Here is a 55,774-nt window from a genome sequence, read left to right as displayed (position 1 = left end):
AGCGCCCCCGTCGTGCGTTGGCATAGGATCAACGATTGGATCCTAGTGACCGGTTCCCGGCCAAAACAGGCTTTTGGCCGGTCGCCGCCAGGAGATCCCCGGATCCGGCGGCTCGCAAACCCCGGATCCCGCACATCCCGGACCCGGATCCCACGTGGGGCCGGTCCCCGGGACCTCCGGGAATCAGATCGAGTCGAGCGCCTTGATGTAGTCGTTCAGGTCACGCGCATCCGGCAGGCCGTTGACGACCGTCCAGCGGACCACGCCCTCCTTGTCGATGATGAACGTGCCGCGCACCGCGCAGCCCTTGTCCTCGTCGAAGACTCCGTACGCCCGCGAGGTCTCCCCGTGCGGCCAGAAGTCCGAGAGCAGCGGGTACTCGAGGCCCTCCTGCTCGGCGAAGACACGCAGGGTGTGGATCGAGTCGTTGGAGACGGCGAGCAGCTGGGTGTCGTCGTTCTCGAATTTCGGCAGCTCGTCGCGGAGCGCGCACAGCTCCCCCGTGCAGACACCGGTGAAGGCGAAGGGGTAGAAGAGCAGCACCACGTTCTTCTCGCCACGGTAATCGGAGAGCTTCACGGTGCGCCCGTGGTTGTCCTTCAGCTCAAAATCCGGAGCCTTCGTGCCGGCCTCGATCGCCATGTAAAACGCATCCCTTCACAAACGTCACACTTCCCCGGTCTGGGCCGTCCGGGTGACACCCACCCTACGCAGCGTCCGCAGAAGGACCTGGGCAGGTCCGCACCGGCACGTACGAAGACCCCCGGCGGCGTGGTGCCGTCGGGGGTCTCGGTGATGAAAGAGCTCTCAGCGCTTGGCCGGGGCCCCCTTGGGCGTGACCAGACGGCTGCCCGTCCAGTCCTTACCCGCGCTGATGCTCTTGGTCTGGGCGAGACCAGCTGTCTGGGCAGCCTCGTTGATGTCGCTCGGCTCGACGTATCCGTCGCGGCCGGTCTTGGGCGTCAGCAGCCAGACCGCCCCACCGTCCTCGATCAGACCAATGGCATCCACCAGCGCGTCCGTAAGGTCGCCGTCCTCGTCGCGGAACCAGAGCAGGACGACGTCAGCGACGTCGTCGTACTCCTCGTCGACGAGTTCCTGGCCGATTGTGGCCTCAATGCCCTCACGGAGCTCCTGCTCGACGTCGTCGTCGTAGCCGATCTCCTGGACCACCTGTCCGGGTTCGAACCCAAGCCTTGCGGCCGTGTTGGTCCGTTCCTCCGCGTGGTCCGCGGTCGCGCTCACGGGTTGCCTCCTGATCATGTTTCGGAAAATGCTTCAGCCACGCGCGTGCGCGGGGCATTGGCCGTAGTCCACACGGGCTCGGCGAATCGCGCAAGTACCCGGTGTGCGAGACCGCCTAAACGGTGACGTTCCATGCCACGTCGCCGCAAGTGCCGGCATGTCTCCTGCGGGGCCGGAAATGGTGTCCGGACCCTTTACGTCCTTCCTCAGCTTATGCCGTTTCGCTCCACCATTCGGATTCGAACGGGCTTTGGGAACGCTTGGCCGAGTTGGGCGTATGGTTGCGGTTTGGGCAGGACCGCCCTCTCGCTGCTGGTACTGGTGCCCGGACACGGCGTCCGGGAACCTTGGGTTACCCCACGGTAGAGATGACGTCTGGGTCCTCGCGGTACACGATGGAGGCGGCGTACAGCAGCCAGCCCGGGGGTACGTTCCCCGCAACCAGGCCCCGAAGAGCACCACCGAACAGCGAAGGAACAGCGTGGCTTCCGGATCCGATCGCAACCCGATCATCATTGGCGGCCTTCCGAGCCAGGTCCCGGACTTCGATCCTGAAGAGACCCAGGAATGGCTCGACTCCCTCGACGCCGCCGTCGACGAGCGCGGCCGTGAGCGGGCCCGCTATCTGATGCTCCGGCTCATCGAGCGCGCGCGAGAGAAGCGCGTGGCCGTGCCCGAGATGCGCAGCACCGACTACATCAACACGATCGCCACGAAGGACGAGCCGTTCTTCCCCGGCGACGAGGAGATCGAGCGCAAGGTCCTCAACGCGACCCGGTGGAACGCCGCGGTGATGGTCTCCCGCGCCCAGCGTCCCGGGATCGGTGTCGGCGGTCACATCGCCACCTTCGCCTCATCCGCCTCGCTGTACGACGTGGGCTTCAACCACTTCTTCCGCGGCAAGGACGACGGCCTCGGCGGCGACCAGATCTTCTTCCAGGGACACGCGTCCCCGGGCATCTACGCCCGCGCCTTCCTGCTCGACCGGCTGAGCGAGGCGCAGCTCGACGGCTTCCGCCAGGAGAAGTCGAAGGCGGGACACGCGCTGTCCAGCTATCCGCACCCGCGGTCGATGCCGGACTTCTGGGAGTTCCCGACCGTCTCGATGGGCCTCGGCCCGCTCGGTGCGATCTACCAGGCGCGGATGAACCGCTACATGGAGGCACGCGGCATCGCCGACACCTCCAAGTCGCACGTCTGGGCCTACCTCGGCGACGGCGAGATGGACGAGCCCGAGTCCCTCGGCCAGCTCTCCATCGCCGCCCGTGAGGGCCTGGACAACCTCACCTTCGTGGTGAACTGCAACCTGCAGCGCCTCGACGGACCGGTGCGCGGCAACGGCAAGATCATCCAGGAGCTGGAGTCGCAGTTCCGCGGCGCCGGCTGGAACGTCATCAAGCTGGTCTGGGACCGCTCCTGGGACCCGCTGCTCGCGCAGGACCGCACGGGCATCCTGGTCAACAGGCTGAACACGACCCCGGACGGCCAGTTCCAGACGTACGCCACCGAGACCGGGGCGTACATCCGCGACCACTTCTTCGGCGACGACCCGCGGCTGCGCGAGATGGTCAAGGACATGTCCGACCACCAGATCCTGCACCTGGGGCGCGGCGGCCACGACCACCGGAAGGTCTACGCGGCGTACGCGGCGGCCAAGGCCCACAAGGGCCAGCCGACCGTGATCCTGGCGCAGACGGTCAAGGGCTGGACGCTCGGGCCGAACTTCGAGGGCCGCAACGCGACCCACCAGATGAAGAAGCTCACGGCCGACGACCTCAAGCGTTTCCGTGACCGCCTGCACATCCCGATCGCGGACAAGCAGCTGGAGGACGGCAACCCGCCGTACTACCACCCGGGCCGCGACTCGGAGGAGATCCAGTACATGCACGACCGCCGCCAGGGTCTGGGCGGTTACGTCCCGACGCGTGTGGTGCGTGCGAAGCCGCTGCCCCTCCCCGACGAGAAGGCGTACGCGACCGCGAAGAAGGGTTCGGGTCAGCAGTCGATCGCCACGACCATGGCGTTCGTCCGTGTCCTGAAGGACCTCATGCGGGACAAGGAGATCGGCAAGCGTTTCGTGCTGATCGCACCCGATGAGTACCGCACCTTCGGCATGGACGCGTTCTTCCCGAGCGCGAAGATCTACAACCCGCTCGGCCAGCAGTACGAGTCCGTGGACCGCGAGCTGCTCCTCGCGTACAAGGAGTCGCCGACCGGTCAGATGCTGCACGACGGCATCTCCGAGGCCGGCTGCACGGCCTCGCTGATCGCCGCCGGTTCGGCGTACGCCACGCACGGCGAGCCGCTGATCCCGGTGTACGTCTTCTACTCGATGTTCGGTTTCCAGCGCACCGGTGACCAGTTCTGGCAGATGGCCGACCAGCTCGCGCGCGGATTCGTCCTGGGCGCGACCGCCGGCCGTACGACGCTGACCGGTGAGGGCCTCCAGCACGCGGACGGCCACTCACAGCTGCTCGCGTCGACGAACCCGGCCTGTGTCTCGTACGACCCGGCGTTCGGGTACGAGATCGCGCACATCGTCAAGGACGGCCTGCGCCGGATGTACGGCGGGGCCCCCGAGGAGAACGAGGACGTCTTCTACTACCTCACCGTCTACAACGAGCCGATCCAGCATCCCGCCGAGCCCGCCGATGTGGATGTCGAGGGCATCCTCAAGGGAGTGCACCGCTACCGCGCCGGCGAGAAGGGCCAGATCCCCGCCCAGATCATGGCGTCGGGTGTCGCCGTCCCGTGGGCGGTCGAGGCCCAGCGGATCCTCGCCGAGGAGTGGAACGTGAAGGCGGACGTCTGGTCGGCGACCTCCTGGAACGAGCTGCGCCGTGAGGCGGTGGAGCTGGAGCGCCACAACCTGCTCCACCCGGAGGAAGAGCAGCGCGTCCCGTATGTGACGCAGAAGCTCTCCGGCTCCGAGGGCCCGTTCGTGGCGGTCTCCGACTGGATGCGTTCCGTGCCCGACCAGATCTCCCGCTGGGTCCCCGGCGCGTACCAGTCGCTGGGTGCGGACGGGTTCGGCTTCGCCGACACCCGGGGTGCGGCCCGCCGCTTCTTCCACATCGACGCGCAGTCGATCGTGCTGGCGGTGCTGACCGAGCTGGCGAAGGAAGGCAAGATCGACCGTTCGGCGCTGAAGACGGCGCTGGACCGCTACGAGCTGCTGGACGTGGCCGCCGCGAGCCCCGGCGCGGTGGGCGGCGACGCGTAAGGAACACGGTTCCTCGATAGGGGCGGCGGAGCTTCACGGCTCCGCCGCCCTTCGGCGTTCCGCCGGGTCGGATCAGGCGCCGTCACGCCGTTCGAGGCGGGTGCCCTGGCGGAGGGTGACCGACATGAGGTCGCTCGGGCAGTCGAGTTCCAGGCGGTGCCAGCGGCCTCGGGCGACGATCACGGCGGATCCCCCGGACAGCCGCACCACCTCCTCGGTCCCCCCTGGCTCGGCGGGACGGAAGTGGACGCGCAAGCCACCGGACAGGCAGCACACCGCCTCCTCCGCCTCCGGGTGCATCTCCCACTGGTCGGCGTGCACGTCGGCGTCGGTCTCCACGTGGAATGCGGCGATCTGCCACGCACCGGAGTCGCTCGTGGTCATCTGCCGTGCGGCGGCCCTGACTGCGCCGTCGGGGTGGAAGTGCAGGGCAGAGCCGAACAGATCGAGGGGCTGCGTCGTCATGACAGTGTTCCTTCCAGTTGGTCCTTCGCGGAGGGGGCGGTTCGCGGGGTGGGGGCGGCGGCCCGCCGGCGGGGCAGCACGACGGCCGCCACGACGGCGGCGAGCAGGAAGAGCGCGGCACCGACGGCCAGGCCGAGTGAGTACCCCTGGTTGAGTGCCGCGGGATCGCTGCCCGCGCCGGTGCGGTGGGCCGCTACGGTCGCGAGAGCTGCCAGGCCGACGCACCCGCCGAGCTGGCGGGCGCTGTTGAGCAGGCCGGAGGCCATGCCGGCCTCGTGGGAGGAGACGCCGGTGGTCCCGGCAGCGGCGACCGGGGCCAGGACGAGCCCCGCCCCGACACTGGTGAGGAGGGACGGGCCGAGTACGTCCGTGAGGAAGCCGCCGTCCGGCCGGATGAGGGCGAACCAGGCGAGGCCCGCGGTGGCCAGGAGCGCACCGGGCACCAGTGCGAACCGCAGGGAGCGGGCCGAGATGATCCGGGTGGCGGCGACAGTGCCGGCGATCAGGCCGACAGAGAAAGGCAGGAAGGCGACACCGGTCGCTGCGGCCCCCATGTCGAGCACCTGTTGCATGTACAGGGTCACGAAGTAGAAGGCCGAGAACTGCCCGGCCGCCGCGAGGAAGACGAGGACGTTGGCGCCGGCCACCCATCGTCCACGGAGCAGCCCGAGGCGCAGGAGGGGCGCGGGGGCCCTGGACTCCGTGAACAGGAAGGCGGCCAGCAGTACGGCCGCGGCGGCGAGGGTCGTCCAGGTACTGGTCGAGAGCCAGCCCTGTGCGTCGGTGCGCACGAAACCGAGGACCAGCAGCCCGATGCCACCGGTCGCCAGCACTGCTCCGAGCACGTCCAGCCGCTCGCGCGGGGCCGGTGGAACATCGGCCGGCATGCCCACGGGAATCAACAGGAGAGCCGCCGCGACGACGGGCAGGTTGACCAGCATGACCCAGCGCCAGCCGGCGTACTCGGTCAGCAGCCCGCCCGCGAGCACGCCCAGTGCGCCGCCTGCCGCGTTCGTCGCGCTCCACACCCCGAGCGCGCGGATGCGCCGTGGGCCCTCGGTGAAGGTCGTCATCAGCATGGCCAGGCCGGCGGGGGCGACGGCCGCCGCGCCCATGCCCTGCCCGGCTCGTGCCGCGATCAGCTGCCAGGGCGCCTGAGCCAGTCCGCCCGCCAGTGAGCACAACCCGAAGACGGCCAGCCCCAGGATGAGGAGCCGGCGCCGCCCGTACAGGTCGCAGGCGCGTCCGCCCAGGAGCAGCAGCCCTCCGAAGGCGAGCGCGTAGACGTGGACCACCCAGGACAGGTCGAGGGGCGCGAACCCCAGTGCGGAGCGGATGGTGGGCAGCGCGACATTGACCACCGCCATGTCCAGGGCGACGACGAACTGCGCGACGGCGACAGCAGCCAGCACGGCCCTGGGGCGGCTCGAAGAGTTTCTATACATGTATAAAAACTAGCCCCGCAGGGACGCGATGTCGATACCTGCGGGACGATGGGTGCATGCCGCAGCCCTCCGCACCACGCAAGACCGCCGGCCGACCGCCCCGGATCTCCCGGGAGGAGATCATCGACGCGGCTCTCCGGATCATGGAGGAGGGGGGCGTGGAGCGGCTCACGATGCGACGGGTCGCCACGGAGGTCGGGAGTACGCCGATGGCGCTCTACCACCACGTCCCCGACAAGGAGGGGCTGCTCCTCCTGCTCCTGGACGACTACGCGAAGCGGGCGCTGCGCAGGCCCGAGCTGCCGGCCGACCGGCGTGAGCGGGTCGTGGTCACCGCGGACGCGTTGCACGGGGCACTGGCCGCCTGCCCATGGATCGTCGAGGTGCTGACGGCCGACGACCTCCTGTCCAGGTCCGCGCTCTGGTTCGTCGAGCAGGTCGTGGACGGGCTCGTCGAGTGCGGGCTGTCCCTGGACGGGGCCGTGCACGGGTACCGCGCGATCTGGCACTACACCGCCGGGGAGATCATGATCCGGACGGCGGCGGCCCGGCGGCGCGAGGACGACGAGCGCCCCACCTTCCGGCAGGAGGTCTTCACGGATCTCGACCCCGACGAGTTCCCCCGACTGGCACAGGCCGCCGGCCGGTGGGAGACCCTGACCGCCCAGGACACCTATCTGAACGGTCTGCGGGCCCTGGTGGACGGCCTCGTCGCCGCCGCCCGCTGAGGACGCCGCCCGCCGGAGCCGGCAGACGGAGCCGGCGGACGGCGGACGGCGTCCGAAGTGCCGCTCAGCTCTCCCAGATCTTGAAGGCCCGGACCGCGTACGGCGACCGTGGCACCCAGGTGCCGCCGCCCGGGTACGTCTCGAACTCGCCGGTCTCCGCGCACTCGGCCGACTGGTAGGTGGTGACGGGCCGGCCCGTGCGGTTGACGAGCGCCTGGGCCTGGTGGCCGGCCGGCAGGGGGACGCAGCTCTCGATGTCGACGGTGGACAGCTCGTGGACCTGCGCGGCCCCGGCGAAGTCGGGCTTCGCCCAGAGGCAGAGCTGCCCGGCACCGCAGGGCGCGAGCCCTGCCGGAGCGGTCTGCGGGGCGGCGCGGAGGCGCTCCTGTCCGGTGGGGCCGTGGTGTGCGGCCGGCGCGGCGTCCGAGGACAGTGCCGTGGCCGGGACGAGTGCGGTGGCCGCCAGGGTGGCGGCTAGGACGGTCGTACGCATGGTGATCTACCCCCGTGGTCCAGTGCCGCGCCGGCCGAGGTCTGCCCGACGGGGCGAACCTTGGCCGACGTGGTGCCGGCGAGCCGGGCGGCCCGCCATGTCCGCACTCTGACCTGCGGAAGTACGGGCCGGGAAGGGGCTGAGGGGCGGACCACCCTGATAGGCGACAGCCCCGCCGGAACCGTCCGGCGGGGCTGTCGGTTGCGCTGGGTTGACGCCTGGGCCCCAGGGACTGCCCGGGGTGGGCCAGGTGTCTCCGAGGGATCAGATGTGGCCTGCGCCCATCCCCGCCTCGGCGTTCGTGCCGCGCTTGGTCAGCATGGCGACCAGGGCGGCGACCACCGCGACGATGCCCGCGACCATGAAGGCCGAGCTCATGCCCGACACGAACGTGTCATGGGCTACGCCCGTGATCTTCGCCGCGATCTCCGGCGGGGTGCCCGGGGCGACCGGCGGCATGCCGACCTTGATGGCGGCGGACGCCTGGTCCAGCTGCGCCGGATCGACCGGCGGGAGTCCCGCCGCCTTCCAGTTGCCGTCGAGCTTCGCGTCGACCTGGGCGGCCATGACGGCGCCGAGTACTGCCGTGCCGAGGCTTCCGCCGACCTGCATGGCGGCCTGCTGGAGCCCGCCCGCGACACCGGAGAGCTCCATCGGGGCGTTGCCGACGATGACCTCGGTCGCCCCGACCATCACCGGGGCGAGGCCGAGACCGAGCAGACCGAACCAGATGGACATGGTCGGCGTGCTGGTGCCGATGCTCAGCTGCGACATGCCGAACATGGCGACCGCGGTGAACACCATGCCGCCGACCAGCGGGACGCGCGGGCCGAGCTTGGTGATGGCGAAGCCCGCGAGCGGCGAGCCGATGATCATCATTCCGGTCAGCGGCAGCAGGTGCAGACCGCTGTCGACCGGGCTCATGCCGTGCACGTTCTGCAGGTAGAAGGTCACGAAGAACAGCCCGCCCATGAAGGCGAAGGCCATCATCACCATCAGCACCACACCCGCCGAGAGCGGCACGGAGCGGAACATGGCCAGCGGGATCAGCGGCTCCCTGACCTTCGTCTGGGTGAACGCGAACGCGGCGAACAGGACGACGGCGGCGACGATGAAGCCGATCGTCTTCGGGTCGCCCCAGCCCCACTCGGAGCCCTTGATCAGCGACCAGATCAGGCAGAACATCGCCAGCGACAGCAGCACGATGCCGCCGATGTCGAAGGACCTGGGCGCGTTCTCGGCGCGGTGGTCCTTCAGGATCACCAGGCCGAAGACGAGCGCGAGCACGCCGACCGGCACATTGATGAAGAAGACGGACTGCCAGCTGACGTGCTCCACGAGCACACCGCCGAGGATGGGGCCGCCCGCGGTCGAGGCACCGATCACCATGCCCCAGATGCCGATCGCCATGTTCAGCTTCTCGGCGGGGAAGGTGGCGCGCAGCAGGCCGAGCGCCGCCGGCATCAGCAGGGCGCCGAAGAGGCCCTGGAGCACCCGGAAGACGATCACCAGGGTCACGCCCTGGGAGAGGCCGATCGCCGCCGAGGCGGCGGCGAAGCCCGCGATGCCTATCAGGAAGGTCTGCCGGTGGCCGAAACGGTCACCGAGCTTGCCCGCGGTGATCAGGGAGACCGCGAGGGCGAGCATGTAGCCGTTGGTGATCCACTGGACGTCGGCGAGCGAGGCGCCGAGGTCCTGCTGGATGGCGGGGTTGGCGATCGCGACGATCGTGCCGTCGAGCGCCACCATCATCACGCCGATGGCGACGGCGAAGAGCGTCAGCCAGGGATGGCCGCGCAGTCCCTTCACCGGTGCGGGAACAGGGGTGTCTTCAGGCTCCCGCGGTGCCTTCTCGACAGTGGTCTGACTAGTCATACCCAGGACGTTATGTCAGCTACTGACAGTTGACAAAGCAATTCACAGGACAGTAACTGTCACGTAGCTCACAGCTGAGCTGAACAGGTAAAAGCACCGAAAAGAGGTCCGGTACGTGACATGCAGGCAGACACCCGGGGTTCACCTGCCGAGCACCCTGACCGGATTGCGCGAACGCAAGAAGCGGCACACCCGCGAGGCCCTGGTGCACGCCGCCCTCAGGCTCTTCACCACGCAGGGCTACGAGCGGACGACGGTCGACGAGATCACCGACGCCGTCGACGTCTCCCAGCGCACCTTCTTCCGCTACTTCGCCAACAAGGAGGCCGTCGCCTTCGGCGTCCAGGAGACGATCGACGCGCGCTTCCTCACGGAGCTGCGTCAACGTCCCGCCTCGGAGACCCCTTTCGAGGCACTGCGCCAGGCCGCCCAGAACGCCTGGAGCACCCTCACCGAAGCCGACGACGACGGCATCACGGCCGAACTCCAGATGCGCGCCTACCGGATGATCGAATCGACCCCCGCGCTGCACGCCGCCCACATGCGGCGCCACATCGGCCTCGAGCATCAGACCGCCGTGCTGATCGCGGAGCGTGAGGGGCTCGACCCGGAGGCGGATCCGCGCCCCAGGGTGGCCGTCGCCGCGTTCTCCGGGGTGATGCGGATGACCGGGCAGCTGTGGGGCCGGCGGAAGGACGCCGGGCCGGCCGCGCTCCGGGAACTGACCGAACTCCATCTGGACCAGCTCGGACCTGCGCTCTCCGGGAGCTGGCGGGCCGCGTAGCCGCGTCCTTACGCGAACCGCACAGCTGTGCCGCACCCCTCATCGCTCCGGAATGGCCGAACTCACAATGCCCCCGCCCCTCAGACCGATTCGCGCACCCGGCGCGCCTCCGTCGCGCCCGACCGTGGATCCGGCGCACACGGTGGGTAAGAGACGGACGGTCAATTCCCCGCGGTCGAGTGATCCGTGTCACCCCTGCCTCGACGCCGTGCGCGCGTCTCCTAGGGTGGGGCGCAGTGACTTCCTTCGACTCCTCCCCCACTCTGACCGCATGGCGCGCGCTGCTCGCCATCGCGGTCGTGTTCGTGATGCTGGCGACCACCGGATGGACCGCCGTGCGTCAGCAGCACTCCTCCGCGCCACGCGAGGTGGCGCTCGCTTCCTGGGCGAAGGACCGCATAGCCGGTCACGCCCTCCCGGACGTGAGCGCCCCGGCGTACCGGCTGGCCCACTTCTTCGCGACGCTCACGGCGGGCCAGCAGGTCGCCCTGGCGGACAAGTACCCGCTGGTGGTGGGGAATCTGGACGGCGCGCCGGTCACCCTGCGCTACCGGGCCAACCGGCACGCGCTGGTAAAGGCGGAATGGGCCGAAGAAGAGAGAGCGAAGGACACGCGGCTCTCCCCGGACGGGCGCCATCAGGCCTCGCTCCGGCTGGCGCGCTTCCGGTCCATGCTCTCCGGCGACCGGCAGATCCTTGCCTTCGATCCGTCTGGCCGCGGCCGGGCTGCCGAGGTCCTCGGCGACCTCGACCGGGCCGAGCGGATCTCGGTCGTCGTGCCCGGGGTCGACACGAATCTCCTGACGCTGGAGCGCACAGGCGTCAAGAAGAACGCGGCGCCCGTCGGCATGGCGCAGTCGCTGTACGACGCCGAGCGCTCGGCGCGCCCCGGTTCGCGTACGGCGGTCATCGCGTGGGCCGACTACACGGCGCCCGTCGGGATCGGCATGGACTCCGCGCTGGGCGGGCTCGCCACGGAGGGGGCGGAGCGGCTGAACTCGCTCCTGGACGCACTGCCCGGCACCTCGGACGTCTCGCTGTTCTGCCACAGCTACGGCTCCGTGCTGTGCGGCGTGGCAGCGCATGAGCTGCCGTCCAGGGTGTCCGACATCGCGGTCGCCGGCAGCCCCGGGATGCGGGCGGGCAGCGCGGGTGGCCTGCACACCGAGGCCAGGGTGTGGGCGATGCGGGACAGCGGCGACTGGATCGAGGATGTGCCGAACATGGCGGTCGGCGGGCTCGGACACGGCGCCGACCCGGTCGACCCGGCCTTCGGCGCGCGCATCGTGTCGGCGGGCGGCGCGATCGGGCACAGCGGCTATTTCGAGCCGGGCACCGAGAGTCTCAGCAACTTCGCCGCGATCGGCGTGGGCGCCTACGACTCGGTCAGCTGTGCGGGCTCCGATGGGGCGTGCCACAGGGAGATCTCCGGCGATACGGAGGCCTGACGCGCGTAGAAAGACGTCTGGCGCGCGTAAGAGAGCGGCGAACGGCCTGCCCGATTTCGCCTGTACCGAGGGGGGACGTGCGGGGCTGTGCCACATACGATGAGGCACATGGGTGATGTGCTGGCCGGAATTCATGCCACCTGGGAGTTCGACACCGACTCCGTGCTCATCCGCTTCGAACGGGGAATCCGTACGCCGAGGCTCTTCCAGAGCCTGCGTGAACGCCGTATTCCGTACACGGCGTTGTCTTCGGTGACGCTGACCCCGGGCAAGCGGGGCACGGTGGTGCTGCGCGCGGTGCCGAGACCGGGTGCCGATCCGCTGCTGGAGGCCGCGGCCGGGCAGCTCAAGGAGGGGAACGACCCCTACCGCCTGGTGCTGCCCGCCGAACGCGAGACGCTTGCCGAGTACTACGCGGACGAGTTGCGCGGGGTGCTCGGATCCGAGGCGTCCCTGCCCGCCGAACGCTTCCTGGTGACGGCCCCCGAGGCACCGATCCACTTCAAGGCCTATGACGGCCGGGCCGGTTTCGACGGGGCTCTCGTCTCCTTCCGGTGGTTCTGGACTGGGGCGTCGAGCGCCAAGTGGAAGTCGGGCGACCAGACGTTTCCCGTGGCGGAACTGGGCGGGATCGAGTGGCGCTCGCCCGAGGCCTTCGAGGGGTACCTCCGGCTGGTGCCACGCGGTTCGGCGGCCGACTCCGACGGCGGCCCCGGGCCGGACCCGGTACCCGGCGCCGGGCAGACGTCCGTGGGGCGTGTCCAGCCGGACCAGGATCCCTCCGCTGTCGTGTTCGGCCTGGGCTACGGGCCGGTGCACGAGTCGCTGCCCTTCGCCGCGGCGGTCCTGGAGTCCGTCCGCCGGACCCAGTCGGTGCCGGTCGCGACCGCTCCGGTCCCGGTGGGCGGCGCGCGGCGCGACCCGGCGGACATCGCGGAGCGGATGCGCCACCTCGGGGACCTGCACCAGGCCGGTCTGGTGACGGACTCGGAGTACAGCGCGAAGAAGGCGGAGCTCCTCGCCGAGCTTTAGGGCGAGGAGCAGAGGTGCTCGCCGAGCTTTAGGGCGAGCAGCAGAGGTGCTGGTACCCCGGTACGGGGCCGACAGCCTCCGGTCCACCCTGCGGTATGACGCCGCCCGGCACACTCCGCGCCTACTCTGACCCGATCATGCCTGCTTCTCCCGCCGGGCCCCCGCCCGCCGACGGTCTGCTGAGCGCCGCCCGCCGCAATCTGCGCGAGCTCGCCCACGGGCTGTCCCACGCGTCCCATCCGCCGACCCCGTCGTTCGCCGACTCCCCGAGGCGCTGGCTGCGGCTGATGCCGTACGCCGTCGTGCTCGCCCTCGCAGCCATCTTCATCCCCGTCACGATCCAGGTGCTGGCCAACGACTACGGGGTGCCCGGCGGATTGGCCGGAGCTCTGGCCGTCGGGCAGGCCGCGCCCCTGCTGATGCTGGCGCACCGGCCACTGCAGGCCTGGTGGATCGTCTTCGCCGCCGACATCGTGGGCGCGCTGGTGATCCTGGGGCAGCCGGACCACGCGGGGACCATCTGGCCATGGCCCCCGCCGGTCATGGTCGGCTACCTCTTCGTGCTGCTGGCCCTCGGACTGCGGGAGAGCCGCCGGACCGCGATCGGCGTCTGGCTGGTGACGGGCACGGTGGGGCTGGTGCTGCATCTGGCCGCGTCCTCGCGCAGCGACGGCAGCGCGCTCCTGCTGTTCATCCTCGGCGGCTTGGTGCTGGTGATCGGGGCGGTGGTACGCGAGCGGGGCGACGTGCAGCGCCGGCTCGTCGAGCAGGAGACGATCAGCGAGGCCGAGCGGGCGCAGCGGACGCTGCTGGAGGAGCGCACCCGGATCGCCCGCGAGCTGCACGACGTCGTCGCACACCACATGTCGGTGATCACGGTGCAGGCCGACTCGGCTCCGTACCGGGTCGGCGGGCTCTCCGAGGAGGCGCAGGCGGAGTTCGCGTCGATCGCGGCCGGGGCCCGGGAGTCGCTGGCCGAGATGCGCCGGCTGCTGTCGGTGCTGCGGAGTGACGGCAGCCGGGGCGAGCTGGCCCCGCAGCCCGGCCTCGACCGGGTCCAGCAGCTGGTGGAGGCGACGGTGCGGGCGGGACTCCCCGCCGAGCTGTCGCTGGCCTCGGACGTGCGGGAGGCGCTGGAGCGGGGCGGTGTCCCGCAGGCGGTGGATCTGTCGGCGTACCGCATCGTGCAGGAGGCGCTGGCCAATGTGGTGCGGCACGCACCCGGAGCGCGGACCCAGGTGTCGGTCACCGCGCGCGACGGAAACCTGACGGTGCTGGTCGTCAACGACAGTGCTCAGAGGCCCGGTTCGCCGCTGGAGACGTCGGGGACGGGACACGGGCTGGTCGGCATGCGCGAACGCGTACGGTTGACCGGCGGCACACTCGACACCGGCCCGCTGCCGGACGGGGGCTTCCGGGTGGCCGCGCGGCTCCCGCTGCCGCCGAACCGGCCGCCCTCGTCATCCGCGACTCCGGAGGAACAGTGACCATCCGTGTGATCATCGTCGACGACCAGGCCATGGTGCGGGCCGGGTTCGCCGCGCTGCTGGCGGCGCAGAGCGACATCGACGTGGTGGGCGAGGCCCCGGACGGGCGCAAGGGTGTCGAGGTCAGCAGGACGGTGCACCCGGATGTCGTCCTGATGGACGTCCGGATGCCGGAGATGGACGGACTGGCCGCCGCACGCGAGCTGTTGAGCCCGCCGATGGGCGTGGTCCACCGGCCGAAGGTCCTGATGCTCACCACGTTCGACGTCGACGACTACGTCTACGAGGCGCTGCGCGCCGGGGCGTCCGGGTTCCTCCTGAAGGACGCCCCTCCGGCGGATCTGATCTCCGCGGTGCGGGTCGTGGCGGCGGGCGACGCGCTGCTCGCGCCGTCCGTGACGCGGCGGCTCATCGCGGACTTCGCGCGTCAGCGCCCGGCTCCGCCGTCCGGCGGGCCCGCGCTGCGGCTGAACGGCCTGACACCGCGTGAGACCGAGGTCCTGGAGCTCATCGCCCGGGGCCTGTCGAACCAGGAGATCGCGGCACATCTGGTGCTGGCCGAGCAGACGGTGAAGACGCACATCGGCAAGGTGCTGTCCAAGCTCGGGCTCCGGGACCGGGCGCAGGCCGTGATCTTCGCGTACGAGTCGGGGCTGGTGGCTCCCGGGGAGGCGTAGCCTCCCGCAGTTTCCCGTTACCACCCGGGGCGTCGTAGGGCTTCCCCCCGGTACGCCCCCTACCCCGGTAGCACCCGGCAGTTGGCTCCGCGGTGTGACGCCCTGCCACCCATCGTCTTCCTACTTTCCTCTCCTGCGCACCGGACGGTGTGCGCACACCGTCCGGGGAGGAAACGATGCGCCGATTCGCGAGGACGCTGACCGCGGTCGCACTGGCGGCCACAGTGGTGGCGGGGACGGCCGGCTGGGCGTCCGGGAACACCCAGCAGGCGGTCACGGGACCACCGCCCGGCAGCGCCTCGTGGCGTGCCGACCAGGTACTGGGGCGGGAGCTGCCCGACCCGGGCCGTGCGAGGCCGGAACAAGTACGGGATTTCTTCCGGGGCTTGACCACGGCAGAGCAGCAGGAGCTGCTGGAGCGGCACCCGTCGGTGGTCGGCAATCTGGACGGGGCGCCGCTGGAGCTGCGTTACCGCGCCAACGCCCGTGCGCTGCGGGCCTCCGACGACCCGAGGTACGCCGGTCTCGCCGGTTCCGGCCGGCAGATCCTGGCGTTCGACCCGCGAGGGCGCGGCCAGGTCGCCGAGGTGTTCGGGGATCTGCGCTCCGCACGTCATGTGTCCGTCGTGGTGCCCGGCTCGGACATCGACGCCGGGACCTTCGACCGGCGCGGCGACGTGTACGGCACTCCGGCGGGCATGGCGAAGTCGCTGTACGCCGACACGGGTCCGGGCAGTGCGGTGATCGCCTGGGCCGGTTACACCACCCCCGTCGGCGTCGGCCTGGACGCGGCGACCGGAGGTCTCGCCGAGGCAGGGGCGGAGCGGCTGACCCGCTTCACCACCGGTCTCGCGGCCGACGGTCTGCCGGCGCCCGTCGTGTTCTGCCACAGCTACGGCTCCGTGGTGTGCGGTCTCGCGGCCTCCGGTCTCGGCGCCACCGACCTGGTCGTGCTCGGCTCCCCCGGGATGCGGGCCGACGACGTGGCCGGTCTGCACACCGGAGCACGGGTCTGGGCGGCCAAGGACGACACCGACTGGATCGACGACGTACCGCATGTCGAGGTGGCCGGTCTCGGCCACGGCGCCGACCCGGCCGACGAGGAGTTCGGTGCGCGTCGGGTGCCCGCCGAGGACGCGAAGGGCCACACCGGGTACTTCGCTCCCGGCACCGACTCGCTCCGCGCCTTCACCGCCATCGCCGAGGGGGTCTCGCGATGAGCGTGCGACAGCTGGTCTCCCGCATCGAAGCGGGCACTCCCGCCCACCGCGACCGCGCGGTCGACGGGCTGCGCGCCCTGGCGCTCATGGCCGTACCGGCCGGCCACTGGCTGCTCGGCGGATTCACCCTGGACGGCGACGGCGGCCTGCACAACGCCAGCCCGCTCTCCACCTTCGCCGGTCTCTCCCCGGTCAGCTGGGTGCTCCAGATGCTCGGCGTGTTCTTCCTGGTCGGCGGCTACGCCTCCGTCCTCTCCTACAACCGCCGCCCGTCCACCACCGGCGCGTGGCTGCGCGGCCGGATGGTCCGGCTCGGCAGGCCCGTGCTCGGCGTGACCGCCGTGTGGGCGCTCATGATTCCTGTGCTGTACGCCGCCGGGGTGCCCGAGGACACCTTGCGTACGGGGGCGAAGCTGGTGATCCAGCCGCTCTGGTTCGTCGGGGTGTACGCCGTGGTCACGGCACTCACGCCGTACTGCGTACGTCTGTCCCGGCGGCTCGGCGGCTGGGCGGCGGCCCCGCTGATCGGCTCGGTCGCCGTGGTCGACGTCCTGCGCTACGGGCCGTACGCGGACGCCGTGCCGTCCTGGCTGAGCCTGCTCAACATCCTTCCCGGCTGGCTCTTCGCCTATCAACTCGGCGTCTCCTGGGGCGAGGGCCGCCTCTCCCGGCGCGGCGCCCGGCTCCTGCTGATCGGCGGCACCGCCCTGTTCGCCGTGCTGCTGCTGGTCTTCCACTACCCGACGTCGATGGTCGGCGTACCGGGCGAGGCGCGGACCAACTCGCACCCGCCGTCGCTGCTGGTCCTCGCCCTGGCCTCGGCCCAGAGCGGTGCGGCGGTCCTGCTGCACGGCCGGATCGGCCGGGCGCTGCGCCGGCCCGCGCTGTGGGCGCCCGTGGTGGTGATCAACCTGTCGGCGATGACGATCCTGTGCTGGCACCAGACGGCGATGCTGACTGCGGCCGTCCCGGCCGCCTTCGCCGGAGCCGTACCGGGGCTGACGACGGCCCCGGACTCGGTCGGCTGGATCCTGGCCCGGGTGGCGTGGATGCCCCTGTTCGCGGCCCTCCTCGTGCTGATCTCGCGGTACGCCCGCCGGTTCGAGGCGCCCTGGGAGCCGGGTGACAGGACCGGAACAGCCCGCCGGGCAGCGGCGGGGCTGCTCGCGGCGGGCTTCGCGGTCTTCGCGCTACGGCTGGCGTGAGCCGACCGGGGGCGCCCTACTCGCGCGCGGTCGCCGTGTTGCTCATGTCCGGGTAGCGGTCCCCCGCCACCTGGCCCGCGATGGGCTCCAGCTGCTCCAGCTCGTACGAGGTCAGTGTGAGCCGGGTCGCCTCCACGTTCTCCAGCAGACGGCTCCGCTTACGCGTACCGGGGATCGGCACCACGGTCAGGCCGTGGACCTGCGCCCGCTGCTGCACCCAGGCCAGGGCGATCTGCGCGGCGGTGGCCCCATGAGCGGCCGCGATCTTGTGCAGGGGCTCCAGGAGCGCGGCGTTGGTCTTCGCGTTCTCGCCGGTGAAGCGCGGCTGGTGCTTGCGGAAGTCGTTCTGCCCCAGGTCCTTGGCGGCGTCCGTGAACGCCCCGGTCAGGAAACCGCGGCCGAGCGGCGAGTACGGCACGAGCGTCACCCCGAGCTCGACCGCCGCGGGCACGGCACTGCGCTCCACGTCCCGGCTGAAGAGCGACCACTCGGACTGCAGGGCCGCGATCGGGTGCACCGCGTGCGCCTCACGGAGCTCGTCGCCGGTCACCTCGCTCAGCCCGAGCTGCCTGACCTTGCCCTGCTGCACCAGCTCGGCCATCGCACCCACCGATTCGGCGAACGGGACGAGCGGGTCACGGCGGTGCATGTAGTAGAGGTCGATGACGTCGGTGCCCAGCCGGCGCAGGCTGGCCTCGACGGCCTCACGGATGTACGCCGGATCGTTGCGCACGCCCCGGTAGTGCGGGTCGTCGTCCCTGCGCTCGATGGCGAATTTGGTCGCCAGCGTGATGTCGTCGCGGTGCGCTCCCACGAACGGCGCGAGGAACGTCTCGTTGGCACCGCTGCCGTAGATGTCGGCGGTGTCGAAGAGGGTGACGCCGACCTCCAGCGCCGCCTCCAGGGTGTCCCGGGCGGACGCCTCGTCGGTCTCCCCGTAGAACTCGCTGATCCCCATGCAGCCGAGCCCCTGCACACCGACCTGCGGGCCTCCCGTACCGAGTTCCGCTGTCGCGATCTTTCCGGTGTCACTCATGTCTTCAGACCCCTTCCGACGCCGCGCGGGCGCCGCCATAAAAGTCGATCTTGTAGTCGAGTACGGCGAGCGTGCCCTGGAGCTCCGCGATCCGCGTCTTCACATCGCGCCGCGTCGCCTCCAGCAGCTCCTGCCGTTCGGCGAAGGTGTGGTCGCCCTCACGGAGCAGTTCCGCGTACCTGACCATGTGGGCGACCGGCATTCCGGTCAGCCTCAGCTTGCCCACGAAGGACAGCCAGTCCAGGTCACGGTTGCTGAAGCGGCGCTGGCCCGTGTTGGAACGGTCGACGTGCGGCATCAGCCCGATCCGCTCGTACCAGCGCAGGGTGTGGGCGGTGAGCCCGCTGTGGGCGACGACCTCGCTGATGGTGTACCGGTCCTGGCCGTCGGGACGCGGATGCGCCTTCGAGGCCGAAGCCGCCAAGGTGTCCGTCCCCGCGGAAGTGCTCTCCATCACCGTCATGCCCTCCACGCTAGAACCTTGGAGTGCACTCCAAGCAAGCGATATCGGGTGGCTATCCCGGTTCCCGCTCCCGTTAGGCTCGTGACCATGCAGAGCCTGGCGATGATCGAGAACTGGCCCGTCCCCACCGCGGCAGCCGCCGTCGTCACCTCGGACGGCACGCTCCTGGGTACCCATGGTCCCACCGCGCACCGCTTCCCGCTGGCTTCGGTCAGCAAGCCGCTCGCCGCCTACGCGGCGCTGGTGGCCTACGAGGAGGGCGCCGTCGAGCTGGACGAACCGGCCGGCCCCGAGGGCTCGACCGTCCGCCACCTCCTCGCCCACACCAGCGGCCTCGCCTTCGACGAGCACCGGGTCACGGCGCCTCCCGGCACCCGCAGGCTGTATTCCAACGCCGGCTTCGAGGTGCTCGGCGACCACATCGCGAAGGCCACGGAGATCCCCTTCGCCGAGTACACGCGCCAGGCGGTCCTGGAGCCCCTGGGCATGACGTCGACCTCACTGGAGGGCTCCCCCGCCAAGGACGGCGTCTCGACCGTGGACGACCTGGCGCGCTTCGCGGCGGAGGTGCAGGCCCCGCGCCTCCTCGACCCGCGTACGGTCCTGGAGGCGCAGAGCGTGGTGCACCCCGGCCTCAAGGGCGTACTTCCCGGCTACGGCCATCAGAACCCGAACGACTGGGGACTCGGCTTCGAGATCCGCGACTCCAAGTCGCCGCACTGGACCGGGCTTTCCTCCTCCCCCGCCACCTTCGGCCACTTCGGCCAGTCCGGCACGTTCCTTTGGATCGACCCGGCGGCGGGCGCGGCCTGCGTCGCGTTGACGGACCGGGCGTTCGGGCCGTGGGCGGCCGAGGTCTGGACACCGTTCACCGACGCGGTGCTCGCCGAGCTCGCCGCGTCCCGCTGAGCGGCCTCGCTGCCGAGGCACTCGAACCACACCGTCTTCCCGCCCCCGTCACGGCGCTCCTCCACGCCCCAGCTGTCGGTGACGGCGTCCACCAGGAGTAGCCCCCGCCCGCCCTCGTCGAGCACGTCCCCGGCGACGGCGCGAGGCAGCCGGGGGCACGCGTCCGCGACCTCGACCCGTACGCCCCCGGCGGGGAGCAGGAAGATGAGGGCCTGGCAGCGGCGCCCCGGAACATGCCGTACGACGTTGGCGATCAGCTCGGTGAGGGCCAACTCGGCCGCGTCCGCCACGTCGAGCAGGTCCCAGCGGGCGAGGTACATGCGCAGGATGCGGCGCAGATGCCGGGCGGAGTGCGCGCCCATCGCCAGATCGGCGCGGTAGTCCGCTTCGATGTCACCGGTTCGAGTACCGGGTACGTGATTCATGTCACCAGGATGCTACGAGTTGATTACTCTCGGCTACGACGTGAAACGAACGCCGCCAGGCGTTGAAGCGAGAGGCACCCGCCGTGGCCAATGTGCAGTCACTCGACCCCAGCGCTTCCCCGTTGGACTACTACGGCGGGGAGCTGCGCCGCCGGCGGGAGGCCAACGGCCTCAAGCAGGGCCAGCTCGGCGAGATCATCTTCTGCACGGGCTCGCTGATCGGCCAGATCGAGACGACGAAGAAGGTCCCGACCCGCGACTTCTCGGAACGCCTGGACGCCGCGCTCGGCACGGACGGGATGTTCTCACGGCTGGTCGGCCTGGTCCTGCGGAGCCAGCTGCCCACGTGGTTCCAGGCGTACGCGGACATGGAGGCGCGGGCGACGTACATCTCCACGTACCAGGCGCAGTTGGTGTACGGGCTGTTGCAGACGGAGGAGTATGCGCGGGCCTTGTTCTCCCTCGACCACCCCGACAAGGTTGACGAACGCGTCTCGGCCCGACTGGAGCGTCAGCGCATCCTGCACAGCGACCGCTCACTCGCCCTGTGGGTCATCCTGAGCGAAGCTGCACTGTGCCAGGAAGTCGGTGGCCGTGACGTCATGCGTAAACAACTGGCGCGACTGTTGGACTTCCGCCACAACCCCTGGGTGCAGATTCAGGTGCTTCCCTTCTCCGTGGGCCAACACACGGGCATGATTGGCTCGTTCAATCTGCTCAGGTTCGAAGATGATCCCGACCTGTTCTACGTGGACAGCTACGACCAGGGCCACATGACCGCCAATCCGCAGGTGATCAAGGAACGTTCGGTCGGCTACGCTCGATTGCAAGCCGCAGCCCTCTCCCCAGAGGACTCGGCGACACTAATCGCTCGCGTGATGGAGGAACGGTATGGAAACCAGCCATGACCTGGCCGCAGCGCAGTGGCGGAAGTCCTCGTTCAGCGGCCCGAACGGCGGCGATTGCGTCGAGTGCACAGTCACCGGCAGCGCGTCCTGGCGGAAGTCGACGTACAGCGGCAGCACCGGCGGTGAGTGCGTAGAGGTCGCCGACGGCTGCTCCGCATCCGTCCCCGTCCGGGACAGCAAGAACCCCGCCGGCCCCGTCCTCGTCCTGGGCACCGCCGCCTGGCAGGCCTTCGTGGACGGGCTCCGCTGACGCGTGACCGGTTCTTCGCTGCCCGTCCTCTTCCTCGATGTCGATGGCCCGCTCATTCCTTTCGGCGCCACCCGGCAGCAACTCCCTGACGGGTACCCCTCGTTCGACGCGCCGGGCCCGAATCCGCTGCTCTCCAGGATCGACCCGGCGCTCGGGCCCCGGCTGAGGGCGTTGCCGTGCGAGCTGGTGTGGGCCACGACGTGGATGTCCGACGCGAACGAGTGCGTCGCGCCGTGGCTCGGGCTGCCGGAACTGCCCGCCGTGGACTGGCCGGACCCGGCGCCCGACCACGCGCGGGGGCTTCACTGGAAGACTCCGGCCCTCGTCCGGTGGGCCGGCGGGCGCGCCTTCGCCTGGGTGGACGACGAGATCACCGACGTCGACCGCGCCTGGGTGGAGGCACACCACCCGGGGCCGGCCCTCCTCCATCGCGTCGAGGCCTGGCGGGGCCTGACCAGCGCGGACTTCGCCGCACTGGACGCGTGGCTGCGGCGCGCCTCCGATAGGTTCGACGGCTATGCGGACACCTGAGTACGACCTCGAATTCCTCGACCGGGCCGGGAAGACACGCGCCTGGGGCCTGGCCCTGCTGGCCCTGGCCGCGCTGCTCTGGCTCTGGGGCGCGGCACTGGTGGCGCTGCCGTACGACGGCTGCGAGTCCCGGTTGCTCACGGAGGGCGGCACGGCCAACACGGGGGAGGAGTCGGGCCAGGGCTGCCAGAAGGCGCGTGACTGGCCGGAGATGGTGGCCGTGTTCGGGGCCTCGATACCGGTCACGGCCGGCGGCGTGGCGCTCTTCACGATCGGCACGGTGACGCGCCGGATAGGCGCCTACGGTCAGGCGGTTCGCGAACTGGACAGGCAGGCGGCGAAGCGTAAGGACTGAGGGCGCGGTCGCCACCCTGTCGAAGCTCGGCTCACCGCCCCCGATAGATTCGGCCACATGCGATCACGTGATTACGACCTCGAGTTCCGCGACCGGGCCGCCCGTACACGCGCCTGGGGGCTGGCCCTGCTCTGCGCGGCCGCGCTGTTGTGGATCTGGGGTGCCAAGGAGCTGTTCCTGCCCCACGAGCCCGACCTGCAGGAGGTCGTCACGGTTCTCGGTGCCTCCATACCGGTCTCGGTCGTCGGCGGATCGCTCTTCGCGATCGGCACCGTGTCGCGCCGCATGAGCGCCCATGGCCAGGCGATGCGCGAACTGGACAAGCTGGCGGGCACATCGGCGGACCAGTCGCGCGGAGCGGGACGACTGGACTGACCACATCCGGTCGCACTGTCGTGGCCGGTCAACGGAGTCAGAGCCAGACGGTCCCCAGCCAGACCGCGACCGCGGCCAGCACCAGAAGCATGACGTTCAGCCCGGTCACCCGCGCCTCGCCCCGGGACAGGTGCAGCGCCAGGCCGCCGATCTGCACCAGGACCAGGCCGACCGCGGCGGCCACGGCGAGTACGACCGCGATGCCCGTGAGGGGCGGCAGGACGAGGCCGAGCACGCCGAGCACCTCCAGTGCCCCGATGGCCTTGACGAGCGGCATGGGCACCTGGTCGACCCAGGCCATCATGGGCCGCAACTGGTCCTGGTCCTGAAGGACCTTCTTGCCGCCCGCGTAGACGTAGAACACGGCCAGGAGCGCGGCGACGATCCAGTACGCGACCTGCATGGGGTGCCTCCCGTTAGTTACGAACCGTAAGTTGCCTCATCATGAGTCAGTACCGGGAGGCCTACAAAAGGCACACGGATGTGACTAACGGGCAGGGAGCGGCCGTGGAGCAGTACGAGCACACGTGCATGATCCGAGGAGACGGCGGCCGGGCGATCCGGGGGATCCTCGACCGCATCTGCGACAAGTGGACGATGCTGATCGTGGCGACGCTCGACGAGGGGCGTATGCGCTTCACGCACCTGCATCAGCACATCCCCGGCATCTCGCAGCGGATGCTCACCCTGACCCTGCGCAACCTCGAACGGGACGGACTCGTCTCCCGTACCGCCTACGCCGAGGTTCCGCCGCGCGTCGAGTACGCGCTCACCGCCCGGGGGAAGAGCCTCATCCCGCCGGCTCTGGCGCTCGCCCGCTGGGCGATCGAGCACAACACCCAGATCCAGGCCAGCAGAGCCGAGTACGACGCCCAGGACGGCTGACGGGTAGGAGAGGTGTGGCGCCCGTGAAGACACTGTGCCGCACGCGATCTTCAAGGGCCCGCAGGTCACGGCTCTGTCCCAGCCGTCGGCGTCCGGCGGGACCCCTGCCGGAGAGCACGGAACCCGGCGCTCCGCCGCGCCCCGGGCGGTGCGTGCCCGGTTCCGGCACCCCTGCGGCCCGCCATCGGATGTAACGGGCATGTATTAGGGGGCGGCCGGGTGGAACGTCACATGGGCCGGGGCGAGTCTTGTTGATCAGTAACGCTCGCAGTACCGAGCAGACGGCCCCGACCGCAAGGAAGAAACCATGCGCACCAAGACACTCACCCTCGCCGCCCTGACCCTCGCCGCCGGTCTCTCGCTCACCGCCTGCCAGGGAGGCGGGGACTCCGCCGCGAGCACGAACGACTCCGGATCCTCGTCATCCTCCTCGGCCGGGAAGTCCGCGGACAGCAGCGGGTCCGACGAGAACGCCTCGACCACCGGCGACGACTCGGTCACGACGCAGTCCGCCGAGGGTGGCAGCGGCAACGGGCAGATCACCACCGGCGCCTGCAAGACGGCAGACCTCGGCTTCAGCACCACCAACGGCATGGGCGAGGGCATGCTCACGGTCAGGCTCAAGAACAACGGCGGCGACACCTGCTCGCTCAAGGGCTTCCCCGGGGTCGACCTCAAGTCCCAGGACGCCTCCGGGCCCCTCAGCGCCGAGCGAAGCGACCTCACCGCCCCGGCCGTCGCCATCAACCCCGGCGAGACGACCCGCTTCACCCTGCACTACCCGCCGGCCGAGGGCACGGGCGCGTACGTCAGCGCCATCGAGGTCACCCCGCCCAACGAGACCCACTCCAAGGCCCTGTCGGTCTCCCTCCGCCTCCAGATCGCCGAAGGCGCCGACCAGAAGGTCGTGGTCGACCCGGTCGGCACCGGCAAGCAGTAGGACATCGCCACTGGGAAGTCACGGACGGTCCAGCCCCCTCAACCGGTCCTATTCCGGTCCGCAACCTCCCAAGAGGCGTCGACCCGACTACCGCTGGCCCCACGTGTCGCGGCGCGGCTGGTGGCCCGGATGCGCAGGCCCGCCCCGGTGGCACTGACGAGGAGAGAGGTGGATGTGCTGGGCGCGGTGGCCGACGGGCTTTCCAACGTGGAGATCGGCCGCCGGCTGGTGATCACGGAGGCCACGGTGAAGACACATCTGCTGCGGGTCTTCGCCAAGCTCGACGTGAGCGACCGTACGCACGCGGTGGTCAAGGCGCTGGAACTCGGGCTGCTGGAGCGGAGCCCGTAGGCCGTGTCACACCCCGGCGAGCTCCCAGATCAGCGTCTCGGCCGGCTCCAGCGCCTCCAGCTCCAGCCCCCGGGACTCCGTGATCCGGGCGGAGTCGCCCGGCCCGAGCTCCTCCCCCGCGAGGAGCACGCGGCCCCGTACGACGTGGACGTAGACGCCCGCCGCGTCGGGCACTGCGGTTCGCTCGCCCTCGGACTGCCGCCGCACATGGAGCATCGCGCCCGCCTCGGGGAGGGCGTACGGGGTGGAGTCGGCGATCCCGGCGACGTGCGTGTAGGAGGGTTCCCCTCCGGGCCGCAGCGGGGCCAGCCACATCTGAATGAACGTCAGCGGGTGTTCCCCGTCGTTGCGCTCGACATGCCGCACCCCGCCGGCCGAGCTGAGGTGCTGGACGTCTCCGGCCCGTACGACGGTGGCGTGCGAGGCCGAGTCGCGGTGGGTGAGCTCGCCCTCCACCACCCAGGTGACGATCTCGGTGTGGCTGTGCGGATGCTCGTCGAAGCCGGCGCCCGGGGCGAGACGCTCCTCGTTGCAGGCAAGGACCGGCCCGAAGCGCAGATTGCCGGGGTCGTAGAACCGCCCGAAGGAGAGTGCGTGCAGCGTCTCGATGCCCGCGGAGTCACCCGTGGCCGGGTCTCCGCCGCGGTAGCGGTCCCCGGAGCGGCGTACGTCCATCACGCCACCAAGGTATCCCCGTCGGCCGGTCTTCCGCCCCGCCCCTCCGGGCACCTGTCCCGATAAGGCAGTCTTGTGTGCGTGCCCCGACCCGATCCTGAGCAGCCCGCCTCGCACGACGCCCATCTCCACGCCGCGACCCTGAAACGCCTGGAGCAGTCCTCCGGCAGGCTGGCCGCCAACGCCATCGCCCGCATGGACGAGACGCTGCCGTGGTACCGGGCGATGCCGCCGGAGAACCGGTCATGGATCGGCCTGGTCGCCCAGGCCGGTATCGCCGCGTTCACCGAGTGGTTCCGGCATCCGGAGACGCCACAGGCCATCTCCACCGATGTGTTCGGCACAGCTCCGCGCGAGCTGACGCGGGCGATCACGCTGCGGCAGACCGTCGAGATGGTGCGTACGACGATCGAGGTCATGGAGACCGCGATCGAGGAGGTCGCGGCGCCGGGCGACGAGTCGGTGCTGCGTGAGGCGCTGCTCGTCTACGCCCGCGAGATCGCGTTCGCGACCGCTCAGGTGTACGCACAGGCCGCCGAGGCCCGCGGCGCGTGGGACGCCCGGCTGGAGTCGCTCGTGGTGAACGCGGTGCTGTCCGGCGAGGCGGACGAGGGCGCCGTGTCCCGGGCCGCCGCGCTCGGCTGGAACTCCCCCGAGCATGTGTGCGTCGTCCTGGGCACGGCCCCCGAGGGCGACAGCGAGCTCACCGTGGAGGCCATCCGGCGGGCGGCCAGGCACGCCAAGCTCCAGGTCCTGACCGGGGTCCTCGGACACCGCCTGGTCGTGATCGCGGGCGGCAGCGACAACCCGTTGAACGTCGCGAAGTCGCTGATCGGCCCTTATGCGGCCGGCCCCGTCGTCGCCGGGCCCGTGGTGCCCGACCTCCTCGCGGCCACCCGGTCCGCGCAGGCCGCGGCGGCCGGTCTCAAGGCCTGCTCGGCGTGGCAGGACGCTCCGAGGCCCGTCCTGTCGGACGATCTCCTTCCTGAGCGTGCGATGGCGGGAGACCCCGCCGCGCGCGATCAGCTGGTGGAGGAGATCTACAGACCGCTGGAAGAAGCGGGGTCGGCACTTCTGGAGACGCTGAGTGTGTATCTGGAGCAGGCGAGCAGTCTCGAGGGCGCGGCGCGCATGCTGTTCGTGCACCCCAATACCGTGCGCTACCGGCTGCGACGTGTGACCGACGTCACCGGGTGGTCACCCTCCGACGTCCGTTCCGCGTTCACTCTGCGGATCGCCCTCATCCTGGGGCGCTTGGCCGACAGGGACACTCAGTCCTAGACTTTTGTCGAACTTCAACAATTCCCCTGACGGTTCTTCGTCCCTGTCCCCACGGGCGTTCAGGGCCGTCCACAAGAGAGAGTGTGAGGGTGCTCGTACTCGTCGCTCCCGGCCAAGGCGCTCAGACGCCCGGCTTCCTGACTCCCTGGCTCGAACTCCCCGGTGCCGCCGACCGCATCGCGGGATGGTCCGACGCCATCGGGCTCGACCTTGCCCATTACGGCACGAAGGCCGACGCGGACGAGATCCGCGACACGGCGGTGGCTCAGCCGCTGCTGGTCGCAGCGGGTCTCCTCTCCGCCGCCGCCCTGGACGCCTCTCCCGGCGTCGTCGCCGGACACAGCGTCGGTGAGATCACCGCCGCCGCGCTCGCCGGCGTCATCGAGGACGAGGCCGCGCTCCGTCTCGTACGCACCCGGGGGCTCGGCATGGCCGAGGCCGCCGCGGTCACCGAGACGGGCATGGCCGCGCTCCTCGGCGGAGACCCCGAGGTCACGGTCCCGCACCTGGAGAAGCTGGGGCTCACCCCGGCCAACGTCAACGGAGGCGGCCAGATCGTCGCCGCCGGCACCGCGGCCCAGATCGCCGCGCTGACCGAGGACAAGCCCGAAGGTGTCCGCCGCGTGGTGCCGCTCAAGGTGGCCGGCGCGTTCCACACGCACCACATGGCTCCGGCCGTGGAGAAGCTGCGTGCGGCGGCCACCGCCCTGACGGTCGCCGACCCGAAGGTGACGTACGTGTCGAACGCCGACGGGAAGACGGTCGCCACCGGCGACGAGGTCATCTCACGGCTCGTCGGCCAGGTCGCCAACCCGGTCCGCTGGGACCTGTGCATGGAGACCTTCGCCGCGCTCGGTGTCACGGCTCTCATCGAGGCCGCGCCCGGTGGGACTCTCGTCGGGCTCGCCAAGCGCGCGCTGCCCGGTGTGAAGACCCTCGCGCTCAAGACCCCCGACGACCTCGACGCGGCCCGCGCGCTCATCTCCGAGCACGCAGGCGCCTAAGGAGCCCGAGAGCATGTCGAAGATCAAGCCCAGCAAGGGCGCCCCGTACGCACGGATCATGGGTGTCGGCGGCTACCGCCCGACCCGTGTCGTGCCCAACGAGGTGATCCTCGAGACGATCGACTCGTCCGACGAGTGGATCCGCTCCCGCTCCGGTATCGCCACCCGCCACTGGGCCTCCGACGAGGAGACCGTGTCCATGATGTCGGTGGAGGCCTCCGGCAAGGCGATCGCGGACGCCGGGATCACTCCCGAGCAGATCGGCGGAGTCATCGTCTCCACCGTCTCGCACTTCAAGCAGACCCCCGCCGTCGCGACCGACATCGCGCACAAGATCGGCGCGGGCAAGCCCGCCGCCTTCGACATCTCGGCCGGCTGCGCGGGCTTCGGCTACGGCCTCACGCTCGCCAAGGGCATGATCGTCGAGGGCTCGGCAGAGTACGTGCTCGTCATCGGCGTCGAGCGGCTCAGCGACCTCACCGACCTGGAGGACCGCGCGACGGCCTTCCTGTTCGGCGACGGCGCGGGCGCGGTCGTGGTCGGCCCCTCCCAGGAGCCGGCCATCGGCCCCACGGTCTGGGGTTCCGAGGGCGACAAGTCCGAGACGATCAAGCAGACCGTCTCGTGGAACGACCTCCACATCGGCGACGTCTCCAAGCTGCCGCTCGACAAGAACGGCGAGGTCAAGTTCCCGGCCATCACGCAGGAGGGCCAGGCGGTCTTCCGCTGGGCCGTCTTCGAGATGGCGAAGGTCGCCCAGCAGGCGCTGGAAGTGGCCGGGATCTCCCCGGAGGACCTGGATGTCTTCATTCCGCACCAGGCGAACATGCGGATCATCGACTCGATGGTGAAGACGCTCAAGCTGCCGGAGCACGTCACGGTCGCCCGTGACGTGGAAACCACCGGCAACACGTCGGCCGCCTCGATTCCGCTCGCAATGGAGCGGCTTCTGGCGACCGGTCAGGCCAAGAGCGGCGACACGGCGCTCATCATCGGCTTCGGGGCGGGTCTCGTCTACGCCGCGACGGTCGTTACCCTCCCCTAGGAGGGAGCTGAAGATCGTGGCTGGGCTCGCGACGCCCGGTACGCGCATCTGCGGCGTTGCCCAACCGCCCGCATAGCTCCGCTATGAGGACGATTCGGCGCCTTGCAGCTGCACGCACCATACGCCGCTCCCTGATCCAGCCAAGATCTTCAGCACCCTCCTTGACACCCCGGACCTTTCGGTCCACCCGCCCGAACCCCGCAGAAACACATCGAAGGAGCGCCAACATGGCCGCCACTCAGGAAGAGATCGTCACCGGTCTCGCCGAGATCGTCAACGAGATCGCCGGTATCCCGGTCGAGGACGTCCAGCTGGACAAGTCCTTCACCGACGACCTGGACGTCGACTCGCTGTCCATGGTCGAGGTCGTCGTCGCCGCCGAAGAGCGCTTCGACGTCAAGATCCCCGACGAGGACGTCAAGAACCTCAAGACGGTCGGCGACGCCGCCGACTACATCCTGAAGCACCAGGGCTGATCCCAGCCCGTCCCGTGTGTCGCCACCCGGCGGTGGCGCCGCTGATTCACGACCCTCTACACGTGGAGAAGATTTTCCAGTGAGCCCGACCAATCGCACCGTGGTCGTCACCGGTATCGGCGCAACCACTCCGCTGGGTGGCGACTCCGTATCGACCTGGGAAGGTCTGATGGCCGGCCGTTCCGGCATCAAGCCTCTCGAGGGCGAACGTTTCGCCGAACTGCCTGTCCGGATCGCCGCCCTCGCGGCCGTCGATCCCGGCGAGGTACTGCCCCGACCGCTCGCCCGCAAGCTGGACCGCTCGGCGCAGTTCGCGCTGATCGCCGCCCGCGAGGCGTGGGCGGACGCCGGATTCACCGGCAAGGCCGGTGAGGACGAGAAGATCCGGCCCGAGCGTCTGGGATCGGTCATCGCCTCCGGTATCGGCGGCGTGATCACCCTGCTCGACCAGTACGACGTGCTGAAGGAGAAGGGCGTACGCCGCGTCTCCCCGCACACCGTTCCCATGCTCATGCCCAACGGCCCGGCCGCCAACGTCGGCCTGGAGGTCAACGCCCAGGCCGGTGTCCACACCCCGGTCTCCGCCTGCGCGTCGGGCGCCGAGGCCATCGGGTACGCCGTCGAGATGATCCGCACCGGCCGTGCCGACGTGGTCGTCGCCGGTGGCACCGAGGCGGCCATCCACCCGCTGCCGATCGCTGCCTTCGCCAACATGATGGCGATGTCCAAGAGCAACGACGAGCCCGAGAAGGCCTCTCGCCCCTACGACACGGCCCGTGACGGCTTCGTCCTCGGCGAGGGCGCCGGCGTCGTGATCCTGGAGTCCGCGGAGCACGCAGCCGCGCGGGGCGCCAAGGTCTACTGCGAGGTGCTGGGCCAGGGCCTGTCCGCCGACGCCCACCACATCGCGCAGCCCGAGCCCACGGGGCGCGGCATCGCCGCCGCGATGCAGAACCTGCTGGACGCCACGGACCTGAAGCCGTCGGAGGTCGTCCACCTCAACGCGCACGCCACGTCCACGCCGCAGGGTGACGTCGCGGAGATCAAGGCGCTGCGTGCGGTGCTGGGCGACGACCTGGACCATGTCGCCATCTCCGCCACGAAGTCCATGACGGGTCACCTGCTGGGTGGCGCGGGCGGTATCGAGACCGTCGCGACGGTCCTGGCGCTGCACAAGCGGATGGCGCCGCCCACCATCAACATCGACGACCTCGACGAGGCGGTCGACGCGGACATCGTGCGCGGTGAGCCGCGGGCGCTGCCGGAGGGGTCGATCGCCGCGATCAACAACTCGTTCGGCTTCGGCGGCCACAACGTGGTGCTGGCGTTCCGTTCGGTCTGACCTGCCGGTCCTGTCGCGAGGCCCGTTTCCGCCCCACGGAGGGGGGAGGCGGGCCTCGCGCATGCCGCAGGCCGTTCTGGGGGTGCGGCCGGGCCGGGCTCTGCCTCCTGCGCCCGGAAGGGTTCCGCCCCCTGAGGTGAAACGTTTCCGCATGGGCTGGGGCACGCGGCCGGACAGGGGCTGCGCCCCGTCACACCACCTGGTGCAGCCACCGCACGGGCGCGCCCTCGCCCGCGTGGCGGAAGGACTCCAGTTCGTCGTCCCACGGCTTGCCCAGGAGCTTGGCGACCTCGGCCTCCAGGTCCGTCTCACCGTTCAGCGACCGTGCCAGCGCCGCCCGGAGCCGGTCCTCCGGGACCAGGATGTCGCCGTGCATGCCGGTGACGGCGTGGAAGATGCCGAGGCCCGGGGTGGAGCTGTAGCGCTCCCCCTCGGCCGTGGGGCAGGGCTCCGCCGTCACCTCGAAGCGCAGCAGGTCCCAGCCGCGGAGGGCCGAGGCCAGCTCCGACGCCGTGCCGGCACGGCCCTTCCAGGAGAATTCCGAGCGCCAGGTGCCGGGCGCGGCCGGCTGTCTGGTCCAGTCCAGTTGGACCCTCACACCGAGCACACCCGCTACGGCCCATTCGACGTGCGGGCACAGCGCGCGCGGTACGGAGTGAACGTAAAGGACTCCACGTGTCGTCACCGGGACCTCCAGTGTGGGACGAGGTTCGCCTTCCCCAGCGGCCTCGCGCCCGTACCGTCTCTTCCCGGCCGGCTCCCGAGGTTGTCTTCAGTAAACAGCATCGGGAGTGAATCTCCAGAAAAGGGACAGTATGTGACGTGAGATAACTTACCGGACCCGCTGATTCGTCTGCGGGGCGGTCGGGCGCCACTGGTTCGACGGGGAAAAGCTACCGTGCGCCGGGGCCGGGTGTGTGACGTACCGTCGGTCCTGGGCCCATGATTCGCTCAGCATTCACCCGCGAGAGCACGAGGGCCCGCCACCTGGGGCTGTCCAGGTGTGCCAGGGGCACAGTCACCCGTGTGACCGGAGGGGAAGAGGGATGCCTGAGCGTTCGCCACGCCGCCGCGCCCGGGGCGCCGGAGCCACTCTGACGGCGGTCGCGCTCGTGGGTGCCGCCGCGCTCACGGGCTGCACCTCCGTCGGGGGTACGGCGGAGCGGGGCGACCGGAGCCCCTCCCCCTCGCCGACGCCCGCGTGGGACGCGAGTCCCGCCTCCGTCGCGGCCGTCGGGGATTCCATCACGCGGGGCTTCGACGCCTGCTCGGTGCTGGCGGACTGTCCCGAGGTGTCCTGGGCGACCGGGACCGACGACGGGGTGCGCAGCCTCGCCGTACGTCTCCTGGGAGCGTCGAAGGCGGCGTCGCACAGCTGGAACCACGCCGTGTCGGGCGCCAGGATCGCGCAGCTGCCTGAGCAGATGGCGCTGGCGGCAAAGGAGAAGCCGGGGCTGGTCACGGTGATGATCGGGGCGAACGACGCGTGCCGGGACTCGGTGCGGCTGATGACTCCGGTTGCCGACTTCCGGACGTCCTTCGAGGCCTCGATGCGGCAGCTGCGCGCCTCGGCCCCGAAGGCGCAGGTGTATGTGTCGAGCGTGCCGGATCTCAAGCGGCTCTGGTCGACCGGGCGTGAGAACCCGCTGGGCAAGCAGATCTGGAAGCTGGGGATCTGCCGGTCGATGCTGGGCGACGCCGACGACATGGGGACCGCCGCCGTCGCGCGGCGCGACGCGGTGCTGGACCGGGTCGTCGCCTACAACGAGGCGCTGCGGGACGTCTGCGCGCGGGACGAGCTCTGCCGCTACGACGGCGGGGCGGTCTTCGACTACCGGTTCACCGGTGCTCAGCTCAGCGAGTGGGACTGGTTCCATCCGGGACGCAACGGCCAGGCCAGGCTGGCAGAAATCGCTTACCGCAACGTCACGGCCGCGGGCCCCCCGGCGTAGAACAGCGGGCGTAAAGTTCTTGATCATGACGACGGGTACAGCGGTGCACAGCGAAGACTTCTCCACCCTCACGGACGGCACGCCGGTCCGGCGCTGGACCCTGGAACGCGTGGGCACGCGGGTCCGGGTGCTGACGTACGGCGCCCTGGTGCAGTCCGTCGTGGTGCCCGGCAGGGACGGCACCCCGGGCGAGGTGGCCCTGGGGCTGCCGGACGTCAAGGCGTACGAGTCGCACACGGGCCCCTATTTCGGTGCCGTCGTCGGGCGGTACGCGAACAGGATCGCGGGCGGCTCCTTCGTCCTCGACGGGCGTACGCACGAGGTGACGCCGAACGAGGGCCGCAACACCCTGCACGGCGGCGGGCGCGGCTTCGACAAGCGGGTGTGGGACGCCGAGGAGGTGCCGGACGGTGTGCGGCTCTCCCTGGTCTCCGAGGACGGCGAGGAGGGCTTCCCGGGGCGGCTGGCGGTCTCGGTGACGTACACCCTGGACGAGGACGGCGCCCTGCGGATCGCCTACCGGGCGACGACGGACGCCCCGACCGTGGTGAACCTGACGAACCACACGTACTGGAATCCGGCCGGGGCGGACAGCGGGAGCGCGCTCGGGCACGAACTGCGGCTCGCGGCCGGGCGGATCACCCCGAAGGACGAGGAGTCCGTCCCCACGGGCGAGCTCCTGCCGGTGGACGGGACCAGGTTCGACTTCCGGGAGCCGAAGCCGGTGGGTCCCGGCTACGACATCAACTACGTGCTGGACGAGACCGGCGGGGAGCCCGTCGCCGAGTTGTACGACCCCGCGTCGGGCCGGCTGCTGACCGTGCGTACGACGGAGCCGGGGCTCCAGCTCTACACCGCCGACCACCTCGGCGACGGGCCGTTCGCGCCGAACGCGGGGATCGCGCTGGAGACGCAGCACTTTCCCGACGCGCCGAACCACCCGGAGTTCCCCAGCACCGTGCTGCGGCCGGGCGAGGAGTTCGCCTCCACGACGGTGTACGGGTTCTCCGTGCGCTGACCCCCGCTCCCGGCGCGACGGGTCCCACCACCATGACCTGTGTCAACACGCGAAGACCAAGATCACCAGCGGGTGATTCGGGGCGGATCCGGCGCGTCCGTGGGGCAGTTGACGGGTGCGGCGCACCAGGGTGATCGCCATGAGCTCACCCGATGAATCGTCCCCCGTCCGCACCTCCCGCCGTGCCGTGCTCGCGGGGGCCACGGCCGGCGCCGCGGCCCTCGCCGTGACCGGAGCCGCCGCAACGTCGGCCGCCGCGCCCCTGACCGTCGCCGCCGCGCCGGGGGCCGCGCCCGGATCCGACCGGGAGGCCTGCCTCACCGTCGCCCGCGCCATCCTCGTACGCGACGAGAACAACCGGGACCTGGTGCCCGCCTACCGCGAGGTCCTGCTGGGCAGGGGCCTGCCCCGTACCCGTGCCGCCCGCAGCAAGGTGCTGGTCGTCGGCGCGGGGCCGGCCGGACTCACCGCGGCTCGGCTGCTCCACGAGGCCGGTCACACCGTCACCGTGATCGAGGCGAACGGCAACCGCGTCGGCGGCCGTATCAAGACCTTCAGGGCCGGCGGCCACGAGCAGTCGGAACCGCCCTTCGCCGATCCGAAGCAGTACGCCGAGGCCGGCGCCATGCGCATCCCGGACAGCCACCCGCTGGTCACCGGACTGATGGCCCATCTCGGGCTGAAGACCCGGCGCTTCCACCTGACCGACGTGGACGCCGACGGCCGGCCCGCCAACCGCACCTGGATCCACGTCAACGGTGTCCGTGTCCGCCGCGCCGACTACGCCGCGAAGCCGCAGGCGGTCAACCGGTCCTTCGGTGTCCCCGCGGCCTACGAGAACACACCCGCCTCGCAGATCGTGCGGGACGCCTTCGCCCCTGTGCGCGAGGAGATCGAGGGCAAGGAGGGGACGGCCCTGGTCGAGGGCTGGGCGAACGTTCTCCAGCGGTACGGTCACTGGTCGATGTACCGGTACATGACCGAGGTGGCCAAGCTCGACGAACGCACCGTCGACCTCATCGGCACCGTCGAGAACATGACCTCGCGGCTCCATCTCGCCTTCCTGCACAGCTTCATCGGGGCTTCGCTGATCAGCCCCGCGACCTCCTTCTTCGAGCTGCCCGACGGCACGGCGACCCTGGCCGACGCGATGTACGCGCAGGTGAAGGCGCTGGTGCATCTGGACCGCCGGGCCACCCGGATCACCCACGGCAAGGACGGGGTGAGCGTGGAGACGGTCTCCGAGGGGCGGGGCGGACCCGTCGTCCGGGAGACCTTCACCGGCGACAAGGCCATCGTCACGGTGCCCTTCTCCGGGCTGCGGCACATTCCGGTGACGCCCGCGCTCTCGTACGGCAAGCGGCGCGCGATCACCGAGGTCCACTACGACGCGGCGACCAAGGTGCTCCTCGAATTCAGCCGCCGCTGGTGGGAGTTCGACGAGGCGGACTGGAAGCGTGAGCTGGGGGCCGTACGGCCGGGGCTGTACGAGGAGTACCGGACGGGCAAGGCACCGGCCGACGGCTCGCTGCTGGGCGCGCACCCCTCAGTGCCGCGCGGCCACATCCCGCCCAACCAGCGGGTGCACTACGCGGCCTGCCGGGCCACCGCACGTGACCAGCCCGAGGCGGCGCACGTCATCGGCGGCGGCTCGGTGACCGACAACGCCAACCGGTTCATGTATCAGCCCTCGCACCGGGTCGAGGGGAGCGAGGGCGGGGTCCTGCTGGCCTCGTACAGCTGGGCCGACGACGCCCTGAAGTGGGACTCGCTGGACGACGACGAGCGCTATCCGCACACCCTGGGCGGCGTCCAGGACGTGTACGGGCAGCGCGTCGAGGTCTTCTACACGGGCGTCGGCCGCACCCAGTCCTGGATGCGTGACCCGTATGCGTACGGCGAGGCGTCGGTGCTCCTGCCCGGCCAGCACACCGAGCTGTTCCCGGACGTACGGACGCCGGAGGGGCCGCTGCACTTCGCCGGCTGCCACACGTCCGTCAAGCCGGCCTGGATCGAGGGCGCCCTGGAGTCAGCGGTCAGGACAGCGCTGGAGGTCCACGGCGCCTGACGGGCGGCAAGCCCCCGGACCCTCCCGGTCCGGGGGCTTCGTCAGTCCTTGTGCAGGGTGTACGGCGACGAGGGCTCCGGGGCGGCGGCGGGCGGCGCCGTGAGCTCGCGGGCCAGCAGCGTGGCCCCCGCGACCGCGCCCGGCATCAGGAGCACGGCGACGAACGGGACGAGGAAGGCGAGCACGAGCGGGACCCCGAAGCCCAGGACCATCATGCGGCGGCCCCGCAGCAGCGCCAGGCGGTCCTTCAGGACCATGCCACGGCGCTGGAGTGCGACGGCGGTGAGCTCCTCGGACAGGAAGTAGCCGGAGACGCAGAAGCCGATGACGGGGATCACGGTCTGTCCGACGACGGGGATGAACCCGAGGGCGAAGAGCAGAACCCCGTAGAGCGCGACGCGCAGCAGGATGCGGACGGAGTCGCGGGCGGAGATCCACAGCTCGCGCCAGAGCGACAGGCCCGACTCGGGCACCTCGCCGCCCTCGCCGCGGTCGACCTCCTCGGAGAGCGACTCGTAGAACGGCTGGCCCACCAGCAGGGTCACCGCGGTGAAGGTGATGACCGCGAGGAACGTCCCGAACACGAAGACCAGGACGACCAGGGTGTTGCGCAGGAGCCCCAGCCAGGGCGAGGACCAGTCGTCGGCGAACGGTGTGGCCCAGGCGACGAAGTCGTCGGCGCCGTAGCCCAGTCCGACCAGAGCGCCCGCGTAGATGACCAGGGTGACCAGCGCGGGCAGCAGGCCGAAGCCGAACCACCGGCCGTGTCCGAAGACCCAGCGCTGGCCCTTGATCAAGTACCCGAATCCCGCCCCGAGATCACTCATGGCATCAGCGTACCCAGACCGACCAGCACACGAGGGGCGGCGTCGCGGGGCTGGGCACGCACATCTGCGGCGTTGTCGTCAATCTTCCCCAAGGTCTCGGCTTCGCTCGACCAGGGGAGACCCCAATCGCTCCGCGTTGCCTCAATCCTCCGCCTTGCAGCTGCACGCACCCAACCCCGCTCCTTCTCCCACCCCTCGTGTGCTGGTCGGTCTTACGCAAACCATTGACACTTGCCCTGGCCCGTCATTACCGTCACGCCAGCATTTCGAACGAGTGACGAAATACCGAACACGTTGAGAGGCATCCCTCGTGCGCATCACCGGAATCAGTACGCATGTCGTCGGCACGCCGTGGCGCAACCTCACCTACGTCCAGGTTCACACCGACGAGGGTCTCACCGGGGTCGGCGAGACCCGGATGCTGGGCCGCACCGACGCACTGCTGGGCTATCTGCGTGAGGCCTCGGCCAACCACATCAACGGCTCCGACCCGTTCGCGATCGAGGACCTCGTCCGCCGGATGAAGTACGGCGACTACGGGCGCGCCGGCGAGATCGTGATGTCCGGCATCGCGGTCATCGAGATGGCCTGCTGGGACATCAAGGGCAAGGCGCTCGGCGTCCCCGTCTGGCAGCTGCTCGGCGGGAAGGTCACCGACCGGGTCAAGGCGTACGCCAACGGCTGGTACACCACCGAGCGCACCCCGGAGGCGTACCACAAGGCGGCACAGGGAGTCGTCGAGCGCGGCTACCGGGCGCTGAAGATCGACCCCTTCGGCACGGGGCACTTCGAGCTCGGCCAGGAGGAGACCCGTTACGCCGTGTCCCTGATCGAGGCCGTGCGGGACGCCATCGGGCCCGACACCGAGCTGATGCTGGAGATGCACGGGCGGTTCAGCCCGTCGACGGCGGTGCGGATCGCCCGCGAGATGGCGCCGTTCACTCCGGCCTGGCTGGAGGAGCCGGTGCCGCCGGAGAACCTCAAGGCGCTGAGCAAGGTCGCGGAGAAGGTCGACATGCCGATCGCGACCGGTGAACGCATCCACGACCGGATCGAGTTCCGCGAACTCTTCGAGTCGGGGGCCGTCGACATCATCCAGCCGGACGTCGGCCACATCGGCGGCATCCTGGAGACCCGGAAGCTCGCGGCGACCGCGGAGACCCACTACACGCTGATCGCCCCGCACAACGTGGGCGGTTCGGTGCTGACCGCGGCGAGCCTCCAGGTGGCCGGCTGCACGCCCAACTTCAAGATCCTTGAGCACTTCAACGACTTCGCGGACGCCGATATCAAGAAGGTCGTCAAGGGCGCCCCGACGGTCGACCCGGCCACCGGCTGCTTCGAACTCTCCGACGCGCCCGGGCTCGGCGTGGAGCTGGACGTGGACGCGGCGGCCGAATTCCCGCAGCAGCAGGCACGGTTCGACCTGTGGGCGGACGGCTGGGAGAAGAGGCAGCCCAAGTGACGGCCCTCTCCCGCTCGTTGACCGTCGAGCGGCCCGGCAGCCACATGCTCACCGAAGGACCGCTCCCCGAGCCGGGCCCCGGTGAGGTCAGGGTGCGGGTCGCCGCGGCCGGGATCTGCATGAGCGACCGCGAGGTGTACGACGGCCACCGGGACCCGGCCTACGTGCGCTATCCCGTGGTGCCCGGCCATGAGTGGTCGGGGACCGTCGACGCGGTGGGCGAGGGCGTCGATCCCGCACTGACCGGCCGGCGTACGGTCGCCGAGGGCTTCCGGGCGTGCGGGCGCTGCGAGCGGTGCCGGTGCGGGGAGACCTCCCTGTGCACGGCGGGATACGACGAGACGGGGTTCACCCGGCCCGGCGCGTTCGCCGACCATGTGGTGGTCCCGGCGCGGCTGCTGCACCCGCTGGCCGACGACGCGGACCTACGGGCCGCGGCCCTGCTGGAGCCGGCCGCGGTGATCGCGGCGGCGGTACGGGCAGGGGCACCGGAGCCGGGTGAGCGCGTCGCCGTGCTGGGGGCCGGCACGCTCGGCCTGCTCGCGGTGCAGCTGCTGGCGGCGGTGTCGCCCGCGGAGCTCACCGTGATCGACCCGAGAGCGGGACGGGCCGCCCAGGCCCTGGACTTCGGGGCGAGCGAGGCCCGGGCCCCCAAGGAGGCCGAGGAGGTGCGGGGCCGCTACGACCTGGTCGTGGAGACGGCCGGAGCGCCGTCCACCGCGGCCGACGCGTGCCTGCTGGCGCGCCGCGGCGGGCGGGTGGTGCTGACCGGGATGTTCACCCCGGGCGCCGTGGGCATCGACCCGGTGCACCTGTCGCTGAGCCAGCTCACCGTGCGCAGCGTCTTCGGGGCGCCGTCGGCGGCCTGGTCCTACGCGGTGCGGGCGTTCACGGCCGGGCTGCTCGATCCGGCGCCCCTGATCACCCATGAGTTCCCCCTGGAGCGGTTCGCCGAGGCCGTCGCACTGGTGGGATCCGGGGACCCGGAGACCGGGAAGGTGCTGCTGCGGCCGTGACGGGCCCGCCCTGACACGTACGCCGGCACGGCGGCGTCCTGACCGCCTCCGTGCCGGCGTACTCCCAATGACCCGAACTTCGTCCGAAATACCGAACGTGAAGGACCAGTCGTGAACGACGCCCCTGTCTCTTCCCCCGGTGCCGCCGGCGCCCGTCGCCCCGGTGACGCGGCGCTCACCGCGCTCGGCCTCGGCCCGGCACCCCTGTCCCCGGCCGACGCCTCCCCGCACTCCTTCCCCGACGGCGGGAGCTGGCGCACCGAGGTGCCGTCCGTGGAAGGTCCGGAGGCCCTCGGCGTCGTACTCAAGGAGTCCGCGAGGCTCGACGTCCCGGTCCACCGCATCAGCCAGGGCAGCGGCATCTGGATGCTGACCGACGCCGAGATCACCGAGATGGTGGACAGCTGTGCCGAACGGGACATCGAGCTCTGCCTGTTCACGGGCCCGCGCGGCACCTGGGACACCGGCGCGTCCGTCCGTACTGACTCCGGCGGCGCCGGGCTGCGCTCCCGGGGCCACGACGCCCTGGCCGGCTGCGTGGAGGACGCCCTGCGCGCCGCCGAACTGGGGGTGACGTGCCTCCTCGTGGCCGACGAGGGTGTGCTGTGGACCCTGCACCGGCTGCGTGAGCAGGGCGCCCTGCCCTCGGACACCACCTTCAAGGTGTCGGCGCTCATCGGGCCCGTGAACCCGGCCTCGTACGCCGTGTTCGAGCAGCTCGGTGCCGACTCGATCAACATCCCGTCCGATCTGACGCTCGCCCAGTTCACCGAGATCCGCCGGGTCTCCCGGGCCCCGATGGACCTCTACATCGAGGCCCCGGACGACCTGGGCGGCTATGTACGGATGTACGAGGTCGCCGAACTGATCCGGCGCGGCGCACCCCTGTACCTGAAGTTCGGCCTCTCCAAGGCGCCCGGGATCTATCCGTACGGCCAGCATCTGCGGGAGCTCGCGCTGTCGACAGCCAAGGAGCGGGTGCGGCGCGGCCGGCTCGCGCTGGACCTGCTCGCGCGGCACGGGGCGGACGGGGACATGGCCGCGCTCGGCAGCCGACTCCCGGGCCGGCTCAACCGGTTCGGAATCTCGTCATAACGTTCCGGAAACACTCTCCCCAAAAGAAGACAGAGCCGCGCACAATCCCACACATCTGTTCTCGGTCATTCCGCCCTCAGCTTCTGGACATGCCGGCGCCACCGGACCGAGCCCTGACCCACATCAAGGATGATGACTATGCGCAACCGCAGAACGGCACTTGCCGCCATAGCCTCCGCCGCCTCCCTCGCTCTCACCCTGACCGCCTGCGGCCAGAGCAGCGAGGGCGGCGGTGAGGAGAAGAAGGACGGCGCCGCCGGCGCCACCATCGGCATCGCGATGCCGACCAAGTCCTCCGAGCGCTGGATCTCCGACGGCGCCAACGTCGTGAAGGAGCTCAAGGGCAAGGGCTACAAGACCAAGCTGGTCTACGGCGAGGACGACCCGGACCAGCAGGTCTCGCAGATCGAGAACATGATCACGCAGGGCGTGGACGCCCTGATCGTCGCCGCGATCGACAACAAGTCCCTCAACAACGTGCTGCAGCAGGCCAAGGACGCCGACATCCCGGTGATCTCCTACGACCGGCTGATCCTCGGCACGGAGAACGTCGACTACTACGCCTCGTTCGACAACGAGAAGGTCGGCGAGCTGCAGGGCTCGTACATCGTCGACAAGCTCGGTCTGAAGGAGGGCAAGAAGGGCCCCTTCAACATCGAGCTGTTCGCCGGCTCCAACGACGACAACAACACCCAGTACTTCTTCAAGGGCGCGATGAACGTCCTGAAGCCGTACGTGGACAAGCGCCAGGTGGTCGTCAAGTCCAAGCAGACCGCGCTCAACCAGGTCACCACCCTGCGCTGGGACGGCGGCGCCGCGCAGCGCCGCATGGACGACCTGCTGACGTCCACCTACCGCAGCGACCGGGTGGACGCCGTGCTCTCGCCGTACGACGGCATCTCCATCGGCATCCTCTCCGCCCTGAAGTCGGACGGCTACGGCTCCAAGACCAAGCCGATTCCGGTGGTCACGGGTCAGGACGCGGAGCTCGCGTCCGTGAAGTCGATCATTGCGGGTGAGCAGACCCAGACCGTCTACAAGGACCTGCGCAAGCTCGCCAAGGTCGCCTCGAACATGGTCGACGCCGCCCTGAACGACAAGAAGCCCGAGCTCAACGACACCAAGTCCTACGACAACGGTGTCAAGGTCGTCCCCGCCTTCCTGCTGCAACCGGTCAGCGTCGACAAGACCAACTACAAAGAGGCGCTCATAGACGACGGCTACTACACCGAGAACGACCTCAAGTAACCGGGCACCCTCAAGGATTGGAAGGCAAGACCATGGCGGGACCCGTCCTGGAAATGCGCTCGATCGTCAAGACCTTTCCCGGTGTCAAAGCGCTTTCGGACGTCACACTGACCGTCCGTCAGGGCGAGGTCCACGCCATCTGCGGCGAGAACGGCGCCGGCAAGTCGACCCTGATGAAGGTGCTCTCCGGCGTCCATCCGCACGGCAGCTACGAAGGGGACATCCTCTTCGAGGGTGAGGGCTGCCGGTTCAAGGACATCCGGGCGAGCGAAGAGCACGGCATCGTGATCATCCACCAGGAGCTGGCGCTGGTGCCGTACCTCTCCATCGCGGAGAACATCTTCCTCGGCAACGAGCACGCCAAGCGCGGACTGATCAACTGGAGCGACACCCTCAGGCACGCGGGCGAACTGCTGCGCCGGGTCGGTCTCGACGAGCACCCCGAGACCCGCGTGGCCGACATCGGCGTGGGCAAGCAGCAGCTGGTGGAGATCGCCAAGGCGCTCTCGAAGAAGGTGAAGCTGCTCATCCTCGACGAGCCGACGGCGGCGCTCAACGACGAGGACAGCGGCAAACTTCTCGGCCTGATCCTCTCGTTGAAGGAACAGGGCATGACCTCGATCATCATCTCGCACAAGCTGAACGAGATCCGCCGAGTCGCGGACTCGGTCACGATCATCCGCGACGGGCGCTCCATCGAGACGCTCGACGTGAGGGCGGCGGAGACGACCGAGGACCGGATCATCAGCGGGATGGTCGGCCGCGACCTGGAGAACCGCTTCCCCGAGCGGACCCCGCACCACCCGGAGGAGGGCTCGGCTCCCGCTCTGGAGATCCGCAACTGGACCGTGCACCACCCCATCGACCAGCAGCGCAAGGTCGTCGACGACGTCTCGATCGAGGTACGGCGCGGCGAGATCGTCGGCATCGCCGGGCTCATGGGCGCCGGCCGCACCGAGCTGGCGATGAGCGTCTTCGGCCGCTCCTACGGCCGGTACGCGGGCGGCACCGTGCTCAGGGACGGTACCGAGATCCGTACGAAGACCGTCCCGGAGGCGGTCAGGCACGGCATCGCGTACGCCACCGAGGACCGCAAGCACTACGGCCTCAACCTCATCGACACCATCAACCGGAACATCTCGCTGACCGCGCTGGGCAAGGTCGCCAAGCGGGGTGTGGTCAGTGAGCACGGGGAACGACAGGTCGCCGAGGGCTTCCGCAAGTCCATGAACATCAAGGCGCCGACCGTCTTCGAGCCGGTGGGCAAGCTGTCCGGCGGCAACCAGCAGAAGGTCGTCCTCAGCAAGTGGATCTTCGCGGGTCCCGAGGTGCTGATCCTGGACGAGCCCACGCGCGGAATCGACGTGGGCGCCAAGTACGAGATCTACACGGTCATCGACCGGCTGGCCGCCGAGGGCAAGGCGGTCGTCTTCATTTCCTCCGAACTGCCGGAGCTGCTCGGCATGTGCGACCGCATCTACACGATGGCAGCGGGACGGCTGACGGGTGAGTTCTCGCGGGCCGAGGCCTCGCAGGAAGCGCTGATGCGTCAGATGACGAAGGACAAAGAGGTAACCCGATGAGCACGGACACGACTGCCAAGCCCCCGGCCCCCGCGCCGTCCGGCAAAGGATCTGCCTCCGGCGAGGGCCTGCTGCAGCTGATGCTCGGCGGCATGCGCCGCAACATGCGCCAGTACGGCATGCTGATGGCTCTCGGCCTGATCGTGGTGCTGTTCGCGGTGTGGTCGGGCGGCGACCTGCTGCTGCCGCGCAACGTCTCCAACCTGGTGCTGCAGAACAGCTACATCCTGATCCTCGCGATCGGCATGATGCTCGTCATCATCGCGGGCCACATCGACCTCTCGGTCGGCTCGCTGACCGCGTTCATCGGCGCGATGTCCGCCGTACTGATGGTCGAACACGATCTCTCCTGGCCGCTCGCGGTGGTGCTGTGCCTGGCCATCGGCGCCGTCGCGGGCTCCCTGCAGGGGTTCTTCATCGCCTACCTCGGCATACCGTCGTTCATCGTGACCCTCGCGGGCATGCTGCTCTTCCGCGGTCTGACGGAGATCGTCCTGCAGGGCCAGACCCTCGGTCCCTTCCCGAAGGGCCTGCAGAAGGTGGCCAACGGCTTCCTGCCGGAGGTCGGCCCCAACACGAACTACCACAACCTCACCCTGCTGCTGGGCTTCGCCCTGATCGCCTTCGTGGTGCTCCAGGAGGTCCGCGACCGCAGGCGGCAGCAGGAGTTCGCGCTGGACGTGCCGCCGGTCAAGCTGTTCCTGCTGAAGCTGGTCGCCCTGGTCTCGGCCGTGCTCGTCGTCACGCTGCTGCTCGCCAGCTACAAGGGCGCCCCGGTCGTGCTGCTCATCCTCGGTGCGCTGGTCGTCGGGTTCGGCTATCTGATGCGCAACGCGATCATCGGCCGCCACATCTACGCCATCGGCGGCAACCTGCCCGCGGCGAAGCTGTCGGGCGTGAAGGACAAGAAGGTCACCTTCCTGGTCTTCCTGAACATGGGCATGCTCGCGGCCCTGGCAGGTCTGGTCTTCGCCGCCCGCTTCAACGCGGCCTCGCCCAAGGCCGGCCTCAACTTCGAGCTCGAGGCCATCGCGGCCTCGTTCATCGGCGGCGCGTCGATGAGCGGCGGCGTCGGCACGGTCCTCGGCGCGATCATCGGTGGTCTGGTCCTGGGCGTGCTGAACAACGGTATGAACCTCGTCGGCGTCGGCACCGACTGGCAGCAGGTCATCAAGGGTGCGGTGCTGCTGGCCGCCGTCGGCTTCGACGTCTGGAACAAGCGCAAGGTCGGCTCGTAACACCTCCTCCGACGACAGGAGTTGTTCGTGACCTGAACCAGCAGACGCACCGTCTCGGCGCGCTGAACAACTGCGGCGTACGGCGCCCTCCCCGGCCGGGGAGGGCGCCGTACGCCGTTGTCACACCAGCCGGATCATGTTCCAGGACAGCGGCTCCAGCACGGCCTTGAGCGTGCCCCCGGTCAGCTCGGTGCCCTCGGCGGCGTGCGGGACGACCCGCTCGGGCTCGGCGAGGGTGTTGGTGGCCTCCGGGTCGGCGTCCGCGACGACCTGGTGCTCGGCGACCTCGGTCAGGTCCAGTCCCGCCAGGGCGACTTCGAGCGGCAGTGCGGTGTCCTGGCTGCGGTTGACGGCGAAGACCGTGACGGCGCCCGTCTCCGGGTCACGTACGGCGGTGGCGTGCAGCAGGTCCGTCTCGCCGTACTTCGCCGTCCCGTACGTGGGCGAGTCCACCCGTACGTCCAGGACCTGGCCCCGTCCGTACCGCGCGGCCTGGGCGAAGGGGAAGAAGGTGGTCTGCCGCCAGGCCGGCCCGCCGGGCTCGGTCATGATCGGGGCGATGACGTTGACCAGCTGGGCGAGACAGGCGACGGTCACCCGGTCCGCGTGCCTCAGCAGCGCGATGAGCAGGCTCCCGAAGACGACCGCGTCGGTGACGCTGTAGTTGTCCTCCAGCAGCCGCGGCGCCTCGGGCCAGTCGAGGGGGTTCTCCTCCGTCTCCTGCTGGAAGCGCTTCTGGTACCAGACGTTCCACTCGTCGAAGGAGAGGTTGATCTTCTTCGTGGACTTGAGGCGCGCCCCCACGTGGTCGCAGGTCGCGACGACGCTGTCGATGAAGGACTCCATGTCCACGGCCGAGGCGAGAAAGGAGTCACGGTCCCCGTCGGTCTCCTCGTAGTAGGCGTGCAGCGAGACGTAGTCGACGAGGTCATAGGTCTCCGCCAGGACCGTCGCCTCCCACGCGGCGAAGGTCGGCATGGCGCGGCTGGAGGACCCGCAGGCGACGAGCTGGACGGACGGGTCGATCTGCCGCATCGCGCGCGCCGTCTCGGCGGCGAGCCGCCCGTACTCCTCGGCCGTCTTGTGGCCGGTCTGCCACGGGCCGTCCATCTCGTTGCCCAGACACCACAGCTTGATGCCGAAGGGGTCCTTGTCGCCGTGGGAGACGCGGCGGTCGGAGAGTTCCGTGCCGGACGGGTGGTTGGCGTACTCCTGGAGCTGGATGGCCTCCTGCACGCCCCGGGTGCCGAGGTTGACCGCGAGCATCGGTTCGGCCTGGGGGCCGATCTTCCTGAGGAAGTCGATGTACTCGGAGAGGCCGAAACGATTCGTCTCGGTGGAGCGCCAGGCGAGGTCGAGACGGCGGGGGCGCTCGTCGGCGGGGCCGACGCTGTCCTCCCAGCGGTAGCCGGAGACGAAGTTGCCACCGGGGTAGCGGATGGCGGTGACACCGAGTTCGCGGACGAGATCCAGGACGTCGGTGCGCAGTCCGGCCTCGTCCGCCGACGGGTGGCCGGGCTCGAATATGCCGTCGTGGACGCAGCGGCCGAGGTGCTCCACGAAGGAGCCGAAGAGCCGGGGGTGCACGTCGCCGACGGTGAAGGCCGGGTCGAGGGTGAAGCGCGCGGTGCGGGTCATGGCTTCCTTACTCGTTCGGTATTTCGAATGCTGCTCGTAACCTCGAACGGGACCGTAGAGTTCAACCTCCGCAGCCGTCAATGCCCCTGCACGCTTTTACGACCTGGTGCGCGATACGCGCGGTCGCACACGCCCGAGGGCCGCATCCCTGCGACGGGATGCGGCCCTCGGACGTGTGCGGTCGGGTTCGGGCTCAGACGACGGAGAGCTCGACCTTGATGTTGCCCCGGGTGGCGTTCGAGTACGGGCACACCTGGTGCGCCTTCTCGATGAGCGCCTGGGCGGTGGCCGTGTCGACGTTCGGGATGGAGGCGCTGATCGCGACCTCCAGGCCGAAGCCGCCGGCCTCGGTCTTGCCGATGGAGACCGAGGCGGTCACCGTCGAACCGGAGATGTCGGCCTTCTCCTGGCGGGCGACCACGCCGAGCGCGCCCTGGAAGCAGGCGCTGTAGCCGGCCGCGAAGAGCTGCTCGGGGTTGGTACCCGCACCGCTGCCGCCCATCTCCTTCGGCGGGTTGACGACGACGTCGAGCTTGCCGTCGTCGGTGGAGACGCGGCCGTCACGGCCGTTCTCGGCGGTGGCGACGGCGGTGTAGGCCGCTTCGATGCTCTGAATGGTCATACGGGTGATCCTCCTGGTGATGCGCCGCGACTCGCGCCCACGATCGCGACGGCCTGTCCCGACCCTAGCGGGTGACGTCGGCCGACACCCGGGCGCGGACGCGGTAGGCATGGTTCATGCAGACTTTCCTGCCGTACGCCGACTTCTCCCGGAGTGCCCGCACGCTGGACCCCCGACGGCTGGGCAAGCAGCGGGTCGAGGCGATCCAGGTGCTACGAGGCCTCACCGTCCCCGGTTACGGCTGGCGGCACCACCCCGCCGTCCGCATGTGGACCGGGTACGAGGAGGCGCTCGTCCGCTACGGCCTGGACATGTGCGCCGCGTGGACCGCGGAGGGCAGGGCCGACACCTGTGCGGCGACCCTGCGCAAGGACCTCGCCGCCGCACTCGGACGCACCTCCGTACGGTCCGCCGCGGAGCTCGCGGCGGTGGGCGAACTGCCCCCGTGGCTGGGTGACGAGGCGTTCCACCGGAGCCATCGCTCCGCGCTCGTACGCAAGGACCCGGCGTACTACAGCCCGCTGTTTCCCGGCGTGGCGGAGGATCTGCCGTACGTGTGGCCTCCCTCGGACCGCGAAGGGCGGTGACGCGCGGCCCGGGACGCCGGTGGTGGGCCCGTGGCAAGGGGCCCACCACCGGCAGGGAGCGTCAGGCGTCCAGCGAGACGATCATCTTGCCGGTGTTCTCGCCGCGCAGCAGGCCGACGAAGGCGTCGTAGCCGTTCTCGATGCCCTCGACCTTCGTCTCGCGGTACTTGAGCTCGCCCGAGGCCAGCCAGCCGGCCACGTCCTGGACGAACCGCGGCTGGAGTGCGGCGTGATCGCCGACCAGGATGCCCTGCAGGCGGAGCCGCTTGCCGATGACGAGCGCGAGGTTGCGCGGGGCCGGGGTGGGCTCCGTCGCGTTGTACTGGGAGATCATTCCGCAGATCGTGGCGCGGCCGTGGAGGTTGAACGAGGAGATCGCGGCCTCCAGGTGCTCACCGCCGACGTTGTCGAAGTAGACGTCGATGCCGTCCGGGGCCGCCTCGCGGAGCTGGTCCCTGACCGGGCCGTTCTTGTAGTTGAAGGCCGCGTCGAAGCCGTACTCCTCGACGAGGAGCTTGACCTTCTCGTCGGAGCCGGCCGAGCCGATGACCCGGGAGGCGCCCTTGATCTTCGCCATCTGGCCGACCTGGCTGCCGACCGCACCGGCCGCGCCGGAGACGAAGACGGCGTCGCCCTCCTTGAAGGAGGCGACCTCGAAGAGGCCGGCGTAGGCCGTGAGCCCGGGCATGCCGAGCACACCGAGGTAGGCGGAGAGCGGGGCGACCGAGCCGTCGACCTTGACCGCGTGCTTGGCGGGGACGTCGGCGTACTCGCGCCAGCCGAGGCCGTGCAGGACGTGGTCGCCCACGGCGAAGCCCTCGGCGTTCGAAGCGACGATCTCGCCGACCGCGCCGCCGTCCATGGGGTGGTCGAGCTTGAAGGGCGGGGTGTACGACTTCACGTCGTTCATCCGGCCGCGCATGTAGGGGTCGACCGAGAAGTGGAGGTTGCGGACGAGGACGCGGCCCTCACCGGGAGCGGCCACCGGCGCCTCGCGCAGCGCGAAATCCGAGGCCTCGGGCCAGCCCTGCGGGCGGGCGACGAGGTGCCATTCGCGGCTGGACGTGGGAAGTGCGGACATGGGCTCGGTTCTCCTCGGTGTCGTGTGGGGGTGGAAGCCGAAAAGCTTCAGGACATGAAACAACCATGCGTCGCGATATTTCACCTTGTCAAGTAATTCGGTACGCTGGGTGTCATGGCCACCTCGCGCACGGATCCGCTCACCCTCGACGTCATCCAGCTCATCGGCGGCGTCGTGGCGCGCTACCACGAGGAGTACGAGCGGGCCGCCGCCACCCACGCGCTGACCGGAGCGCAGGCCAGGGTGCTCGGGCTGCTCTCGCTGGAGCCCATGGCCATGCGCAAGGTTGCCCGCAAACTGAAGTGCGAACCGTCCAACATCACCGGAATAGTCGACCGGCTGGAGCTCCGCGGCCTGGTGGAGCGCCGCCCGGACCCGTCCGACCGGCGGGTGAAGCTCGCTGCCCCGACCGAGGAGGGCGTCCGGACTGCCAGGCAGCTGCGGGACGCGCTGGACTTCGCCCGGGAGCCGCTCGCCGAGCTGTCGGAGGCGGAGCGGACCGTGCTGCGCGACCTGCTGCGCCGGATGCTCGGCGAGGACGCCGCTTAGGGGCTGTCCCGCGTCAGGGGCAGAAGATCCACCATATGCAGGTCTCCGTCGGCGACGGGGTGGGCGTGGGGTCGTCCGGGGGTTCGGGCGTCGTCGGGTCCGCGGTCGGCTCCCCGGAGCCGGAGGGCTCTGCCGGCTCGTCGGTCCCGTCCGGGTCTGCCGGCGGGGAGGCGGAGGTCGGGGCTTCCACCGGGGCGGAGGGCGACGGGGGAACCTGGGGCGCCGTGGTGCGGGCGGGATCGTCCGTGGCCGGCGCGGAGTGGGAGCCGGTGACCGGCACCACGGTGGGCGCGTCCACCGGGCCCGGATCGTCGGGCTCCGTGCTCGACGACGCGGACGGGACGGGACCGGTCGCGGAGGACGGGGCCTCGCTCACGTACTCGGAGGCGCCGCTGTCACCCCCGGGCTCCATGGCCAGCTCGGCGAGGCTCAGCGCCCCCAGCGCCAGCACCACGCCCGCCGCCGTCAGCAGCAGTACGCGGCCACGCCGCCGGTGCCCCCTGCGGCGGCGGCGGGCGTCACCCCGGGCTCGGCGGCGGTGTCCGGCGGCCCCGGACGCCTCCAGGGTCTCGCCGACGGGCTCCGTGTCACCGGAGGGGCCCATGACGGCATAGGGGACCAGCGCGTCGGCTGGGGTCCCGCAACCGGCGCACGCCAGCGCCCCGTTGAGGTGCCGTTGGCACGGGTGGCAGTAATCCATGGCGCCCGCAGACTAGACGTGCACGGAACGACACAGGAAGCCGCACAGGTGAGGATCCTGTGTGGAATCCAGGACTCCGGGGTGCGCCGCCCGATACGTTCGCTAAACGGCAGGATGGGTCCCATGACCGCTCCCGCCCCGTTCGGGCCGCTCCAGTTCCAGCTCGTCCTGCTGCGCCGGATGGCCGACCACCAGCCGGACCTCGTCGAGGACGCACGTCTTGAGCTGAGTGCCTCCCTCGCCGAGATGCGGGAGGCGAACCGCCGCTGGCAGGCGATGCTGCGCGCCCCGCGCGGCCGGGGCACGCTGCGCCGCTACCGCTCGGTCCTGGGCGAGCCCGAGTCCTCCGTACGCCGCACGGTCGGCGATCTGGAGTGCGACGCGCTGCTGTGGCCCCTGCCGCTCTGGCCGGACCTGCGGTTCGAGGTGATGGCGGGCCCCGGCGGAGCCGTGTGGAACGAATGGCTGGTCCGCGCCCCCGGTGCGGCGGGCCCCGGGCTGCGTACGGCCGCCGACCTGAGCCCGTGGTCGTGCACCGTGGACGAGGTGGCCAGGGCGTTCGCCCCGGCACGCCCCATGGAGGGCAGCGCGCCGACCCGCTGGGCGCTGGCCTTCACCGACCCGGCCACGCCCGGCGGCCGGCCCCGCGTCGCCGAGTTCACCTGGGGACTGTTCCAGCGACTGCTGCCTGACGGCCCCTGAGATCTGTCGCGCCGTCAGCTCGGTTCCCCCCTACGGCTCACCCAGCGCGCGCCGCACCTGCCACGGCGCGACGATGCCAGGACAGCCGGCTGCCGCCGGTGCCCTCCGTCAGCGCTCTCGGGAGAACCTGCCGTGACCGTCAGTCTCGAACAGCTGCGCCGTTGCCATATCGCCGTCGATCTCGGGGCCGCGAGGACCCGTGTGTACATCAAGGGAGTGGGGCTCGTCGTCGACGAGCCCAGTGTCGCCGCCGTGAACACGCGCACCGGCTCGCTCATCGCCGTCGGCGCGCTCGCCGAACAGATGACCGGCCGTACGCCCGCGTACATCCGGGTGGCCCGCCCGGTCTCCGGCGGCACCGTCGTCGACATCGACATGGCGCAGCGCATGCTGCGCCATCTGCTCGGGGAGAAGCTCCGCCGCCAGCTGCGCCGCAAGCCCCGGCTGCGCGCCGCCGCCTGCGTCCCGCACGACGCCGATCCGCTGGCCCAGCGGGCGGCCGTCGAGACCCTCGTGGGGCTCGGCGCGCGGCGGGTGGAGCTGGTCGACACCCTGATCGCCGCGGCCATCGGCTGCGGGCTGCCCGTCGAACAGCCGACCGCCACCATGATCATGGTCTGCGGGGCGGCCACCACCCAGATCGCCGTGCTCTCGCTCGGCTCGATCGTGACCGCCGTACGCATCCCGATCGGCGGCGAGGCCATCGACCACGCGGTCATCCAGCATCTGCGCCAACACCACGAACTGATGCTGCCCAGCCAGTCCGTGCGCCCCCTGCAACTGGCGCTCCGGGGCAACGGCCTCACGCTCAACGGCCCGGCGGTGACGGAGATCCACGGCCGTGACGTGGCCACCGGTCTTGCCCGCTCGGTGCAGGTCGACACCGCCGCCGTACGCCAGGCGATCCACACCCCGCTCACCGCGGTGCTCGACGGGCTGGGCAAGGTGCTGCGCGACTGCCCGCCCGACCTGGTGGCCGATATCGCGGAGTCCGGGATCATGATGGTCGGCGGCAGCGCCCTGCTGCCGGGGCTCGACCAGATGCTGCGCGACGCCACGGGCGTGCCGGTGAACATCGGCGAGCGTCCCGACGTGTGCTCGGTGCTGGGGCTCGGAGCGATGCTGGACGGCACGGTCCAGCCGCTGGCCCTCGCCCCGCTCGCCGGCTGAAGCCGGCGGGCTCGCCGGTGGCCGGGACGGATCTCGACCTGCGGACCACCCTCCAGCACATCGTGGACACCGCCACGGCGCTGGCCGGGGCGCGCTACGGCGCCCTGGCCCTCCTCCACGGGGAGGACCGCCATGTCACCGACCTGTTCACCACCGGCCTGTCCGACAGCGAACGCCACACCGCGAGCCCGCTCCTGGACGGGCGTACAGGAGTCCTCGGAACCCTCGTGGACGACACACAGGCCGTGGGCGTCGACGACCTGACGGCAGGCCCGCACCCCCGCGCACTGCCGGAACCGCTCCTCCCGATGCGCTCCTTCCTCGGCGCGCCCGTCCGGCTGCACACCGAGGTGCTCGGCAGTCTCTGCCTCACCGCCGAGGGCCCGGGGCGCTTCACTGACACCGAGTCGGCGCTGGTGCGGCTGCTCGCCTCGCAGGCCGCCGCGGCGATCAGTGGCGCCCACCTGTACGAGGCCGCCCGGCAGCGGGAGCACTGGATCGAGGGAGCGGCGGCCGTCACCCGGGCGCTGCTGACCGGGGCGGGCACGACGGACGCCCTGACGACCGTCGCCGAGCGGGCCAGGGTGCTGGCCGGTGCGGCGGCCGGAGTGATCCTCCTGCCGACCTCGGGCGGCGGGATGGAGATCGTCGCCGCCTCCACCCTCGACGATCCGGCCGGCCTCGTCGGCACGGCCATCGAACCGGGCTCCCCCGTCCTCGTCCAGCTGCTGGGCGGCGAGGAGGTCTTCATCGAGGACTCCGCGACGGACGACCGGATGACCACGCACGTACGGTCCAGGTTCGGCCCCAGCATGATGCTGCCCCTGGAGAACGGGGGCAGGCTCATCGGCACCCTCGCGCTCCCCCGGCGGCGGGGAGAGGCCCCCTACACGGCGCTGGACCGGCAGCTCGCCTCGCAGTTCGCCTCCCAGGCCGCGCTGGCCCTGGTGATGGCCGACGCGCAGCACTACCGGGAACAGCTGGCGGTCTACGAGGACCGCGACCGCATCGCCCGTGATCTGCACGACCTCGTCGTACAACGGCTGTTCGCGACGGAGATGATGCTGGAGTCGACCCGCCGCAAGGACCTGGCGGGCGACACCGGGACGGCCGAGCTGCTCGGACACGCGGTCGACGAGCTGGACTCCACGATCCAGGAGGTCAGGACCGCGATCTTCGCGCTCCAGCAGCCGCCGGCCGAGGCCCCCACGACCTTCCGCGGCCGGATCCTCCGTGAGACGGGCGGCGCGGCCGCGGTGCTCGGCTTCCAGCCGTCTGTGCAGTTCACCGGCGCGGTGGACGCCCTGGTGACGGAGCCGGTGGACGGCGAACTGCTCGACGTGCTGCGCGGGGCGCTCGCCGCCGCGCACCGGCGGGCGGGGGTGTCGGCCGTCGAGGTGGAGGTGGACGCGACGGCGCGGCTGCCGGACGGGCGTGCGGCGGTGCGGCTGATGGTCGCGGACGACGGGCGTGGCGAGGGCGGCGAGAGGTCGCCGACGGTTACCTGGACGGCGCCGCTCTGAGGGCGACCCGGGTGTTGGAGTGCGCGACGCCCGCGTCCTTCTTCAGCCGGCGCAACAGCGCGTCCAGCGAGCCGGGGTCGGCTGCCGTGGCGCGTACGAGGTAGTCGTGGGGGCCTGTCACATGCACCACCTCGGTGATGCCGGGCAGGGTGAGCACCGAGCGTTCGAACTCCTCGTTCGTCGTGTCGAGACGCAGTGACACGTCGATGAAGACGACGAGGCCGGAACGGGTGTCGGCGGCCGGGTCGACGATGACCGTGAAGCCGCGGATCACCCCGTCGCGGCGCATGTGGCGTACACGGTCGCCCGCCGCGTTGGCGCTGAGGCCCACGCGTACGCCCAGATCGCGGTACGAGATCCGGGCGTCCTCCTGGAGAATGCCGAGGATCTCTCTGTCCAGCCGGTCCATACCGGTGATTGTCTCAGCCCGGGGCGGGAAACGGCGGGCGAGAGGCCGCTCCACGAGCCGTGGAGAGGCCCTCCGCCCATGGGGCGTCTGCCGTGCGAGGCCCTTACCCGGATGGCCCAGCCCGCCGTGCCACGCACTCCCCCGCGCCCTTGACTTGCGGTGTGGAGACAACCGCCAAGCAGGCCCCCGCCCCGGACCGGAGACAGTCCGCCGCCGCCTACCGGAACCTGATCGTGGCCACGATCGGATTCACGCTCACCTTCTGGGCGTGGAACCTGATCTCGCCGTTGTCCGGTGACTTCAAGGAACGGCTCGGTCTGAGCTCCTTCCAGCAGTCGCTGCTGGTGGCGGTGCCCGTGCTCGTCGGTTCGCTCGGCCGGATCCCGGCGGGCGCGCTGACCGACAAGTTCGGCGCCAGGCTGATGTTCCCGGCCGTCTCGGCCCTGACCATCGTCCCGGTGCTGCTGCTCATCCCGGCGAAGGACTCCTACGGGGCGATGCTGGCCGTCGGCTTCCTGCTCGGCCTCGGCGGCACGACGTTCGCGATCGGTATCCCCCTGGTCAACTCGTGGTTCCCGCCCGCGGAACGGGGGCTCGCGCTCGGGGTGTTCGGGATGGGCATGGGCGGCGTCGCGCTGTCCGGCTACTTCACGCCGAGGATCGCCAAGCACAGCGAGGACCTGCCGTTCTGGATCGTCGCCGGCGCGCTGCTGGTCTACTCGCTGCTCGCGGCGGTCCTCATCACCGACCACCCGGGGCGCAAGGTGCCCACGGACTCCCTGGCCCACCGGCTGGGCGAGGCGGGCCGGCTGAGGGTGACCTGGGAACTGTCCGCGCTGTACGCGATCGGCTTCGGCGGCATCGTCGCGTTCGGGGTGTACCTGCCGACGTATCTGAAGACCTGGTACGAGATGTCACCGACCGAGGCGGGCACCAAGGCGGCGGGATTCGCACTGGTCACCGTCATCTTCCGGCCGGTCGGCGGCTGGCTGTCGGACCGCGTGCACCCCGCCCTGGTCACGGCCGGGGCTCTGCTGCTGGCGGCACTGATGGCCATCGTCCAGGCCTTCGACCCCGGCCTGGATCCGCTCGGCACGATCGCGCTGCTCTGCATGGCGGCCGGCCTCGGCACCGCGAGCGGCAGCGTCTTCGCCCTGGTCTCACAGGTGACACCGCAGGCCGAGGTGGGCAGCGTGACCGGCATCGTCGGCGCGATGGGCGGGCTCGGCGGGTTCGTACCGCCGCTGGTCATGGGCGCGATCTACAGCGCGAAGGACTCGTACTCGATCGGCTTCATGCTGCTCTCCGACCTGGCGCTGGCGGGCTCCGTGTACGCCTACGGCCGGATGCGGACCATCCGGCGGGAGGGCTGACGGCCTCTTCGGGAGTGCGTGGATACGGCCTAGGCTTCGCCGGGTGACCTCTCTTCTGCCCGCGTTGCGCGGAGCGTCCGGCCGGACGGACTCCCCCGAGGCTGTCCGGTTCGGCGAACACGTCCTGACCTACGCACAGTTGGACGAGGCGTCCGCGTCACTCGCCGCCCGGATCTCCGGAGCGGGACGCGTCGCCGTCTGGGCCACGGCCACCCCGGAGACGGTGGTCGCCGTCGTCGCGGCACTCCGGGCGGGGGTGCCCGCCGTGCCGCTCAACCCGAAGACCGGCGAGCGGGAACTCGCCCACATCGTCGCCGACAGCGCGCCCTCGACGGTGCTGGCCCGGGCCGACGACGTACTGCCGCCGGCACTGGGCGGGCTGGAGCGGCTCGATGTCGACACAGCTGCCCGCTCGCGGGAAATTGACCTCCCGGAGCTCTCCGTGGAATCCCCGGCCCTGATCGTCTACACCTCCGGCACGACGGGTCCGCCCAAGGGCGCCGTCCTGCCCCGCCGGGCGATCGCGGCGACGCTGGACGCGCTGGAGGACGCGTGGGGGTGGACCGGCGAGGACGTCCTCGTCCACGCCCTGCCGCTGTTCCATGTGCACGGGCTGATCCTGGGCGTCCTCGGACCGCTGCGCCGGGGCGGCTCCGTGCGTCACCTCGGCCGGTTCACCGCGGAAGGCGTGGCGCGGGAGCTGCTCTCCGGGGGAACGATGCTGTTCGGTGTGCCCACGATGTACCACCGGCTGGCCGGCGCGCTGGAGGGTCACGCCGGGCCGGGGACCCTCGCGAAGGCCCTGGCCGGCGCCCGGCTGCTGGTATCGGGATCCGCCGCGCTGCCGGTCCACGACCAGGAACGGATCGCCGCCGCCACCGGCCGCGGGGTCATCGAGCGGTACGGGATGACGGAGACCCTGATGAACACGGGCGTACGGGCCGACGGCGCACCGCGCGCCGGGACGGTCGGGGCGCCGCTGCCGGGCGTGGAGCTCAGGCTCGTCGAGGAGGACGGCACGGTGCTCCAGGACATGGCGTCCATCGGCGAGATCCAGGTGCGCGGCCCGAACCTCTTCACCGGCTATCTGAACCGGCCGGACGCCACGGCGGCCGCCTTCACCGAGGACGGCTTCTTCCGTACGGGCGACATGGCCACGGTCGACCCCGACGGCTACGTGAGGATCGTCGGGCGCAAGGCCACCGATCTCATCAAGAGCGGCGGCTACAAGATCGGTGCGGGCGAGATCGAGAACGCCCTGCTCGACCATCCCGGCGTGCGGGAGGCGGCCGTCACCGGGGAGCCCGACGTGGACCTCGGTGAGCGGATCGT

The 55,774-nt window shown here is 70.5% G+C and carries 55 protein-coding genes and 2 pseudogenes (1 of these 57 cut by a window edge); 39 read left to right on the top strand and 18 right to left on the bottom strand.

Annotated elements, in window-relative coordinates:
* Positions 1 to 183: 183 nt before the first annotated feature.
* Complete coding sequence (locus ACIREO_RS06125; protein WP_404105680.1) at positions 184 to 642, bottom strand: peroxiredoxin; 459 nt, start codon at positions 640 to 642, stop codon at positions 184 to 186.
* 165 nt (positions 643 to 807) lie between these two features.
* Positions 808 to 1,245 carry a DUF3052 domain-containing protein gene (locus tag ACIREO_RS06120; RefSeq protein ID WP_404105678.1) on the bottom strand — a complete coding sequence of 146 codons (438 nt, stop codon included), beginning with the start codon at positions 1,243 to 1,245 and terminating at the stop codon, positions 808 to 810.
* A 481-nt stretch (positions 1,246 to 1,726) separates the two neighbouring features.
* On the opposite strand from ACIREO_RS06120, the gene aceE reads away from it, so the two are divergent.
* Positions 1,727 to 4,468, top strand: a complete 2,742-nt coding sequence (gene aceE, locus ACIREO_RS06115) for a pyruvate dehydrogenase (acetyl-transferring), homodimeric type (protein WP_404105675.1) — start codon at positions 1,727 to 1,729, stop codon at positions 4,466 to 4,468.
* Between the two features lie 72 nt (positions 4,469 to 4,540).
* On the opposite strand, the gene ACIREO_RS06110 is transcribed toward aceE, so the two are convergent.
* Positions 4,541 to 4,933 (bottom strand): cupin, encoded by a 393-nt coding sequence (locus tag ACIREO_RS06110; RefSeq protein WP_404105673.1) that lies wholly within the window; start codon positions 4,931 to 4,933, stop codon positions 4,541 to 4,543.
* Positions 4,930 to 6,378: an MFS transporter gene (locus ACIREO_RS06105; protein ID WP_404105670.1), complete on the bottom strand. Its 1,449-nt coding sequence runs from the start codon at positions 6,376 to 6,378 to the stop codon at positions 4,930 to 4,932. Before ACIREO_RS06105 ends, ACIREO_RS06110 begins: the two co-directional genes overlap by 4 nt.
* A gap of 56 nt (positions 6,379 to 6,434) precedes the next feature.
* Here ACIREO_RS06105 and ACIREO_RS06100 point away from each other — a divergent pair, with 56 nt between their 5' ends.
* A complete protein-coding gene (locus ACIREO_RS06100; RefSeq protein ID WP_404105667.1) occupies positions 6,435 to 7,106 on the top strand; it encodes a TetR/AcrR family transcriptional regulator in 672 nt (223 codons plus the stop codon).
* A gap of 64 nt (positions 7,107 to 7,170) precedes the next feature.
* On the opposite strand, the gene ACIREO_RS06095 is transcribed toward ACIREO_RS06100, so the two are convergent.
* Together ACIREO_RS06095 and ACIREO_RS06090 are read right to left on the bottom strand one after the other, a co-directional pair.
* Positions 7,171 to 7,599, bottom strand: a complete 429-nt coding sequence (locus ACIREO_RS06095) for a peptidase inhibitor family I36 protein (RefSeq protein WP_404105664.1) — start codon at positions 7,597 to 7,599, stop codon at positions 7,171 to 7,173.
* Between the two features lie 264 nt (positions 7,600 to 7,863).
* Positions 7,864 to 9,474, bottom strand: a complete 1,611-nt coding sequence (locus tag ACIREO_RS06090) for an MFS transporter (RefSeq protein WP_404105661.1) — start codon at positions 9,472 to 9,474, stop codon at positions 7,864 to 7,866.
* Between the two features lie 166 nt (positions 9,475 to 9,640).
* Here ACIREO_RS06090 and ACIREO_RS06085 point away from each other — a divergent pair, with 166 nt between their 5' ends.
* The 7 genes from ACIREO_RS06085 (at position 9,641) to ACIREO_RS06055 (ending at position 17,327) form a co-directional block, all read left to right on the top strand.
* On the top strand, positions 9,641 to 10,258 hold the full coding sequence (locus tag ACIREO_RS06085; RefSeq protein ID WP_404105658.1) for a TetR family transcriptional regulator: 618 nt from the start codon (positions 9,641 to 9,643) through the stop codon (positions 10,256 to 10,258).
* 236 nt (positions 10,259 to 10,494) lie between these two features.
* Complete coding sequence (locus ACIREO_RS06080) at positions 10,495 to 11,706, top strand: alpha/beta hydrolase (RefSeq protein WP_404105656.1); 1,212 nt, start codon at positions 10,495 to 10,497, stop codon at positions 11,704 to 11,706.
* A gap of 108 nt (positions 11,707 to 11,814) precedes the next feature.
* Complete coding sequence (locus tag ACIREO_RS06075; RefSeq protein WP_404105653.1) at positions 11,815 to 12,738, top strand: DUF4429 domain-containing protein; 924 nt, start codon at positions 11,815 to 11,817, stop codon at positions 12,736 to 12,738.
* A gap of 137 nt (positions 12,739 to 12,875) precedes the next feature.
* Positions 12,876 to 14,225: a sensor histidine kinase gene (locus ACIREO_RS06070; RefSeq protein ID WP_404105650.1), complete on the top strand. Its 1,350-nt coding sequence runs from the start codon at positions 12,876 to 12,878 to the stop codon at positions 14,223 to 14,225.
* Positions 14,222 to 14,902 carry a response regulator gene (locus tag ACIREO_RS06065; protein ID WP_404105647.1) on the top strand — a complete coding sequence of 227 codons (681 nt, stop codon included), beginning with the start codon at positions 14,222 to 14,224 and terminating at the stop codon, positions 14,900 to 14,902. Before ACIREO_RS06070 ends, ACIREO_RS06065 begins: the two co-directional genes overlap by 4 nt.
* 176 nt (positions 14,903 to 15,078) lie before the next feature.
* Positions 15,079 to 16,122, top strand: coding sequence for an alpha/beta hydrolase (locus ACIREO_RS06060; protein ID WP_404105644.1), 1,044 nt, complete (start codon positions 15,079 to 15,081; stop codon positions 16,120 to 16,122).
* Positions 16,119 to 17,327, top strand: coding sequence for an acyltransferase (locus tag ACIREO_RS06055; RefSeq protein WP_404105641.1), 1,209 nt, complete (start codon positions 16,119 to 16,121; stop codon positions 17,325 to 17,327). Before ACIREO_RS06060 ends, ACIREO_RS06055 begins: the two co-directional genes overlap by 4 nt.
* A gap of 16 nt (positions 17,328 to 17,343) precedes the next feature.
* Here ACIREO_RS06055 and ACIREO_RS06050 read toward each other — a convergent pair whose 3' ends face one another.
* Positions 17,344 to 18,363: an aldo/keto reductase gene (locus tag ACIREO_RS06050; RefSeq protein ID WP_404105638.1), complete on the bottom strand. Its 1,020-nt coding sequence runs from the start codon at positions 18,361 to 18,363 to the stop codon at positions 17,344 to 17,346.
* A 4-nt stretch (positions 18,364 to 18,367) separates the two neighbouring features.
* Positions 18,368 to 18,826 carry a MerR family transcriptional regulator gene (locus ACIREO_RS06045; RefSeq protein WP_404105635.1) on the bottom strand — a complete coding sequence of 153 codons (459 nt, stop codon included), beginning with the start codon at positions 18,824 to 18,826 and terminating at the stop codon, positions 18,368 to 18,370.
* An 87-nt stretch (positions 18,827 to 18,913) separates the two neighbouring features.
* Here ACIREO_RS06045 and ACIREO_RS06040 point away from each other — a divergent pair, with 87 nt between their 5' ends.
* Positions 18,914 to 19,735: a serine hydrolase domain-containing protein gene (locus ACIREO_RS06040; protein ID WP_404105765.1), complete on the top strand. Its 822-nt coding sequence runs from the start codon at positions 18,914 to 18,916 to the stop codon at positions 19,733 to 19,735.
* Between the two features lie 14 nt (positions 19,736 to 19,749).
* Here ACIREO_RS06040 and ACIREO_RS06035 read toward each other — a convergent pair.
* Positions 19,750 to 20,160, bottom strand: a pseudogene (locus tag ACIREO_RS06035) (ATP-binding protein); the annotation flags it as partial.
* An 83-nt stretch (positions 20,161 to 20,243) separates the two neighbouring features.
* Here ACIREO_RS06035 and ACIREO_RS06030 point away from each other — a divergent pair.
* From ACIREO_RS06030 to ACIREO_RS06010, 5 genes are read left to right on the top strand one after another with little or no spacing between them, the layout of a single operon-like run.
* Positions 20,244 to 21,068, top strand: coding sequence for a helix-turn-helix domain-containing protein (locus tag ACIREO_RS06030; protein WP_404105633.1), 825 nt, complete (start codon positions 20,244 to 20,246; stop codon positions 21,066 to 21,068).
* Entirely contained in the window at positions 21,052 to 21,318 is a 267-nt protein-coding gene (locus ACIREO_RS06025) for a DUF397 domain-containing protein (protein ID WP_404105630.1), read from the top strand. The genes ACIREO_RS06030 and ACIREO_RS06025 overlap by 17 nt, the downstream gene beginning before the upstream one ends.
* 3 nt (positions 21,319 to 21,321) lie before the next feature.
* Entirely contained in the window at positions 21,322 to 21,849 is a 528-nt protein-coding gene (locus ACIREO_RS06020) for an HAD domain-containing protein (protein ID WP_404105627.1), read from the top strand.
* A complete protein-coding gene (locus ACIREO_RS06015; RefSeq protein WP_404105624.1) occupies positions 21,836 to 22,204 on the top strand; it encodes a hypothetical protein in 369 nt (122 codons plus the stop codon). Before ACIREO_RS06020 ends, ACIREO_RS06015 begins: the two co-directional genes overlap by 14 nt.
* A 57-nt stretch (positions 22,205 to 22,261) precedes the next feature.
* Positions 22,262 to 22,579, top strand: coding sequence for a hypothetical protein (locus ACIREO_RS06010; RefSeq protein WP_404105621.1), 318 nt, complete (start codon positions 22,262 to 22,264; stop codon positions 22,577 to 22,579).
* 37 nt (positions 22,580 to 22,616) lie between these two features.
* Here ACIREO_RS06010 and ACIREO_RS06005 read toward each other — a convergent pair whose 3' ends face one another.
* Positions 22,617 to 22,982, bottom strand: coding sequence for a DoxX family protein (locus ACIREO_RS06005; protein WP_404105618.1), 366 nt, complete (start codon positions 22,980 to 22,982; stop codon positions 22,617 to 22,619).
* A gap of 104 nt (positions 22,983 to 23,086) precedes the next feature.
* Here ACIREO_RS06005 and ACIREO_RS06000 point away from each other — a divergent pair, with 104 nt between their 5' ends.
* From ACIREO_RS06000 to ACIREO_RS05990, 3 genes and pseudogenes are all read left to right on the top strand, one after another.
* On the top strand, positions 23,087 to 23,464 hold the full coding sequence (locus ACIREO_RS06000; protein ID WP_404105763.1) for a winged helix-turn-helix transcriptional regulator: 378 nt from the start codon (positions 23,087 to 23,089) through the stop codon (positions 23,462 to 23,464).
* A gap of 307 nt (positions 23,465 to 23,771) precedes the next feature.
* Positions 23,772 to 24,404, top strand: a complete 633-nt coding sequence (locus tag ACIREO_RS05995; RefSeq protein WP_404105615.1) for a DUF4232 domain-containing protein — start codon at positions 23,772 to 23,774, stop codon at positions 24,402 to 24,404.
* A 93-nt stretch (positions 24,405 to 24,497) separates the two neighbouring features.
* Positions 24,498 to 24,755 (top strand): annotated as a pseudogene (locus ACIREO_RS05990) (LuxR C-terminal-related transcriptional regulator); the annotation flags it as partial.
* Positions 24,756 to 24,761: 6 nt separating this feature from the next.
* On the opposite strand, the gene ACIREO_RS05985 reads toward ACIREO_RS05990, so the two are convergent.
* Positions 24,762 to 25,433: a pirin family protein gene (locus tag ACIREO_RS05985; RefSeq protein WP_404105612.1), complete on the bottom strand. Its 672-nt coding sequence runs from the start codon at positions 25,431 to 25,433 to the stop codon at positions 24,762 to 24,764.
* A gap of 78 nt (positions 25,434 to 25,511) precedes the next feature.
* Here ACIREO_RS05985 and ACIREO_RS05980 point away from each other — a divergent pair, with 78 nt between their 5' ends.
* The 5 genes from ACIREO_RS05980 to fabF all read left to right on the top strand — a co-directional run bounded on the left by ACIREO_RS05980 (position 25,512) and on the right by fabF (position 30,578).
* On the top strand, positions 25,512 to 26,711 hold the full coding sequence (locus ACIREO_RS05980) for a PucR family transcriptional regulator (RefSeq protein WP_404105609.1): 1,200 nt from the start codon (positions 25,512 to 25,514) through the stop codon (positions 26,709 to 26,711).
* Positions 26,712 to 26,800: 89 nt separating this feature from the next.
* Positions 26,801 to 27,715 (top strand): ACP S-malonyltransferase, encoded by a 915-nt coding sequence (locus ACIREO_RS05975; protein ID WP_404105606.1) that lies wholly within the window; start codon positions 26,801 to 26,803, stop codon positions 27,713 to 27,715.
* 13 nt (positions 27,716 to 27,728) lie between these two features.
* Positions 27,729 to 28,760 (top strand): ketoacyl-ACP synthase III, encoded by a 1,032-nt coding sequence (locus ACIREO_RS05970; protein WP_404105603.1) that lies wholly within the window; start codon positions 27,729 to 27,731, stop codon positions 28,758 to 28,760.
* Between the two features lie 227 nt (positions 28,761 to 28,987).
* The gene (locus ACIREO_RS05965) at positions 28,988 to 29,236 is read left to right on the top strand and encodes an acyl carrier protein (RefSeq protein ID WP_014045780.1); all 249 of its coding nucleotides are present in this window, start codon (positions 28,988 to 28,990) and stop codon (positions 29,234 to 29,236) included.
* 79 nt (positions 29,237 to 29,315) lie between these two features.
* The gene (fabF, locus tag ACIREO_RS05960) at positions 29,316 to 30,578 is read left to right on the top strand and encodes a beta-ketoacyl-ACP synthase II (protein WP_404105600.1); all 1,263 of its coding nucleotides are present in this window, start codon (positions 29,316 to 29,318) and stop codon (positions 30,576 to 30,578) included.
* 190 nt (positions 30,579 to 30,768) lie between these two features.
* On the opposite strand, the gene ACIREO_RS05955 is transcribed toward fabF, so the two are convergent.
* Complete coding sequence (locus ACIREO_RS05955) at positions 30,769 to 31,263, bottom strand: DUF3145 domain-containing protein (protein WP_404105597.1); 495 nt, start codon at positions 31,261 to 31,263, stop codon at positions 30,769 to 30,771.
* 361 nt (positions 31,264 to 31,624) lie between these two features.
* Here ACIREO_RS05955 and ACIREO_RS05950 point away from each other — a divergent pair, with 361 nt between their 5' ends.
* The 3 genes from ACIREO_RS05950 to ACIREO_RS05940 all read left to right on the top strand — a co-directional run bounded on the left by ACIREO_RS05950 (position 31,625) and on the right by ACIREO_RS05940 (position 35,616).
* Positions 31,625 to 32,530: an SGNH/GDSL hydrolase family protein gene (locus ACIREO_RS05950; protein ID WP_404105594.1), complete on the top strand. Its 906-nt coding sequence runs from the start codon at positions 31,625 to 31,627 to the stop codon at positions 32,528 to 32,530.
* A 25-nt stretch (positions 32,531 to 32,555) separates the two neighbouring features.
* Positions 32,556 to 33,548, top strand: a complete 993-nt coding sequence (locus ACIREO_RS05945) for an aldose epimerase family protein (RefSeq protein ID WP_404105591.1) — start codon at positions 32,556 to 32,558, stop codon at positions 33,546 to 33,548.
* 139 nt (positions 33,549 to 33,687) lie between these two features.
* Entirely contained in the window at positions 33,688 to 35,616 is a 1,929-nt protein-coding gene (locus ACIREO_RS05940) for a flavin monoamine oxidase family protein (protein WP_404105588.1), read from the top strand.
* A gap of 41 nt (positions 35,617 to 35,657) precedes the next feature.
* Here ACIREO_RS05940 and ACIREO_RS05935 read toward each other — a convergent pair whose 3' ends face one another.
* Positions 35,658 to 36,443, bottom strand: a complete 786-nt coding sequence (locus tag ACIREO_RS05935) for an EI24 domain-containing protein (RefSeq protein ID WP_404105585.1) — start codon at positions 36,441 to 36,443, stop codon at positions 35,658 to 35,660.
* A gap of 310 nt (positions 36,444 to 36,753) precedes the next feature.
* Here ACIREO_RS05935 and ACIREO_RS05930 point away from each other — a divergent pair, with 310 nt between their 5' ends.
* The 6 genes from ACIREO_RS05930 to mmsB all read left to right on the top strand — a co-directional run bounded on the left by ACIREO_RS05930 (position 36,754) and on the right by mmsB (position 44,088).
* Positions 36,754 to 37,908: a mandelate racemase/muconate lactonizing enzyme family protein gene (locus ACIREO_RS05930; RefSeq protein WP_404105582.1), complete on the top strand. Its 1,155-nt coding sequence runs from the start codon at positions 36,754 to 36,756 to the stop codon at positions 37,906 to 37,908.
* Positions 37,905 to 38,924 carry a zinc-binding dehydrogenase gene (locus tag ACIREO_RS05925; protein ID WP_404105579.1) on the top strand — a complete coding sequence of 340 codons (1,020 nt, stop codon included), beginning with the start codon at positions 37,905 to 37,907 and terminating at the stop codon, positions 38,922 to 38,924. The genes ACIREO_RS05930 and ACIREO_RS05925 overlap by 4 nt, the downstream gene beginning before the upstream one ends.
* Positions 38,925 to 39,035: 111 nt before the next feature.
* Positions 39,036 to 40,019, top strand: coding sequence for a hypothetical protein (locus ACIREO_RS05920; RefSeq protein ID WP_404105576.1), 984 nt, complete (start codon positions 39,036 to 39,038; stop codon positions 40,017 to 40,019).
* A gap of 138 nt (positions 40,020 to 40,157) precedes the next feature.
* Positions 40,158 to 41,267, top strand: coding sequence for a multiple monosaccharide ABC transporter substrate-binding protein (chvE, locus tag ACIREO_RS05915; protein WP_404105573.1), 1,110 nt, complete (start codon positions 40,158 to 40,160; stop codon positions 41,265 to 41,267).
* Between the two features lie 32 nt (positions 41,268 to 41,299).
* The gene (gene mmsA / locus ACIREO_RS05910; protein WP_404105760.1) at positions 41,300 to 42,850 is read left to right on the top strand and encodes a multiple monosaccharide ABC transporter ATP-binding protein; all 1,551 of its coding nucleotides are present in this window, start codon (positions 41,300 to 41,302) and stop codon (positions 42,848 to 42,850) included.
* Entirely contained in the window at positions 42,847 to 44,088 is a 1,242-nt protein-coding gene (gene mmsB / locus ACIREO_RS05905) for a multiple monosaccharide ABC transporter permease (protein WP_404105570.1), read from the top strand. The genes mmsA and mmsB overlap by 4 nt, the downstream gene beginning before the upstream one ends.
* Before the next feature lie 120 nt (positions 44,089 to 44,208).
* Here mmsB and ACIREO_RS05900 read toward each other — a convergent pair whose 3' ends face one another.
* Together ACIREO_RS05900 and ACIREO_RS05895 are read right to left on the bottom strand one after the other, a co-directional pair.
* Entirely contained in the window at positions 44,209 to 45,726 is a 1,518-nt protein-coding gene (locus ACIREO_RS05900) for an alpha-N-arabinofuranosidase (RefSeq protein WP_404105567.1), read from the bottom strand.
* 193 nt (positions 45,727 to 45,919) lie between these two features.
* A complete protein-coding gene (locus tag ACIREO_RS05895; RefSeq protein ID WP_404105564.1) occupies positions 45,920 to 46,348 on the bottom strand; it encodes an organic hydroperoxide resistance protein in 429 nt (142 codons plus the stop codon).
* A 116-nt stretch (positions 46,349 to 46,464) separates the two neighbouring features.
* On the opposite strand from ACIREO_RS05895, the gene ACIREO_RS05890 reads away from it, so the two are divergent.
* Positions 46,465 to 46,935: an MSMEG_6728 family protein gene (locus tag ACIREO_RS05890; protein ID WP_404105561.1), complete on the top strand. Its 471-nt coding sequence runs from the start codon at positions 46,465 to 46,467 to the stop codon at positions 46,933 to 46,935.
* Positions 46,936 to 46,996: 61 nt separating this feature from the next.
* Here the strand turns inward: ACIREO_RS05890 and ACIREO_RS05885 are convergent, their stop codons facing one another.
* Complete coding sequence (locus ACIREO_RS05885; protein ID WP_404105558.1) at positions 46,997 to 48,016, bottom strand: NADP-dependent oxidoreductase; 1,020 nt, start codon at positions 48,014 to 48,016, stop codon at positions 46,997 to 46,999.
* Between the two features lie 114 nt (positions 48,017 to 48,130).
* Between ACIREO_RS05885 and ACIREO_RS05880 the strand changes: the two genes are divergently transcribed.
* On the top strand, positions 48,131 to 48,565 hold the full coding sequence (locus ACIREO_RS05880; protein ID WP_404105555.1) for a MarR family winged helix-turn-helix transcriptional regulator: 435 nt from the start codon (positions 48,131 to 48,133) through the stop codon (positions 48,563 to 48,565).
* Between the two features lie 13 nt (positions 48,566 to 48,578).
* On the opposite strand, the gene ACIREO_RS05875 is transcribed toward ACIREO_RS05880, so the two are convergent.
* Entirely contained in the window at positions 48,579 to 49,169 is a 591-nt protein-coding gene (locus ACIREO_RS05875; protein ID WP_404105552.1) for a hypothetical protein, read from the bottom strand.
* Positions 49,170 to 49,388: 219 nt separating this feature from the next.
* Between ACIREO_RS05875 and ACIREO_RS05870 the strand changes: the two genes are divergently transcribed.
* From ACIREO_RS05870 to ACIREO_RS05860, 3 genes are all read left to right on the top strand, one after another.
* Positions 49,389 to 49,967 (top strand): hypothetical protein, encoded by a 579-nt coding sequence (locus ACIREO_RS05870; RefSeq protein ID WP_404105549.1) that lies wholly within the window; start codon positions 49,389 to 49,391, stop codon positions 49,965 to 49,967.
* A gap of 132 nt (positions 49,968 to 50,099) precedes the next feature.
* Positions 50,100 to 51,137: a rod shape-determining protein gene (locus ACIREO_RS05865; RefSeq protein WP_404105546.1), complete on the top strand. Its 1,038-nt coding sequence runs from the start codon at positions 50,100 to 50,102 to the stop codon at positions 51,135 to 51,137.
* Positions 51,138 to 51,154: 17 nt separating this feature from the next.
* Positions 51,155 to 52,660 (top strand): GAF domain-containing protein, encoded by a 1,506-nt coding sequence (locus tag ACIREO_RS05860; protein ID WP_404105543.1) that lies wholly within the window; start codon positions 51,155 to 51,157, stop codon positions 52,658 to 52,660.
* Here ACIREO_RS05860 and ACIREO_RS05855 read toward each other — a convergent pair.
* Positions 52,638 to 53,069, bottom strand: a complete 432-nt coding sequence (locus tag ACIREO_RS05855; RefSeq protein ID WP_404105540.1) for an Lrp/AsnC family transcriptional regulator — start codon at positions 53,067 to 53,069, stop codon at positions 52,638 to 52,640. The two genes, ACIREO_RS05860 and ACIREO_RS05855, sit on opposite strands and share 23 nt — an antisense overlap.
* A 161-nt stretch (positions 53,070 to 53,230) precedes the next feature.
* Here ACIREO_RS05855 and ACIREO_RS05850 point away from each other — a divergent pair, with 161 nt between their 5' ends.
* Together ACIREO_RS05850 and ACIREO_RS05845 are read left to right on the top strand one after the other, a co-directional pair.
* The gene (locus ACIREO_RS05850; protein ID WP_404105537.1) at positions 53,231 to 54,442 is read left to right on the top strand and encodes a nitrate/nitrite transporter; all 1,212 of its coding nucleotides are present in this window, start codon (positions 53,231 to 53,233) and stop codon (positions 54,440 to 54,442) included.
* Between the two features lie 43 nt (positions 54,443 to 54,485).
* Positions 54,486 to 55,774 carry the 5' portion of an acyl-CoA synthetase gene (locus tag ACIREO_RS05845; RefSeq protein ID WP_404105534.1) on the top strand. The gene runs 169 nt beyond the window's last position, so the window shows 1,289 of its 1,458 coding nt (coding positions 1-1,289); it begins with the start codon at positions 54,486 to 54,488; its stop codon lies beyond the right edge, outside the window.

Origin of the sequence: Streptomyces sp. NPDC102441 (assembly GCF_044765585.1) — a bacterium.
Taxonomy (GTDB): domain Bacteria; phylum Actinomycetota; class Actinomycetes; order Streptomycetales; family Streptomycetaceae; genus Streptomyces.
The sequence above is the reverse complement of the archived record's forward strand: the minus strand, read 5'-3'. Positions and strand labels throughout refer to the sequence as shown.

Coding starts and splice junctions, on each gene's coding strand:
- ACIREO_RS05885 (WP_404105558.1), bottom strand. CDS start 48,016: ATGTCCGCACTTCCCACGTCCAGCCGCGAATGGCACCTCGTCGCCCGC.
- ACIREO_RS05875 (WP_404105552.1), bottom strand. CDS start 49,169: ATGGGCCCCTCCGGTGACACGGAGCCCGTCGGCGAGACCCTGGAGGCG.
- ACIREO_RS05970 (WP_404105603.1), top strand. CDS start 27,729: ATGTCGAAGATCAAGCCCAGCAAGGGCGCCCCGTACGCACGGATCATG.
- ACIREO_RS06095 (WP_404105664.1), bottom strand. CDS start 7,599: ATGCGTACGACCGTCCTAGCCGCCACCCTGGCGGCCACCGCACTCGTC.
- ACIREO_RS06010 (WP_404105621.1), top strand. CDS start 22,262: ATGCGATCACGTGATTACGACCTCGAGTTCCGCGACCGGGCCGCCCGT.
- ACIREO_RS06005 (WP_404105618.1), bottom strand. CDS start 22,982: ATGCAGGTCGCGTACTGGATCGTCGCCGCGCTCCTGGCCGTGTTCTAC.
- ACIREO_RS05890 (WP_404105561.1), top strand. CDS start 46,465: ATGCAGACTTTCCTGCCGTACGCCGACTTCTCCCGGAGTGCCCGCACG.
- ACIREO_RS05895 (WP_404105564.1), bottom strand. CDS start 46,348: ATGACCATTCAGAGCATCGAAGCGGCCTACACCGCCGTCGCCACCGCC.
- ACIREO_RS06055 (WP_404105641.1), top strand. CDS start 16,119: ATGAGCGTGCGACAGCTGGTCTCCCGCATCGAAGCGGGCACTCCCGCC.
- ACIREO_RS06015 (WP_404105624.1), top strand. CDS start 21,836: ATGCGGACACCTGAGTACGACCTCGAATTCCTCGACCGGGCCGGGAAG.
- ACIREO_RS05945 (WP_404105591.1), top strand. CDS start 32,556: ATGACGACGGGTACAGCGGTGCACAGCGAAGACTTCTCCACCCTCACG.
- ACIREO_RS06090 (WP_404105661.1), bottom strand. CDS start 9,474: ATGACTAGTCAGACCACTGTCGAGAAGGCACCGCGGGAGCCTGAAGAC.
- ACIREO_RS06045 (WP_404105635.1), bottom strand. CDS start 18,826: ATGACGGTGATGGAGAGCACTTCCGCGGGGACGGACACCTTGGCGGCT.
- mmsA (WP_404105760.1), top strand. CDS start 41,300: ATGGCGGGACCCGTCCTGGAAATGCGCTCGATCGTCAAGACCTTTCCC.
- ACIREO_RS06040 (WP_404105765.1), top strand. CDS start 18,914: ATGCAGAGCCTGGCGATGATCGAGAACTGGCCCGTCCCCACCGCGGCA.
- ACIREO_RS05870 (WP_404105549.1), top strand. CDS start 49,389: ATGACCGCTCCCGCCCCGTTCGGGCCGCTCCAGTTCCAGCTCGTCCTG.
- ACIREO_RS06075 (WP_404105653.1), top strand. CDS start 11,815: ATGGGTGATGTGCTGGCCGGAATTCATGCCACCTGGGAGTTCGACACC.
- ACIREO_RS05940 (WP_404105588.1), top strand. CDS start 33,688: ATGAGCTCACCCGATGAATCGTCCCCCGTCCGCACCTCCCGCCGTGCC.
- ACIREO_RS05855 (WP_404105540.1), bottom strand. CDS start 53,069: ATGGACCGGCTGGACAGAGAGATCCTCGGCATTCTCCAGGAGGACGCC.
- ACIREO_RS05965 (WP_014045780.1), top strand. CDS start 28,988: ATGGCCGCCACTCAGGAAGAGATCGTCACCGGTCTCGCCGAGATCGTC.
- ACIREO_RS06105 (WP_404105670.1), bottom strand. CDS start 6,378: ATGTATAGAAACTCTTCGAGCCGCCCCAGGGCCGTGCTGGCTGCTGTC.
- ACIREO_RS05950 (WP_404105594.1), top strand. CDS start 31,625: ATGCCTGAGCGTTCGCCACGCCGCCGCGCCCGGGGCGCCGGAGCCACT.
- chvE (WP_404105573.1), top strand. CDS start 40,158: ATGCGCAACCGCAGAACGGCACTTGCCGCCATAGCCTCCGCCGCCTCC.
- ACIREO_RS06125 (WP_404105680.1), bottom strand. CDS start 642: ATGGCGATCGAGGCCGGCACGAAGGCTCCGGATTTTGAGCTGAAGGAC.
- ACIREO_RS06025 (WP_404105630.1), top strand. CDS start 21,052: ATGGAAACCAGCCATGACCTGGCCGCAGCGCAGTGGCGGAAGTCCTCG.
- ACIREO_RS05900 (WP_404105567.1), bottom strand. CDS start 45,726: ATGACCCGCACCGCGCGCTTCACCCTCGACCCGGCCTTCACCGTCGGC.
- mmsB (WP_404105570.1), top strand. CDS start 42,847: ATGAGCACGGACACGACTGCCAAGCCCCCGGCCCCCGCGCCGTCCGGC.
- ACIREO_RS05935 (WP_404105585.1), bottom strand. CDS start 36,443: ATGAGTGATCTCGGGGCGGGATTCGGGTACTTGATCAAGGGCCAGCGC.
- ACIREO_RS06070 (WP_404105650.1), top strand. CDS start 12,876: ATGCCTGCTTCTCCCGCCGGGCCCCCGCCCGCCGACGGTCTGCTGAGC.
- ACIREO_RS05995 (WP_404105615.1), top strand. CDS start 23,772: ATGCGCACCAAGACACTCACCCTCGCCGCCCTGACCCTCGCCGCCGGT.
- ACIREO_RS06100 (WP_404105667.1), top strand. CDS start 6,435: ATGCCGCAGCCCTCCGCACCACGCAAGACCGCCGGCCGACCGCCCCGG.
- ACIREO_RS05880 (WP_404105555.1), top strand. CDS start 48,131: ATGGCCACCTCGCGCACGGATCCGCTCACCCTCGACGTCATCCAGCTC.
- ACIREO_RS06110 (WP_404105673.1), bottom strand. CDS start 4,933: ATGACGACGCAGCCCCTCGATCTGTTCGGCTCTGCCCTGCACTTCCAC.
- ACIREO_RS06050 (WP_404105638.1), bottom strand. CDS start 18,363: ATGAGTGACACCGGAAAGATCGCGACAGCGGAACTCGGTACGGGAGGC.
- ACIREO_RS06060 (WP_404105644.1), top strand. CDS start 15,079: ATGCGCCGATTCGCGAGGACGCTGACCGCGGTCGCACTGGCGGCCACA.